This window comes from Streptomyces sp. NPDC093094 (genome assembly GCF_044754345.1).
Lineage (GTDB): Bacteria > Actinomycetota > Actinomycetes > Streptomycetales > Streptomycetaceae > Streptomyces.
The window spans coordinates 54,465-110,132 of record NZ_JBIVOX010000003.1; the positions used below are offsets into that span (position 1 = coordinate 54,465).

The following is a 55,668-nucleotide window of genomic DNA, read 5'->3' on the forward strand; positions in this document are numbered from 1 at the left end:
GCGAGCCCGCGCCGATCACGGCCCCGTTCAGCACGGTCGCGCCCATGCCGATGAGGCAGTCGTCCTCGACGGTCGCCCCGTGCACCACGGCGTTGTGCCCGATCGACACCCGTTCGCCGACAAGGACGGGAAAACCGGGGTCGGCGTGGAGGGTGCAGTTGTCCTGCGCATTGCTGCTCGCCCCCACGGAGATCCGCTCCACGTCACCCCGCAGGACGGCGCCGTACCAGACGCTCGCGCCCGCCTCCAGCGTCACGTCCCCGATCACCGAAGCCGTGGGTGCCACGAACGTGTCCTGGTCGACCTTCGGTTCCCGGCCGCCGATGCCCTTGATCATCTCTGCCTCCTGGTGCTGTGACAGACGGCACGGTACGTCACCCGCTGGGGCGAAGATCACAGCCCCTCGACCTCATGGGGACGCCGCGGGCTCAGTACGGTGAGCCCGTGCCCAAGAGCAAGAACACGTTCTCATCCTGGCGGAGCCGCCTCGCGCAGCGTGCCGTGCACGCCGGCTGGGCGTGGGTCCAGCGCACGGGCTCGGTGAGCGCGGAGCGCCCGGGCCGGCTCCGTTTCGGCTCGATCGGCGAGGCCACGCGCCTCGCCTTCCCCCTCGGCACCGTGTTCGGCGAGCCGTGGATCCACCTCGGCTCGCACTGCATCGTCGCCGAGCAGGTGACCCTGACGGCGGGACTCATGCCCGACCTCGACCTCGGCCCGGACCCGATCCTGTGCATCGGCGACGGTGTGGTCCTCGGCCGTGGCAGCCATGTCATCGCCGACACGACGGTCACGATCGGCAGCGACTGCTACTTCGGCCCGTACGTCTACGTCACGTCCACGAACCACTCCTACGACGACCCGCACGAGCCCATCGGCAGGCAGTGGCCGCGGATGGAGCCGGTCGAGATCGGCCCGGGCTGCTGGATCGGCACCGGCGCGGTGATCCTGCCGGGCGCGCGGATCGGCCGCAACGTGGTGGTGGCCGCGGGCGCGGTGGTCCGCGGCGTCGTGCCCGACCACGCCGTGGTGGCCGGGGCGCCCGCCAAGGTCGTACGCCGCTGGACCCCGGACGACGGCTGGCAGCCGCCGCTGCGGACCCCGGCCCCGGTTCCGATACCCGACGACGTCACCCCGGACCAGCTGCGCGCCCTGTCGGACCTGGACGAGGAGACCGTGGCCCGTCTGGCCGAGCTCGACCAGGAGGCGACCGCGAGGCTCGCGGAACTGGAGCCGGAGGGCTGACCCTCCCCGGAGGCCCGCCCGGACGTCTCAGCCCGCCGCCAGCAGCAGCGTCCCCACCAGGGCCAGCCCCGCCCCCGCCGCCTGGATGCCGCGCAGGCGTTCGGCGAGGAAGCCGCGGGCGGCTAGTGCGGTGACGACCGGGTAGAGGGACGCCAGCACGGCGGCCACCATGACCGGGCCGGTCTGCGCGGCGACGGAGTACGTGCCGTTCGCGGCCACGTCGGCGAGGCCGACGAAGGCGAGCATCGGCAGGGTCCGCCGGGGGAGGCCGCCCTCGGGGAGGGCGGGGGAGCCGCGCCGCACGGAGACCAGGAGCGCGGCGCCGCCCACGGCCACATTGGTCACGCGCTGCACGAACAGGGCCAGGAACAGGCCGGTCACCGTGGTGGACGCCTCGGCGATCAGCGCGAACACCGCGCCGAAGCCGAGCGCCGAGATCAGCGTGAGCACGATCGTCCGCCGCTCCACCGACGCCCCTCCGAGCTGCGGCCCGCCCGCGAGGACCACACCCGCCACCGCGACCGCGATGCCCGCGATCCGGGCCGGTCCGGGCCGCTCGCCCAGGACGAGGCCCACCGAGACGGGAACGGCCACGCTCAGCGTGGCGAGCGGAGAGACCACGCCCATCGGGCCGCGGGCGAGCGCCTCGTAGAAGCAGAGCATCGCGACCGGGCCGACGAGGCCCGCGCCGACGGCGAACCACAGGCGCGGCCCGGCCTCGCTCCAGGCCCCCGTGGCCAGCACGACCGCGCCGAGGACACCTGCCGCGATCGTCTGGGAGACCACGACGACCGTCAGTGCCGGGGTGCGCCGGGTCAGCAGTCCGCCGCCGAAGTCGGCCAGGCCCCAGAGCAGGCTCGTGGCCAGGGCGAAGAGTGCTGTCACGGGTGCCCTCGCAGTACAGTTCGGTGGACGATCGGGTGCATCACATCGTAGTCCAACGTGTTGAACCTCGTCATCCAGAATATTGCACCAGGTATCAGGCTCCGGGTCCACCGGCCCGAGCCCTGCCGGACGGATCCTTGGACGGAATGTGGCGGACCTCGACCTGCTGACCCAGTCGCTGGCGCGCAACGTCAAGCGCTGGCGCACCGAACGCGGCTTCACCCTCGACGCCCTCGCCGGCCGTGCCGGAGTCAGCCGCGGCATGCTCATCCAGATCGAACAGGCCCGCACCAACCCGAGCCTGGGCACCGTCGTCAAGATCGGCGACGCGCTCGGCGTCAGCATCACCACGCTGCTCGACTACGAGCAGGGACCCAGGGTCCGGATCGTCCCCGCCGAGCAGGCCGTACGGCTGTGGCACACCGACGCCGGCAGCTACAGCAGACTGCTCGCCGGGACCGAGTCGCCCGGACCGCTGGAGCTGTGGGAGTGGCGTCTGATGCCCGGTGAGTCCAGCTCCTCCGACCCGCACCCGGCCGGCACGGTGGAGCTCCTCCATGTCACCGCGGGCGAGCTGACCCTCACCGTGGACGGCACCGAGTACCGGGTGCCGGCCGGGTCCAGCGCCTCCTTCGAGGCCGGGGCGCCGCACACGTACGGCAACACGGGCGCCGAACCGGCGGAACTCGTGCTCGCCGTCTCCGTGCCGCCCGTGCACTGAGACGGCCGGGCGGGGCGCGGAAGGCGGCTGTTAGCGTGCGCGTATGCGCGCACCCATCGGACACTTCGACACGGCCGTGGCCGCCCCCGACTGCCTCGACGAACTGATCCGCCCGGTGGCCGACGCCGTACGCCACTGGCGCGGCAGCGTCCCAGCCGAGCAGATCGTCCACGTCGACACCGACCCCGAGTGGGCCGACACCGCGGTCTTCGTGGAGCACTACGGCCGCGAGCTGCTGGAGCAGTCCGCGAACTGCGTGGTGGTGGCCGGCAAGCGCGCCGGGGAGACGACGCTCGCCGCGTGCGTCGTGCTGTCCACCACGCGCGCCGACGTCAACGGTGTCGTGCGCCGCCATCTCGGCGCCCGCAAGGTCTCCTTCGCGCCGATGGACGTCGCGACCGGCGAGACCGGCATGGAGTACGGCGGCATCACCCCCGTCGGGCTGCCCGAGGCATGGCCGGTGCTGGTGGACGCCGCCGTCGTCGATCTGCCGTACGTCCTGGTCGGCAGCGGCCGCCGCCGCGGCAAGCTCCTGGTGCCGGGCAAGGCGTTCGCCGAGCTGCCGGGCGCGGTGGTTCTGGAGGGCCTGGGAGTCGCCTGACACCTGGCACCGCCGCCTCACCCGGCCGCGCGGCGCCGTGCGCCGTGACCGTCCGGTGCGCCGTGAGTGTCCTGTACGCCGTGAGCCGTGAGCCGTGAGCCGTGAGCCGTGAGCCGTGAGCCGTGAGCCGTCCGCCGTCCGCCGTCTACGCCGTGAGCGTGCGCGGAGCCGTCGGTGCCGGGGCGTGGTGCTCCAGCGCCTGATGCGGGTCCGCCTCGCCCGGCGCCGGAGCCGGGTCGGCGTGCACCAGGGCCGCGGTCAGCCGGGGCACGGCGTGCAGCAGGGCGTGCTCGGCCTCCACGGCGACGGCGTGCGCCTCCCGCACGGTCGCCTCGCCGTCCACCACCACCGCCACCTCCGCGCGCAGCCGGTGACCGATCCAGCGCAGCCGCAGCTCACCGACGCCCCGCACCCCGGGCACCCCGGCCAGCGCCTGCTCGGCCCGGTCCACCAGTGCGGGGTCGACCGCGTCCAGCACGCGCCGGAACACCTCACGGGCGGCGTCCTTGAGCACCAGCGCGATGGCGGCGGTGATCGCCAGGCCGACGACCGGGTCGGCCGCCCGCCACCCGAGCGCCGCGCCGCCCGCGCCCAGCAGCACGGCCAGGGAGGTGAAGCCGTCGGCCCGGGCGTGCAGCCCGTCGGCGACCAGTGCCGCCGAGCCGATCTCACGGCCCACGCGGATCCGGTAGCGGGCCACCCACTCGTTGCCCGCGAAACCTGCCAGGGCCGCGGCCGCCACCGCCGGGATGTGCGTCACGGGCCGCGGATCCAGCAGCCGCTCGATCGCCGTCCATCCCGCGAGGACGGCCGACGCGGCGATGGTCAGCACGACCGCGATGCCCGCGAGATCCTCGGCCCGTCCGTAGCCGTAGGTGAAGCGGCGGGTGGCGGCACGTCCGCCCAGCACGAACGCGATGCCGAGCGGCACGGCCGTCAGCGCGTCGGCCGCGTTGTGCACGGTGTCGCCGAGCAGCGCGACGGACCCCGAGACGGCGACCACGGCCGCCTGGGCCAGCGCGGTCACGCCGAGGACCGTCAGTGACACCCACAGGGCACGCATCCCGCGGGCCGAGGACTCCAGCGCGGGGTCGAGCTTGTCGGCGCTCTCGTGGGAGTGGGGGGTGAGGAGATGGGCCAGGCGGTGGCGCAGGCCGGGGCGGCCCTGGTGGTGCGGCCGGCCGTGGCCCTCGTGGTGGTGCCTGTGCGCCTGTCCGTGCCCATGTCCGTGATCGTGATCGTGCCTGCGCGGGTGCTCGTGCCCGTGGTCGTGTCCGTGCTCGTGCTCGTGCCGCTCGCTCACGTCGTTCCCCTTCCGGTGCGCCGCGATGGACGTACGCGATCCCTCGGCGCCATTATGTGCGTATGAACGCACGCATGCACCTGTCATCTGCGCATGATGCGCACCCGCGTACCCCGGGCGACGAGCAGTTCGCGCTCGCGGCCGAACTCCTGGCACTGCTGGGCGACCGGACGCGCCTCGCGCTGCTGCATGCGCTGACCGGCGGGGAGGCGGACGTCACCACGCTCACGGAGGTCTGCGGTGCCGCGCGGCCTGCGGTCAGCCAGCATCTGGCACGGCTGCGGCTCGCCGGGCTGGTGAGCACGCGCAAGGAGGGCCGCCGGGTCGTCTACGCCCTGCGCGACGGCCATCTGCGGCGGCTGGTCGCCGAGGCGCTCAGCGTCGCCGACCACCGCATCGCGGACCGGCCCGCGCACGAGGACTGAGCCCGGACGGCGCCCGCGGGCGCGGGCGAGGACCGGGGCGGCCGTGGCGGTGACCGAAAGTCTTTGCAGAAAGGGGGAGTCGGGGGCCGGGCGAGCATGATGTCCGGGCCACGGCGGAGCGCGGGGACGGGTACGGTGGAGAACCTGCACGGATGCGTCACGCGGCCGGACGGGGGTGAACGGTGGCCGGCACGGACAGCGGCACCCGGCTCCCGGCGGACTTCCGCGGGCCCGGTCCGCGACGGCGTGTCCCCGCCCCGCCGGGCCGTTCCTTCCGTTGTTCCTTCCGCTGCGACTGCCACGTCGACCTCCGTCTTCTCCGGGACCGCCCCAAAGGCGCGGCCGGGCCCGGGTACGTGTGCGTCGCACGCGCCCCCGGTACCGAGGGCCGCGTCCCCCGCCGCGGCGCCGAGGCCGTCGCCCGCGCGCTGTGGGAGCGGGTCCACGGCAGGCTGCGTGACGGGGCCCGCCCCCCGTGCGGGGAGCGGCCGGCCGGGGTGCGGCAGTGACGGAACCCCACTCACCGAAGGGAAACCCGACCATGAACGCCGAACACCGCTTCGTACCGGACCTGCCCGACCTCATCGGCACCTGCGAGTACGGCGAACACCTGGGCGGTCATCTCGGCCGGGCCCGCATCGCCTGGGACGAGCAGGGCGTCGAAGTGCCCGGCGACGTCTTCCGGCCGGACACGCTGGAGGACCTGCTGGACCGCATGGCCCCCGACGTGGTGGAGCAGCGGCTCTGCGGCTGACCCCGGCCCTTGCGGCCTCGTCAGGACCCGGCACGCCGCCGCGGTGCATCCCGCCGCGGTGCGAGCCGGCATCGGCGCCTCCTCCCCGTCGCGGGCCGCCGGCTCCGGCTCCGGCGGGGCCCCGTGAGCCCCGAACCGCCTGTGCGCAACAGGAGTCGACCGGGCGTCGGACATCGCGCACGGCCGGGTCGCACGAATCGGCCCGCTGCCCCGACAAGCCGTCACGCGGCCCCGGTTCTGTGATAGTTGGTGTGCGGACGGTGCCCGCCGGACGGCGCACGGTCCCGACGGGGAGGTGACACGGGGGTGGCTGCCACGGGGGCGGAGGAGTTCCGGGGGAGGCGGCCGGGCGCCGGCGGCACGCAGCCGGTGTCCTTCGGGCCGACGGAGGAGACGGGGGAGCGCGCCGCATGATCCGGTCCGCGCGCGCCGACATGACCGTCTACCGCTGGTCCGAGCGCTCCCTCATCGGCCGCGGCGACGTCGGTCCCGTCACCACCTCCCTCGAACGGGAGGCGCTGCTGCGCTGGAACAGCCGTATCGAGCACCTGGTGTGGGCCGCCCAGGACGACCCCGCGGACACCGAACCGGGTTTCGTCTACCTGCGCTACGGCCATGAGGCCGCCCTGCTGCGCAAGGTCCCCGCCCGCGACGCGCACGGCCGTTCCGGTTCCACCCTCACCCATGTGCTGACCGGCCCCGCCGACAGCATCGACCTGCACCTCGCGCTCGCCGCCTGCCGCAGCGACTGGGACGACTGGCTCCCGTCCCAGGCCCGCCGGCACGCCCTCCTCGACGGCCGCGGCCCCGAGTCGGAGCTGCTGTCCAGGGTCCCCCTGGAACGGGTGCGCGCCCTTCTGCTGCACCGCGAACACCTCCTCGACGAGCTCGACAGCGCCGTCCTCGACCTGCCCGAGGACCTGCTGACCCGGCTCGCCGAGGCGCTCATGGAACAACCCGGCATCCCGCTCACCGTCGTCGGCTCACCGGTACCGGGCGAGGTCGTGGTGCACGCCCTGGCCGAGGTGCTCGGCCATGTCGTCACGGGCGACTGGACGTTCGCCACCCGCGAGGAGACCGACGCCGCCCGCGACCTCCCCCAGTTCGTCTTCGTACGGCCCGACGCCCCGGCCGGCCCGCAGGGCACCCGGCGCCGCATCGACGCCGCCGCACCGGACGGCCCCGGCGGCCCCCTGCGCGGACACGCCGCCCTGCTCGTCAGGCTCCACCGCAGACGCGGCCGGGACGCCCTCGCCCGGCTGCGTCCCCCGCAGCCGCTGGTCTCCGCCGAACAGGTCGGGCAGTGGGCCGAGCAGCACAGCGTCGCCCCCGGCCTGCTCAGCGACCTGGTCAGCCTGCTGGAGGCCGCACCGCGCGGCGACCTCTCCCCGGCCGAGGCCGCCTATCTGCGCAGCGGCGCCGCCCTGCCCCGCGTACGGTCCGAGCTGTCCCGGCTGGACGACGGCCACCTGGCCGGCCTGCTGCACTCCTGGGCCGTGCCCGCCCCCCGGCAGACGCCGTACCACGAGGTGCGCGAGGAACTGCGGCTGGCGGCCGTGCAGCGGTGCTTCGACGCCGCAGCGCACGGGGACGGGTCCGTACTGGAGGACGTCCTGCGCACCGCGCCGCCCGAGGCGGACCTGGTGCGCGGCGTGCTCGACGAACGCATGGAACGCGCCGCCCGCCGCGCCGAGGTCTTCGACGTGGTGCCGCTGCTGGCCTGCGCCGCCCGGATCGGCCTGGCGCGCACGGGCCTGGACGACCTCACGGAGGTACTCGTGGACCGGTTCACCACCGCCGACCTGATCCGTGAGATCGACCGCATCAGCCGCCACGAACCCGACCAGGCCCGCGCCCTGCTGGAGCGCTGCGCCGGACGCGGTTCCACCCGCGGCCGCCGCGACGCCCACGACGCCCTGCGCCGCACCGGGTTCCTGGCCGACGCCATGGACCGCATGGCACCCCGGAACCCCGCACGGGCCACCCATCTGTACCGGCTGCTGCTGCGCTGGACCACCGGCTCCCGGCTCGGGCCGCGTGCGGTGACGACGGTGCTGGACGCGGCGGGGCCCCACCCGTCGCCCGCCCTGCTGCAGGCCCTGATGGACACCGGCCGACGCGGCCGGGCCCGCAGGGCCGTCGTCGCCGCCGTCGTCGAGCAGTACTTCAGCACGCGGCTGCCGGACCCCTCCGGCCGACGCGGTCACCGCCCCCACGCCTGGGACTGAGGGAGAAGCCGGTGGCCGTCCGCACCCACGCCCGGTGCTCGTCCTTGCCGGGGCCGGTCGCCCGCGGGCCCTCCGCGGAGGACCTGCGGGCGACCGGGCTGTACTGCATCGACTCCTGTGACAGCGAAGGAGGAGCGGGATGACCAGGTCCGGCGGTGAGGGCCCCGGCGAGCCCGATTTCGGAGAGGTGCGCTGGAACGGCAACGGCGAGGTGGAGTTCTACGACGGGACGGCGTGGAGGGCGTACGCCGACGACGCCGTCGACGACGACTGGGAGGAGCCCGCGCTGTACCGCTTGACCCCCGAGACGCGCGGGACGGCTCCGCAGGACCCGTCGTCCGGTGAGGACGACCCCGACGGCCCGGACCCCGCATGAGTACGCCGCCGGACCCACAGCCGCCGCTCCAGGCCCAGGCCGAGGAGTCCCCGCTGGTCTCCGCCGCGCAGACGGCGGTCACCGACATGCGCACGACGGCCCGCTGGACCATCGCGGCCTTCGCCGCCGTGGGCGGGGTGATGCTGGGCGGCCTGCCCCTGGCGGGCATCGGGGAGGTGCACGACGGCGGCGACCTCGCGCTGGCCACGGCCGGGCTGGCCCTCGCCGTGCTGGGCGTGGCCTGGGCGATCTGGCACACGGGCGAGGCCCTCACCCCGCGCCTGACCACCCTGCGGGTCCTCACCGACCCGACGCCGCGCGAGCGCCGGGCGCTGAGCGACCTGCACACGGAACTCGCCGCGTCCCCCAGGGCGTTCTACGGCTCCTTCGGCAGCACACCGGCCGAGCTGGACAGGGCCTGCCGGCTGCACGGCAGGGTCGCCGCCAATCTGGAGGCGCTCCTCGTCCACGAGAGCGACCCGCGTCGCCGCGCCGAGGGGAGCCACCGGCTGGCGCTGGCCCGCGCCAACGCGGACCAGGCCCTGCGCCGCCGCCGCGACCTTCTCGAACTGGCCCACGCCTGGCAGGTCCGCGGGGCGCTGCGGCGCGCCCGGCTGCACACCGTGGCGGGGGCGTTCGCGGTCGTGGCGGGAGCGGTGGTGTTCCTGCTGGCGACGACGGGCTGAGCGCCGACGGCCCGTGGGGCGACCGGGCCCGTGGCCGTGACCGGGCCCGTGGCCGTCGCCGTGCGGTGACAGGCCGTGCGGTGACGGGCCAGGCGGTGACGGGCCGGGCGGTGACGGGCCGGGCGGTGACGGGCCGGGCGCGGGGTGTCAGCGCAGCCGGGGGATCTCGATCGCCGGGCAGCGGTCCATCACCATGTCCAGACCGGCGGCGCGGGCACGGCCGTAGGCGGCCTCGTCGACCACGCCGAGCTGGAACCAGAGGGCCTTCGCGCCCTTGGCGACGGCCTCGTCGGCGATGCCCCCGGCGAGGCCGCTGTTGACGAAGACGTCGACGACGTCCACCTCGAAGGGGATGTCCGCGAGCGAGGCGTAGCCCTTCTCGCCGTGCACGGTCTCCGCCTTGGGATGGACGGGCACGATCCGCTTGCCGAAGCGCTGGAGCACCTCGGCGACGCCGTACGCGGCGCGGCTGCGGTGGGAGGACAGGCCGACCACTGCCCAGGTGTCACCGAGTTCGGTGAGGATCTTGCGGACCGTCGCTGCGTCGCCGTACACCATGGCCTCCTCCGGCCTGGACGTTTCCGGGGGCGGGTGCCGCCCCCGGTGGCGCCAACAGTGCCGGGCGCGCGGGGATTCCCCGACGGGGCCGGAGCACGCCGCACGTCGTCCCGCGGGCCGGGACCCCGCGGGAGGGGCCGGAGGGCCGCCCGGGAGCGTCGCGCCGTGACCGGATCGCGTCCCGCGGGCCTGCGCACACGCGCGGGCCCGCCTACGCTCACCTCGTGCTGCGCATCATCGACGCCCGTACCGGCGAGCCCGTCGAGGCCGCCCCCGTCCGCCGGGGTCTCACCCGGGTCGAGGCCCGTGCGACCGGCCCCGACCTCACGTCGCTGCGCGTGCTGCTCGTCGCCGACCTGCTGGTCCGCGCCCTGGAACTGGGCGGCACCCCGGTGTGGGCCGTCCTGGCCGGACCCTCGGAGGAGACACGCCTCCGCTCGGCCGCCGCGGCTCTGGGCGTACGTCCGTTCGAGGACGGCCGGGATGTGGGAGCCGGGCTGGGCGAGGCGCAGATCCTCCATGTGGCGGCCGACGGCACGGACATCCGCGAGAGCGGCATCCCGGCCGGGACCGCCTCCGGCGGCGTCCGCGTCGCCGTCGCCCCGGTCCGCGAGGACTCCCCGGGCACCGGAGCGCTCCTGGGTCCGGGGCCCGCCCCCGGTTCCGGCGACGACCCCGCGGTCCTGCGGCTCGCGCTCCTCGCCGGGCCCCGCGGCGTCCCCCTACGGCTGGACCGCGCAGGACTGGCCGAGGCACGGGAGACCCTGGCGCGCTGGCGCGGGGCCGTCGCCGGCTGGGCACGCCGGCCCTCGCGGCCGGTTCCCGCGGAGGTGCGCCGGAGTCTGCGTGACGCGTGGGAGGACGACCTGGACGTCCCGGCCGTGCTGGAGGTGCTGCGCCAGGTGGAGCGGGCGGGCCCGGAGGTGGCGGACGGCGCCCGCTTCGAGACGTACGCCTACGCGGACCGGCTGCTCGGCCTGGAGCTCACCCGCGACCTGGGGGCCCCGGCATGAGCCCCGGAGCGGGAACGGGCCCGCTGCGCCGGCTCGTCGTCCTGCGGCACGCGAAGTCGGCCTGGCCCGAGGGCGTGCCCGACCACGAGCGCCCGCTCGCGTCCCGGGGCCGCCGGGACGCGCCCGCGGTGGGCCGGGCGCTCGTCGAGGCCGACTGCCTGCCGGACCTCGCCGTGTGCTCCAGCGCCGTACGCGCACGCCAGACCTGGGAGCTGGCCTCCGCCGAGTGGGGCACGCCGCCGCCGCTGCGGGTCGACCGGCGGCTGTACGCGGCCGGCGTGGAGGAACTGCTGGCCGTGGTCCGCGAGACCCCGTCCCAGGTGCGGACGCTGCTGCTGGTCGGCCACAACCCCGGCCTGGAGGACCTGATCCTCACCCTGGCCGCGGGCGACCTGGACGGCGCCCTGGGCACGATCCGCGAGAAGTACCCGACCTCGGCCGTCGCCGTCCTCGCCTGGCGCGGCCCCGCCTGGGACACCCTCGCCCCGGGCCGCGCCCTGCTGATGTCGGCGTTCGTCCCCAGGGGGAAGAAGCCCTAGAACCTGCCGGTGCCTGGTGCCTGGTGCCCGGTGCCCGGTGCCCGGTGCCCGGTGCCCGGTGCCGGATGCACGGCATAGGCTGGCCGGATGCAGGACGAGTACCGCACAGTCGCCCGCGCGGGCGTGCACGAGACCGAGATCAACCGCTCCCGCTTCCTGTGCGCGCTCGCCCCCGCGGCCACCGAGCGGGAGGCCCAGGACTTCGTCGCCGCCGTCCGCAAGGAGCACGCGGACGCCACCCACAACTGCTGGGCGTACGTCATCGGCGCCGACGCGGCCGTCCAGAAGGCCAGCGACGACGGCGAACCCGGCGGCACCGCGGGCGTACCCATGCTCCAGATGCTGCTGCGCCGCGACATGCGGTACGTCGTCGCCGTCGTCACCCGCTACTACGGCGGCGTCAAACTGGGCGCGGGCGGCCTCATCCGCGCGTACGGCGGCTCGGTCGGCGAGGCCATCGACACCCTGGGCACGCTCACCCGCAGGCGATTCCGCCTCGCCACGGTGACCGTCGACCACCAGCGTGCGGGCAAGGTGCAGAACGATCTGCGCGCCACGGGCCGCGAGGTCCGCGACGTGCGCTACGCCGAGCGGGTCACCCTCGAGATCGGCCTCCCCGACGCCGACGTCGACGTCTTCCGCGCCTGGCTCGCCGACGCGACCGCGGGGACGGCGCTGTTCGAGCTGGGCGGGGAGGCGTACGGGGACGCGTAGGCGCCGGGAGGACAGGAAAACGGTGGATATCAGGACATGACTTCCGCTCACGGGGCCGGTCATGACGGGTGATGCGGGAGTAACCGCCCGTGATGTCGGGCCCGGCCGTTAGTCTCGGGGATCATGCGTCTTCTGCACACTTCCGACTGGCACCTCGGCCGGGCGTTCCACCGGGTGAACATGCTCGGCGCCCAGACCGAGTTCATCGGCCACCTCGTCACCACCGCGCGCGAGCGCGAGGTCGACGCGGTGGTCGTGGCGGGAGACGTGTACGACCGCGCGGTCCCGCCGCTGGCCGCGGTGGAGCTCTTCGACGACGCCCTGCACCGGCTGGCCGCACTCGGCGTGCCCACGGTGATGATCTCCGGGAACCACGACTCCGCCCGGCGCCTCGGCGTGGGCGCCGGACTGATCGGACGGGCCGGGATCCATCTGCGCACCGACCCCTCGGCGTGCGGGACCCCCGTGATGCTGCGGGACACCTTCGGGGACGTCGCCTTCTACGGTCTGCCCTATCTCGAACCGGCCCTGGTCAAGGACGAGTTCGGAGTGGAGCGGGCGGGCCACGAGGCGGTGCTCGCCGCAGCCGTGGACCGGGTCCGCGCCGACCTCGCCACCCGCGCGCCCGGCACCCGCTCCGTGGTCCTCGCACACGCCTTCGTCACCGGCGGAGAGGCCAGCGACAGCGAGCGCGACATCGCGGTGGGCGGCGTCGCCGCGGTCCCCGCCGGAGTCTTCGACGGCGTCGACTACGTGGCCCTGGGGCATCTGCACGGCTGTCAGACCATCACCGACCGGGTGCGCTACTCCGGCTCCCCGCTGCCGTACTCCTTCTCCGAGGCCGGTCACCGCAAGAGCATGTGGCTCGTCGACCTCGACGCCGGGGGCGGTGTCACCGCCGAACGCGTCGACTGCCCGGTGCCGCGCCCCCTCGCACGCCTGCGCGGCACCCTGGAGGAACTGCTCGCCGACCCCGCCCTGGACGTCCACCGGGAGTCCTGGGTCGAGGCCACCCTCACCGACGCCGCCCGCCCCGCCGACCCCATGGCCCGGCTCGCCGAGCGGTTCCCGCACGCCCTGAGCCTGGCCTTCGAGCCCGAGCGCGCCCCCGACGACCCCGACGTGTCCTACGCCGGACGGCTCGCCGGACGCGACGACGAGCAGATCGCCGAGGACTTCGTGGCCCATGTGCGCGGCACCGTGCCCGACGAGCGGGAGCGGGCCGTCCTGCGGGACGCCTTCGACGCCGTGCGCGTGGACACGGCCGCACGGGAGACGGCCCGATGAGACTGCACCGCCTCGACCTCACCGCCTTCGGCCCCTTCGGCGCCTCCCACACCGTCGACTTCGACGAACTGTCCGCCGCCGGCCTGTTCCTGCTGCACGGACCGACCGGCGCCGGAAAGACCTCCGTCCTCGACGCCGTCTGCTACGCCCTGTACGGCTCGGTGCCCGGTGTCCGCCCCGGCACGACCCTGCGCAGCGACCACGCCGCCCCCGCCACGCGTACGTCGGTGACGCTCGAACTGACCGTCGCCGGGCGCCGTCTGGAGATCACCCGGCAGCCCGCGTGGGAGCGCCCGAAGAAGCGCGGCACCGGCACCACGCTGGACAAGGCCCAGACCTGGCTGCGCGAGTACGGCACCGGCTCCTGGAAGGACCTCAGCCGCTCCCACCAGGAGATCGGCGAGGAGATCACCCAGCTGCTCGGCATGAGCCGGGAGCAGTTCTGCCAGGTCGTGCTGCTGCCCCAGGGCGACTTCGCGCGCTTCCTGCGCGCCGACGCCGAGGCCCGCGGCAGGCTGCTCGGCCGGCTCTTCGACACCCAGCGTTTCGCCGACGTGGAGAAGCGTCTCGCCGAGCGCCGCCGCGCCACCCAGGCCGGTGTCCACGAGGGCGACGCCGCCCTGCTCGCGGACGCCCACCGCATGCAGCAGGCCGCCGGCGGCGCCATGGAGCTGCCGGAGCTGTCGCCGGGGGAACCCGGCCTCGCAGACGCCGTGCTCGGCGCGGCCGCCGTCGCCCGCAGCACCGCGCGCGAGCGGCTCACCGTCGCGCGACTCGGCCTGACCGCCGCCGAGTCCGCCCAGGCCGCCGCCGAGCGCGCCCTGGCCGACGTACGCGAGACGGCCCGGCTCCAGCGGCGGTTCGCCGAGGCGCGCGAGCGGGCACGGCTGCTCCAGGAACGGTCCGCCGCCCACCGGGCCGCACAGGAACGCATGGAACGGGCCCGCAAGGCGGAGGCCGTGGCTCCCGCCCTCGACCTGCGCGACGCCGCCGGGACCGAGCACCGGCAGGCGTGCGCCGCCGAGACGCACGCGCGTGCCCTGCTGCCGGGCACCTACGCCGACGCAGGCGCCGCCGGGCTCGCGGCCGCCGCGCGCCGGGCCGCCGGGGAACTGGGCGGCCTGGAGTCCGCCCGGCGAGCCGAGCAGCGCCTCTCCGGCCTCCTCGCCGAACGCGCGGGACTCGACCGGCAGGAGCGCGCCGACGAGGACGCCCTCGCCGAGGCGGACAGCTGGCTCGCCGCATGGGACACCACCCGCGCCGCCCTCCGGTCCCGTGTCGACGCCGCGCAGGACGCCGCCGCCCGCGCCGAACAGCTCGCCGTCCAGCGGGAACCCGCCCGGCTGCGGCTGGACGCCGCCGTGCGGCGCGACCGGCTCGGCGAGGAGACGGAGACCGCCCGCCGGCAGGCCCTCGCCTCCGGGGAACGCGCGGTCGAGGCCCGTGCCCACTGGCTCGACCTCAAGGAACAGCGGCTCACCGGCATCGCGGCCGAACTCGCCGCGCACCTCGGTGACGGCGAGCCCTGCGCCGTCTGCGGCGCCACCGAGCACCCCGCCCCCGCCCGCAAGGTCGCCGGACACGTGGACCGCGAGGCGGAGGAGCGCGCGCAGGCCGCCCACCAGCGCGCCGAGGAGACCCGGGCCCAGGACGAGCGCCGGCTCGGCGGCCTCAGGGAGGCACTGGCCGCCGCCACCGCCGAGGCGGGCGACAGTCCCACCGCCCGGCTCGCCGAGGAGAGCGAGGAACTGGAGCGGCGCCACACCCGGGCACGCAGCGAGGCATCCGCCCTGCACCCGGCGCAGGAGGACCTGCGCCATGCCGAGGAGGAGCATCTGCGGCGCACCGAGGCCCGCCAGCAGGCCGCGCTCGGCACGGCCTCCCGCGCGGCCCGCCGCGACGCGCTGGACCGCGAGCGGGCCGCGCTGGAGGAGGAACTGGCCGACGCACGGGGCACCCTGGACAGCGTGGCCGCGCGGGCCGTCCAGCTGGAACGGCAGGCCGCGCTGCTCGATGCCGCCGCCGACGCCGCCCGTGCCGCCGAGGAAGCCGCCCAGCGGCTCAAGGAAGCCGACGCCCGGCTCGCCGACGCCGCCTTCCGGGCCGGCTTCGACACCCCGCGCGCCGCCGCGGACGCCCTCCTCGACGACGCCGCCCAGCGCGAACTGCAACGCCGCCTGGAGACATGGCGGCACGAGGAGGCCGCCGTGCGGGCTGTCCTCGAGGAGGACGACACCGCGGCCGCCGCCCAGCAGCCGCCCGCCGACCTCACGCGTGCCGAGCAGGCCGCGGCCGACACCGTCCGGCTGCTGCGCGAGTCCGCGTCCGGTCGCGACGCCGCCGCGCGGACCTGCGCCGAACTGGACCGGCTGTCCGCGCGCGCGGCCGCCGGGGTGCGCCGGCTGGCCCCGCTGCGCGAGGAACACGACCGCGTCGCCCGCCTCGCCGCCCTCACCGCGGGCACCTCGGCGGACAACGAGCGCAGGATGCGCCTGGAGTCGTACGTGCTGGCCGCCCGTCTGGAGCAGGTGGCCGCCGCGGCGACCGTCCGGCTGCGGCGGATGTCCGCGGGCCGCTACACCCTCGTGCACTCCGACGACCGCTCCGGACGCGGCCGCAGCGGCCTCGGCCTCCATGTCGTCGACGCCTGGACCGGGCGCGAGCGGGACACCGCGACCCTGTCGGGCGGCGAGACCTTCTTCGCCTCGCTCGCCCTCGCCCTCGGCCTCGCGGACGTCGTCACCGACGAGGCGGGCGGTGTGCGCCTGGACACCCTCTTCATCGACGAGGGCTTCGGCAGCCTCGACGACCAGACGCTCGACGAGGTCCTGGACGTCCTGGACTCACTGCGCGAACGCGACCGCAGCGTGGGCATCGTCAGCCATGTCGCCGACCTGCGGCGCCGGGTCCACGCCCAGCTGGAGGTCGTCAAGGGCAGATCGGGCTCCACGCTGCGCCGGCACGGTCACTGACCGAGCGGACGCCGGGGCAGCGGTGAGGAGTAGACGACGCTGGTCGTGACCGACCCCAGGGCGCCGATCCTGCCGGACACCTCCTCCAGGTGCCGCATGGAGCGGGCGGTGACCTTGATGACGAAGCAGTCGTCGCCCGTCACATGGTGCGCCTCCAGGATCTCCGGCGTCACGGCGACCAGGTCGTGGAAGGGCTTGTAGTTGCCGTTGGGGTAGCGCAGCCGGACGAACGCCAGGATCGGCATGCCCAGCCGGTCCGGGTCCACCACGGCCGCGTAGCCCTGGATCACGCCCGCCTCCTCCAGCCGGCGCACCCGCTCGGTGACCGCGCTCGCCGACATCGACACCGCCCGGGCCAGCTCGGCGAAGCTGGCCCGGCCGTCACGCTGGAGGACATCGAGGATGCGCCAGTCGGTGGCGTCCGGGGAAAACGCGGTCATGGCTGATGGATACCAGGGGAATCCCCGGGCCTTCAAGGTCCGGACCGTGGAACGCCCCTTCAGGAAGATGATCTACGACCGTAGATTTCTGGTCATCGGAAAGCCGCTGTCCCCGACACAGCACTGCAGAAAGGCCCGCGATGACCACCGCTGCCGCCGTGAACCCCGTCCTGCGTGTCGCCCCCGCCGCCCCGGCCGAGGCCGCCGCGTACTTCCGCGCGAGCCTCGTCTTCCACGCCGACGTCTCCGACGTGGCCGCGGTGCTCTCCGCCGGCGGCGACCCCGGCTTCGTCGTGCTGGACTCCCGTTCCACCGAGAGCTGGGAGCAGGGCCACGTCCCCGGCGCCGTCCATCTGCCGACCGCGCAGATCGCCGAGCAGGCCGAGCGGCTCCTGGACCGGTCCGTGCCCGTCGTCACGTACTGCTGGGGTCCCGGCTGCAACGGCGCCACCCGCGCCGCCCTCGCTCTCGCCGAACTCGGCTACCAGGTCAAGGAGATGCTCGGCGGCTTCGAGTACTGGGTCCGTGAGGGCTTCGAGTACGAGACCTGGGAGGGCCGCGACCGCCGTGACGCCGACCCGCTGACGGCTCCGGTCGACGCGGAGGACTGCGGCTGCTGACCCGCTGCCGCCGGGCGGTGAGGTGCCTGAGGGGGTGAGGCGGCGGCGTGCCGGGGCGCGGGGCGGCAGCGGTCTCGGAGGTGCGGGGCGGCGGGCCGGGCGGCCCGCCGCCCCGCGGGTCCGTCAGAGGGCGGAGAGCTCGTCCACCAGGTCGTCCAGGCCCAGGGAACCCTGCGAGAGGGCGGCCATGTGCCATGCCTTGAGGTCGAAGGCGTCACCGTGGCGGGCGCGGGCGTTCTCGCGGCCCAGCAGCCAGGCCCGCTCGCCCAGCTTGTAGCCGATCGCCTGCCCGGGGATCGTCAGATAGCGGGTCAGCTCGCTCTCGACGAAGTCCGCCGGACGGCTGCTGTGCGCGCCGAAGAACTCCTGCGCCAGCTCCGGTGTCCAGCGCTCACCCGGACGGAACGGGGAGTCCGCCGGGATCTCCAGCTCCAGATGCATGCCGATGTCGACGATGACCCGGGCCGCGCGCATCATCTGCGCGTCCAGATAGCCGAGCCGCTCCTCCGGGTCGGTGAGGAAGCCCAGCTCGTCCATCAGCCGTTCCGCGTACAGAGCCCAGCCCTCGGCGTTGGCACTGACCCCGCCGACGGTGGCCTGGTAACGGGAGAGGTTCCCGGCGACGTACGTCCACTGCGCGAGCTGGAGATGGTGGCCCGGCACCCCCTCGTGGTACCAGGTCGAGACCAGGTCGTAGACCGGGAACCGGGTCAGCCCCATCGTCGGCAGCCAGGTGCGGCCCGGCCGCGAGAAGTCCTCCGACGGCTGTGTGTAGTACGGCGCGGCCGCGCTGCCGGGCGGCGCGATGCACGACTCCACCTTCCGCACCGGCTCCGCCAGTTCGAAGTGCGTGCCGTCGAGCGCCTCGATCGCCCGGTCCATCACGCCCTGCAGCCACTCACGGACCTCGTCGACACCCTCGATGTGCCGCCCGTGCTCGTCGAGATGCGCGAGCGTCACCCACGGCGTCGCGGCGCCCGGCAGGATCCTCTCGGCCTCCTTCTTCATCTCGCCCAGCAGCCGGTGGTACTCGGCCCAGCCGTACGCGTACGCCTCGTCCAGATCGAGGTCCGTGCCGTTGAAGTAGCGGGACCAACGCGCGTAGCGCTCGCGGCCCACCGTGTTCGGGGCGCCCTCGATCGCCGGGACGTACACCTCCCGCATCCACTCCCGCAGCTCCACCACGGCGGCCGTCGCCCCGCGGGCGGCCTCGTCCAGCTCGCCGCGCAGCGCCTCGGGACCCGCCGACGCGAAGTCCTCGAACCAGCCCCGGCCGCTGCCGTCGGTGTCCGCCCACTCGCCGAGCTGCTCCACGAACGTGGCCGTCGGCCGCGGCGCCGCGTACAGCTTGCGCTCCAGGCCGAGGGCCAGCGACTCCCGGTAGCCCGCCAGCGAGGCCGGCACCGCGCGCAGCCGCTCGGCGATCGCCGCCCAGTCCTCCTCGGTCTCGGTGGGCGTGACGGTGAAGACCTCACGCACGTTGTGGGCGGGCGTGGCCATGTTGCCGACCGCCCGCAGTCCCTCGTCGGCGTCGTGCACGGCGAGCTCGGCGGTCAGCCGCTCCCGCAGCAGCCGCGCGCACCGGCGCTCGATGTCGCTGTCCGCGCCGGGCTGCCGCTCGGCTTCGTCGAGCCGCGCGAGCGTCGTCCGCTGCAGAGCGGCGAGCGCTTCCTGGCCTGCCGGCGAGAGGTCGGGCAGACGGCTCGAACTCTCCTGCACTCCGAGGTAGGTACCGGTGACCGGATCGAGGGCGACGAGGTCGTCGACATAGGCGTCGGCGACCTCACGGGGCAGCGGGCTCTTGGTCTCTGACATGCACACATCCTCGTACGGGGGCCCGCTCCACGTCACCCCGTTTGCGCCGAGGGCGAAGGCGGCAGCAGCGGCCCGCAGTCCCACTTCTGGAATATCAACCGGGTCTCCACCCGGGCCACCTCGCGCTGGGACGTGAACTCGTCCAGCACGAGCCGCTGCAGATCCGCCATGTCCGCCACGGCCACATGGACGAGGTAGTCGTCCGGTCCGGTCAGGTGGAAGACGGTCAGCGACTCCGGCAGCGCCCGGATCCGCTCCACGAACGGCCCCACCAGTTCCCGCCGGTGCGGTCTGACCTGCACCGACAGCAGTGCCTGAAGACCACGGCCCAGTTTGGCCGGATCCAGCCGCAGCTGATGGCCGAGGATCACTCCGGCCCGCCGGAGCCGGGTCACCCGGTCCAGGCATGTCGAAGGGGCGACCCCCACCTGGGCGGCAAGGTCGCGGTAGGTCGTCCGTGCGTCGTTCTGCAGCAAGGTCAGCAGCTGAAGATCGACCGGATCCAGTACGACAGATTCGGCCACTTGCCGAACGTAGCACGGTGTTCGAATGATGTGCCTCGGCCGGTGTTCACCCTGTCCGTCCATGGACACCGACATGGACACCGCCACGGCCACGCCCCAGGGTCTGGCCGGCCACCGCCCCGCCACCCGGGCCCTGGCCACCGAGGCCGTGCATGCCGGCCGCGACGACCTCGCGCGCCAGGGACTGCACGCCCCGCCGATCGACCTGTCCACCACCTACCCCTCCTACGACAGCCGCGGTGAGGCCGCCCGTATCGACGCCTTCGCCGAGACGGGCGCCGAACTCGACGGGCCGCCCGTCTACGCCCGCCTGGGCAACCCGACCGTCGCCCGGTTCGAGACGGCGCTCGCCCGTCTGGAGGGCACCGAGTCCGCCGTCGCCTTCGCCAGCGGCATGGCCGCCCTCAGCGCGGTCCTGCTGGTCCGGGCGTCCATGGGACTGCGCCACGTCGTCGCCGTACGTCCCCTGTACGGCTGCAGCGACCATCTCCTGACCGCCGGGCTCCTCGGCTCCGAGGTGACCTGGACCGACCCCGCCGGGATCGCGGACGCGCTGCGGCCCGACACCGGCCTGGTCATGGTCGAGACGCCCGCCAACCCGACCCTCGCCGAGGTCGACCTGCGGGCCGTGGCCCACGCCTGCGGCTCGGTGCCGCTGCTCGCCGACAACACCTTCGCCACGCCGGTGCTCCAGCGGCCCACGGAACAGGGCGCCCGTCTGGTCCTGCACAGCGCGACCAAGTACCTCGGCGGTCACGGCGACGTCATGGCCGGTGTCGTGGCCTGCGACGAGGAGTTCGCCGGGCGGCTGCGGCAGGTGCGGTTCGCCACCGGCGGGGTCCTGCACCCGCTGGCCGGCTATCTGCTGCTGCGCGGTCTGTCGACCCTGCCGGTGCGGGTGCGTGCCGCCTCCGAGAACGCCGCCGAACTGGTGCGCCGGCTCGCCGCCGACCCGCGCGTGGCCCGTGTGCACTACCCGCGCATCGGCGGCGCGATGGTCGCCTTCGAGGTGCACGGCGATCCGCACGAGGTGATCGCCGGTGTCCGTCTGGTCACCCCCGCGGTGAGCCTCGGCAGCGTCGACACCCTCATCCAGCACCCCGCCTCCATCAGCCACCGCATCGTCGACGCCGACGACCGCCGCGGCGCCGGTGTCTCCGACCGGCTGCTGCGGATGTCGGTGGGCCTGGAGGACATCGAGGACCTCTGGTCCGACCTGGACCGGGCGCTGGGTACGGGGGTACCGGCGGCCGCGACGGCCACCGCCCGCGACGGGGCGGTGGCCGGGGTCTGACGGGGGAGTGCGGGCGGCCCGGCCCTGACGGAACGGGCCGCCCGCACGGGGCGCGCGTGCCGGACCCCCGCATGGGTCCGGCACCGGGCTGTCCGCATCCGGGTCAGGCGCCCGGCTGCCCACGGGGTGGCGCCGGGCCGTGCGTACGGTCGTGCCTGCCGGGCCGCCCGCACGAGTCATGCGCAGGCCGCCCTCGACGTCGTACGCCGGCTGTCAGCTCTGTCAGCTCTGTCAGCTGTCGGCGCGGGTCACGCGGGGGGCGTGACCCACTCGGTCCGGCTCAGTCCCGCATGCTCCGCTCCTGCGGCGGGCCGGGCAGCCGCGACGCGGCCGGCCTGGCCTCCAGCCGGGCCGTGATCACCAGGGTGCCCTCCTCGATCTGGTAGTCCAGCGGGAGCCCGAGGCCCCGCATCGCGGCGACCATCGCGGTGTTCGCCGCCCGCGTCACCGCGTACACGCTGTCGCAGCCCGCCTCCTCCGCCATCGCCACCAGCCGGCCGAGCAGTTCACCGCCGACACCCCGGCCCTGCCACTCGTCCTCGACGAGCAGCGCGACCTCCGTCTCGTCCCCGTCCCACAGCAGATGCCCGAGACCGACCATCCGCCCCGACGGCGTGTACGCCGCCAGCGTCCGGCCGAAGCGTGGGCTGAGCAGGTGGTTCAGATAGCGGTCGGCGTCCTTGACCGGCCCGTGGTAGCGCATGCCCAGGGTCCGCGACGAGCACCGCTCGTGCATCGCCTTCGCGGAGGCGACGTCCCCCGTGTCCGCCCGCCGCACCGTGATGGGGTTGCCCTCCGGCAGCGTCAGCACGTCCTGGCCGCGCGGCACCCGCGGGCCGAGCCGGGCGTCCAGCTCCACCAGCGCCCGGGCCCGGGCGAACTCGGTGGGGGTGAACGGCAGATACGGCCGCTCCACCGTGACCACTCCGCCCTCCGGCACCCGCAGCCGCATCACCGTGTCCTCCAGCGAGCCCTCCACCGGACCGCCGTCCGTCCGGTCGCCGGCCGCGCTCCCGGAGCCCGGCGACACGGCGGGCAGCGACCGGATGGTGCAGCGGCCCAGCAACTGCCTCAGCGCCAGCGGAAGTTCGGCCGCGTCCAGTGCGGTGCGGGTCGCCAGGCCGAGCACCCGGGTCGGCGCGTCGACCAGATCGTGGGTGTCGGCCCGCTCGATCCAGGTCTGCGCACCGCCCGCCTCGGACACCGCGCGGGTGATCTCCGCCGCGGTGATCCCGCCCGGCGACCGCAGCAGGAACTCGTCCACCGTGTCCTCGCCCAGCGGATGCGTCTGCAGGGTGAGGATGTCGACCCGGTACCCGGCCAGCGCCGTGCACAGCGCGGCCAGCGAACCGGGTTCGTCCCGCACCGTCGTCCGCATCCGCCACAGAGTGCTCTCCTCGGCGTCGCCGGCGGACGGTCCCGACGGCCCGGCCTGCCGCTCCGTGGAGCGCGGCCGGGCACCGGTATCACTCGTCGGCGGCGCATGACCGTGGCGTCGTGCCCACCAGATGTGGAACGCCGCCGTGGCCAGCAGCACCAGCGCCGAGATCACCAGCAGCTGGGGCCCGTCGGGGCCGTGTCCGATGAGGTTGGCCACCGCGTCGGCGACCGCGACGGCCGTGAACAGGGCGGCGAGCTCCACCACGTCCCGCCGCCAGTGGTGGACGGGGCGGCCGTGCCGCGCGCGCGTCACATCAGTCAGGTTTCGCTTCATGCAGCCACTGTGGACGAACGGTGTTGCGTGATCACGAACGCTTTGTGACCGATGGGTAAAGCATGCTTCTGCACCTTTTATTGCTCTTTTGACTGTTGCGTCTTCCACCTCATGCCGCAGCCTCCTCCGCCAGGGCCCGGTGGAGCCGACGGGCCTCCGTGACCAGGCGTGACGATCCCCGGCGTGCGGCCGCCTCCGCCAGATGCGGGACCTCTTCGCGCGCGCCGTTCCGCTCGGCGCACTCGGCGGCGACCGCGAGCAGCTCCGCCAGCCCGCGCACCGGTCTGGCCGAGCTGTCGGCGGCCGGGCCGGCGAGGAGCGGGGGCAGGACATGGCGCAGTACGCCCCACAGGGTGGTGTGCGCCCCGGTGGCCGCCGCCGTCCGCGCGGACTCGGCGAGCCGCAGCGGCTTCACGGCCCCGCTGCGCGCCAGTTCACCGAGGCCGGTGCCCAGTCGCTCCGTCACCAGCTGCCCGCGCGCGGCCAGCGTCAGCAGCGCGTCCACCGCGGCGAGCCGGTCCTCCGCGTGCCGGGCGCCGAGCCCGTAGGCCACCGCCAGATGCATCGCGGCACCCGCCTCGCCGCCGGACTCGGCCAGCAGCGGCAGCACCGTGCCGAGTCCGCGGCTGTCCTCGACGGCGAGGGCGGCGATGTCCCACAGGAGGCGTGCCGCCACGATCTCGCGCTGCTCGGGCAGCACGGCCGGCCAGTGCGGGCGTATGCCGTCGCTCCAGTGATGGCAGTAGGTGTGCCGGGCGGAGCCGTCGAACGGAACTCCGAGCCCCTGATAGGCCGACGGGAACCCGTCCAGCAGGCCCGGGAGCCCGTCGAGTCCGACCAGGAGGAGGTCTCCTTCGCCGCCGCGCCGGTGCGTGGGTGACTCCGCGGGCCCTGCGGAGAGCCACTCCGCGAGACGCAGCCCCGCCGCCGTGCCGAGGGCCGTCGCCCGCTCGGCGGCCCGCGCGGCCGCCTGCCTGTCCGCGCGCCGCACCCGAAGCAGCGCCTGCGCGAAGTCGGACTCGGAGATCCGGGCACCCAGACGGTGGTAGGCGCCGAGGCGGTCCACCAGCACATCCGGCTCCAGCAGGCCCGTGCTCCATGTCGGCGTGGACAGCAGGAACGGCAGCGGATCGGTGCGCAGCCGGTGTGCCACCTCCCACAGACGGGCGTCGAACGCCTGGCAGAGCGGGCCGTGCGCACAGGCCGCCGCCCCGGCGCCCCTGGTCACGGCCGTGTGCAGGGCCGCCGTGTCCGGCACCCCGTGCAGCGTCGCGAGCAGCAGGTCGAACACGTCCGTGGCGTTGAACAGGCCGCGCCGGGACGGGGTGAAGTGGTCGGCGGCCCGATGGCCGTACGCGGGGTCGACATGGGACCACCAGCGGCGGTCGGTCACCGGCGCCAGCGCCTCCAGCACCCCCTCCCGGTCCTGATGGGCATGGCGCACCAGGCCGTCCAGTGCCCGCTCGAACGCCGTCACATCGGCTTCCGACGCCATGACCGCGCCGATCTCCTCGGCGAGCTCGGCGGCGGACTCCGGAGGCGGCGCCAGACGCACCGGCTCCGGCGCGGGCGGGAGCACCTCCTCCTGCACCACCGGCACGTCGGAGGAGAGGGCGAGGCCCAGCGCGCGGGACGCCCGCTCGCGCAATGCCGGAGCCAGCTCCTGCGCGGCGAGAGCCAGTTCGCCTCGCAGCGCGGGGGAGTCCGCCTTCTTCAGATGGCGCTCCACCAGCTTGAGCGCACGCTCCTGCACCTCGGAGTCCTGGTGCCCGAACGCCTGTGCCGCGGCCGGGAGAAGCTCCGGCACGGAGGCCGGACACCGCAGCAGCACCTTGCCCAGCAGCACCAGCTGCGCGCGCACCAGCTTCTTCTCCGGCCGGAACAGCACCGCCGCCGACATCTCCGCCAGCCGACGCGCCGTCAGCTCCCCGTCCAGGGCGAGCGACGCCAGAACACCCTGCGCGTGCGAGGCGACCGGCGGCACCGCGTCCGAGGCCAGCGCCAGCCAGTCGGCGACCCGGGCCAGCTCCTCGGCGCGGGCCAGGACCAGCGCGTCGAGCAGGCGCAGGAACACCCGCTGATCGCCGGTGGAGCCGCCCCGCAGCAGCCGGGCCACACAGGCGTCGACCATCGTCGTGCGGTCCAGCACCCCCTCGTCGGCGAGCCGGGCCAGGGCACCGGTCCAGCTGTCCGGTCCGTCGTCGTCGGGCCACTCCAGACGGCTGCCGAGATCGTCCGTCTCGAACAGCGCGGCCACGAGCGGCACCAGGTGCGGATCGCGGCGCAACCGGTCGAGCTTGGTGCCGCCACGACGCCACCCGCCGTCGACATGGCCGACCCAGCCGCGCACATAGGCATCCGTCACCGGCACCGTGCAGCCGGCCAGCCGGACCAGCCCCGCCATCAGCTCGTAGGGCACCTGCGCCGAGGCCGGACGCCGGGCCAGCCGGTGCACCACGTCCGCGAGCCACTGCGGGTCACGGTCGCCGAGAAGATGCAGCAGCACCCCCGGCGACACCCGCGACCAGCGCAGATCGGCGGCCGCCAGCCAGCTCGCCACGCCCGCGGCGCCCGTCTGGCACGCCGCCCCCGCCGCGTGCAGCGCGGGCAGGGCACGGCGGCTCTCGTCGGTCCACCGCGCTCCCCGCAGTTCCCTGCGCAGAGCCTTCAGCTCCGGGAAGCACACCCGCCGCTCGGCGTCCGTCATCCCGTCGAGCAGGCTCACGACCTCCGCCGTACGCCCCGCCCGGACGGCCTCCGGCAGACCCGTCGGCCGGTCCGTCCCTCCGGCCCGCGCCGTCTTCACCCGCGTCACGGCATCCATCAGCGAACTCATCGCACACCCCCGTCGAATCCGGTCCCCGCCGTCCGCGGCGCTCCACCGCGCCGCGCCATCCGTACCGCCAGCGCGTGCTTGCACGGCCCGCGCCCGCCCCTGTACCTCGCCCACCACACACAGCTGCAGCTGAGCACGCCCGCGGTGTCCCGCACCCGGTGCACATGGCCGTCCTCGGCCGTGACCGTCGCCAGCGTGCCGTCGAGGGTCACCGCGTCGGCCGCCAGCAAGGAGTGCGCCGAACGCAGCCGAGGGTTGTGGCGCTCCACCCGCTCGGCGTCGTACGGCAGTTCCCGGTGGAAATAGGCCGCCTCCGCCGCGTCGTACCCCACGCGCCCCGATGTGCCGAGCCGGACGAGGGCCGCCCGCACCCGCTCCGCGGTGAGCCCCGAGGCGGCGGCCAGGTCGGCGACGTCCACGCGCGGCTCCCAGGCCAGCAGGACGGAGATCAGCTCCGCGTCGCCCGCGGCCTCGTCGGTGGCGAGGGCCTCCAGGACACCGCCCTCGCCGGAGAATCCGCGTGAGGCGTCGGGCGACAGCGTCAGCGTCAGTCTCATGCCGGGCAGCACCATCTCCCAGGCGCCGGCCGTGGCACCGCCCACCGGGCCCCCCACCGGGCCGTACACCCGCAGCGCCGTGGCGTACCGCAGGACGCGCTGCAGCGCCGCCAGCCGCTCCGGGCCCGGCAGGCACACCGCACCCGGCACCGGCCGGGTCGTCGGCCGCAGCGACCTGCCCGTCGGCACCACCCAGCGGGTTCCGGACGAACCGCCGCGCCCGGCCGCCCGCGGCAGCGACCGCAGGAACCGCACCGCCTCGGCGGCCGGCAGCTCGGCGCGCTGCTCGAATTCCGCCGCTGCCACCTGGGCCTCGGCGAAGCCGCGCAGCCAGCGGTCGGGGAGCGGCACCTTCTTCTCCACGACCGGGCCGTCCAGCGTGGTCACGGCCAGTTCCTCGGGGCCCACGCGCAGATGCAGCGGGTCGTCGGTCCCCAGCCGGGACAGCGCCTCGCGCAGGGGGTTGTTGACGTCCACGTTCGTCGTGCCGTGTCCCACCTCGCCGCCGTCCAGGCCCGGGGACAGCACGTCGAGGCGTGCGTAGACCCCGCCGCAGCCGGAGAAGGACTCGAAGCGCAGCCGGTCGCCGTTGCCCGTGACGACCGGGTCGAGCGACGCGGGGCGCTGCGGCTGGTAGTAGCGCGCGGCCGCGACGTCGGCCACCGCGAGCAGCGCGGCGGAGGCCGTCCGAGGGGAGGTCAGGAAGCCGGAGAAGAAACGCGGATGGTCCTCGGCGCCCGCCGGGGTGGCACCCCTGGACGTCTCTAGGCCCAACCGCCGTCCACCCTCCACGGCCTCCAGCACGGAGGGTCGCCGATAAGTCACGGCCTGCAAGGATCGCGTCATGGGAAAACCGTAGACGCGGCCACTGACAATCGTTCTGACCTGCGAAAACGAGGAATCCTCGGGGGAGTTGGCGGCGCTCGTGGAACGGGCCGCCGATCATCGCGCACGTGCCCCGCACCGGGCGCGACGCCGGTGCGGGGCACGTGATCCGGGAACGGGGCGGTCACTGCCCGACGAGGCCGGGCCGGAGCACCTTCGTGAACAGCACGGTGCCGTCCTGTTCCCGCAGCCGGACCGTGAGTTCGGCGCTGTCGGCGTCGATGTCGACCTCGCCGAAGAACTGGTAGCCGCCCGCCGGGGAGACATTGGCGACGGCCGGCGCCTTCACGAACACCCTCTCGGGGCCGAACGTGCCGTCCAGCGCACTGGCGGGGAACGCGCCCGCGTTGAGCGGGCCCGACACGAACTCCCAGAACGGCTCGAAGTCGGTGAACGCCGCCCGCGACGGCTGGTAGTGCTGGGCCGAGGTGTGATGGACGTCGGCCGTCAGCCACACCGTCCCGGTGATGCGCCGGTGCTTGACGAAACGCAGCAGCTCGGCGATCTGCAGCTCCCGCCCGAGCGGTGCGCCGGGGTCGCCCTGCGCGATCGCCTCGAAGTGGGGCCTGCCCTCCTGGCCGTCCGGCACCACGAGGCCGACGGGCATGTCGGCGGCGATCACCTTCCACACCGCACGTGAGCGGGACAGCTCCCGCTTCAGCCACTCCAACTGCTCGCGGCCCAGGATGCCCCGGGGGTCGGCGGTCTGGCCGTCGGGCGAGTTCGCGTTGCGGTAGGTGCGCATGTCCAGCACGAAGACGTCGAGCAGCGGGCCCTGGCGCAGCACCCGGTACACCCGGCCCTCGTGGGCCCCGGGCCGCAGCGTGGACACGGGGAAGTACTCGCCGAACGCCCGGCGGGCCCGCGCCGCCAGCACATCCACGCTCTTCTCCGTGTAACGGGTGTCCGTGTCGGCGATCACCTGCCCCGGATACCAGTTGTTGCGCACCTCGTGGTCGTCCCACTGGGCGATCGTCGGGACCTGCGCGTTGAACCGCCGCAGATTGCCGTCCAGCAGGTTGTAGCGGAAGTTTCCGCGGTACTCGGCCAGCGTCTCGGCGACCTTCGCCTTCTCCTCGGTGGTGACATTGCGCCAGGTGCCGCCGCCGGGCAGCGCCGCCGTCGCGGCGATCGGGCCGTCGGCGTAGACGGTGTCACCGCTGAAGAGGAAGAAGTCGGGGTCGAGCCGGGCCATCGCGTCGTAGACGCGGTAGCCGCCGAGGTCGGGATTGATGCCCCAGCCCTGTCCCGCCAGATCCCCGGACCACAGGAACCGCACACCGCCGCGGCGGTGGACGGGCACGGTGCGGAACGTGCCGGTGACCGGCTCGCCCGTACGGCGCGGGTCGTCCGGGTCGGCCAGCAGCACGCGGTAGTGGACCTGGCGGCCGGACGGCAGCTCGCGCAACCGGGTCGTGCCGGTGAAGTCGGTGTCCGTGCCGAGCAACGGGCCGTGCCATCTGCGCGGGTTGCGGAACGACTCGGTGGCCGACGTCTCGACGATCATCCGGGCCGGACGGTCGGAACGGACCCAGACCAGCGCCGAGCCGCAGGTCACGTCACCGCTCTGCACGCCCCATTCCGCGCGCGGGCGCCCGGACAGGGCGAAGGCCGGTGCCCCGCCGGAGCCGGCCGGCAGGGCCAGGGCCGCCGACGCGGCGAGGGAGCCGCGCAGCACGCTGCGGCGGGCGGGAGACAGGGGACGGTCGGACATGTGGGGCCTCCAGTGCGGGAGCCGGCCGGGATGCCCTGTCACACCTACTGGTGCACCGCAGCGCGCACACGAACCGCAAGTGAACAACTCGCCCGCGGAGCGCGGGTTTTTCCGCCCTGCCCGTCCTCACCCCGCGAAGTCCCGCGCGCGCCACGGGGTCCCCTCGCGGCCGTCGTCACCGGGCGCCGACGGTCGGGACCGGCGCCCATGGCCTCGCCCGGGTCAGCTGCTGCCGTCGAGGATGACGCGCGCGACGAGCGCCGGGTCGTCGTTCATCGGCACATGGCCGCAACCGGGCAGCCGCACCAGCCGGGCCTTGGGGATGACGCCCTTGGCGCGCACACCCTGCCGGCGCAGCAGCAGCCGGTCCTTGGTGCCCCAGGCCACGGTGACCGGCAGACCGGGGACGTCGTCGGTGAACCGCACGTCGGTTCCCGCCCGGAGGGTCTCGGTGAAGCCGGTCGAACGGGCGAGCGCCAGCGTCTCGGCGACCACGGCCTCCGGTGAACGCCGGCCGGGACGGGCGTAGATCGTGCTGGTGAGGACGGTCCGGCCGGCCGCGGTGCGTGACAGCCGCTCGACGAACGGCTCGGGCAGGCCGCGCGCGCTTCCCCGCATCGCCAGCAGAACACCGAACGCGTAGCGCCGCTCGGCCTGGGTCCAGAACCCGGCGGGCGACAGGGCGGTGACGGACCGTACGAGCTTCTCCCGGCCGAGCTCCAGGGCCAGCAGTCCGCCGAGGGAGTTGCCCGCGACGTGCGGCCGGTCCAGTTCCAGCGCCTCGCACAGCGCGCCGAGCGCGACGTTCATGGTGGGGAGGTCGTGGGTGAGGCCGTCCGGCAGGGACGGCGACGCGCCGAACCCGGGCAGGTCCACGGCGATGACGTCGCGTTCGGTGGCCAGGATGTCGATCACCGGGTCCCATGCCTGGCGGTGATGGCCGATGCCGTGCAGCAGGAGCAGGGGTTCGCCGCGGCCCACGCGCGCGTAGGAGACGGTCACGGCCCGTCGGCCTCGGGAGGAGGGGACCTCGAAGGTGACGGTGTCGGACATCGGCGGCTCCTTTGGCTGGGACGCGTCTCTTGATGGACACCCTGTCAGTAATTGCTACCCGTGGGTAGCCCCTCGGGTGCGGAACGCCCGGAGAAGGCTCTTGTCCCCTGCGGGAGGCCCCACGTCCTGAATCCCCCGTCGCACGCGGCCGGGTTTTGCCTTCATTTCATGAATGCGGCCCTGTACGAACGTCCCATGAACGCTTTGCCGCGCACGCCCCGTCCGACGGCGAGGGGAACGAGGATTGGTCTTGACCAAGGGTGGGGGCCGCCCTATGGTCGCAGATAAGTGCAACAACCTTTAATAAACAAGGGCGCTAAAACGCCGCCGGCTCACGGCGATTGCGGAGGACAGGGTGGGGACCACGCAGCTGGAATCGGTGCCGGAACCGAAGTACTGGCACCTCAGGACCGTGCTCAGTGAAGCGCTGGACTCCGAGTTCGCCGTGGGCGAGATCCTGCCCAACGAGCGTGACCTCGCCGCCCGCTTCGGCGTCGCCCGCGCCACGCTCCGCCAAGCTCTGGAGCAGCTCGAACTGGAAGGCCGGCTCCAGCGCCGCCGCGGTGTCGGCACGACCGTGGCCCCGCCGCGCGTCGGCGTGGCCGTCGGCAGCGAGCAGCACGCCTGGCCCGGTGGCCCGGAAGACGCCTGGCAGCCCGTCGACTGCGTGCTCGCCGTGCCGCCCGCCGCCGTCGCCGCCGCGCTGGAGACCGGCGCCGACGAGCCCGTCCACACGGTGCGCCGCACCCGGATGACCCATGGCCAGCCCGTCGCGGCCGAGCTGCTCCACGTCCCGCGGTCCTCGGTCCCGGACCTGTCCGCCATAGACGCGCCGTCGGGCGCCGCGCGCGCGCGTGCGCTGCTGCGCGAACTCCAGCGCCTGGAGCTGGAGGGGCACGACAGCGCGGTGGAACTGGGCTCGGCCCGCGCGGACGACGCCAAGGAGCTCGACCGGCTTCCCGGGGCGCCCGTCCTGATCGTCACCACCCGGTTCCTCGCCCTGGGACGCACGGCCGCCCTGTCCGTCGCCACCTACCGGGCCGACACCTGCCGGCTCACCTTCGGCGACTTCGGCGGTGTGGAGATCCACCAGGACCCGCAGCGGCAGGCATCCTGACGGACGGCCCGCACCGGCGCCCCGCGCAACGGGGCGCCGGAAGCCGCCGGACCGGCCGCACCCGTCCCCACCGCGGCCTTCGGCGGACGGCCGCACCGCTCACCTTCCGGCCGTCCGCCGTTCCTGCACCGCTCGCCGTCCGCCGGCCGCATCGTCCCCGTGCGACCGCGCCCGCGGTCGGCCGTCCCCGTGCCGCTCACCGGAGGGCCCCGGCCGTCGTACCGCTCCACCGGTAGGCCGTGGCCGTTCCCGTGCCGCCCGCCGTCCGGCTGTCGGACGTTCCCGCCTCACCTGTCGTCCGCCGTTCGGCCCCGCCCGTCGTACCGCTCCGGCGGGCCGTGATCGTCCCCGTGCCGCTCGCCGGCGGGCCGTCGGCCGTTCCCGTGCCGCTCACCGGAGGGCCCCGGCCGTCGTACCGCTCCGGCGGTAGGCCGTGGCCGTTCCCGTGCCGTTCACCGGCGGGCCGTGACCGTGCCCTCCACCGCGAAGAGCTGCTCCTCCACGTGGTCCAGGGCGAGCCGCACCGCGCCGGTGGCCACGGCCGCCTCGCCGAGCAGCGACAGCGTCACCCTCGGCGGCCGCAGGCAGTAACGGGCCAGCTGACGCCGCAAAGGCTCCAGCACGTCGTCCAGTCCCGCCGCCCAGCCGCCGATCACGACGAGCTCGGGATCGAGGGCCAGCACCAGTGCCGCCACGTCATGCACCAGCCGCTGGTTGAAGCGTTCGACGGCCGCGCGGGCGCCCTCGTCGCCCCGGCGGGCCCGGGCGAAGACATCGGCGACCGCCTGCTCGTCCAGCGGATGCAGCGGTTCGTCCGTCGTGGACAGCAGTGTCTCCGGGGTCACCTCGCGCCCCAGCAGATGCAGCGCGCCGATCTCCCCGGCCGCCCCGCCGAACCCCCGGTGCAGCCGCCCGCCGATCAGCGAGCCCGCACCGGGGCTCAGCCCGGCCAGCACGAACACCACGTCGTCCGAGTCGGTGGCCGAACCCTTCCAGTGCTCGGCCACGGCCGCCGCGTTCGCGTCGTTCTCCACGAGCACCGGGCACTTGAACGAGCGGCTCAGCCGCTCGCCCAGCCGCAGTCCCGTCCAGCCGGGCAGCGCCGTGCTCAGCCGCACCGTGCCGTCGGCCTCCACGATCCCGGGCGTCCCCACGCCGACCGCACGCAGCGAGCCCCGGGACACCCCGGCCCGGCGCAGCAGTTCGGCCACGGCCCCGCGCAGCCGCTCCAGCCGCTCGTCCGCGTCGGCCGTCTCGTCGACCTCCTTGGCCTGGGCGCCCAGCACCTTGCCGTCCAGGTCGGCGAGGAGCGCGGCGACCCGGTGGGAGCCGATCTCCAGGCCCAGCAGATGACCTGCCTCGGCGCGGAAGCGGAAGCGCCGCGCGGGCCGTCCCTGCCGCCGGGCAGCCCCGTCGTCGGCCGCCTTCTCGACGACCAGACCGGCCTCGATGAGCCCTTCCACGACACCCTCGACGGTCGGCCGGGACAGCCCGGTGACGCGCGTGATCTCCGTGAGCGTCGCGCAGTCCGTGGCACGCAGCGCGTGCAGCACCACCGCGGAATTGATCCTTCGCAGCAGCGAGGGATCCCCGCCGGTCAGCCGCCCCACCGTCCGTCCTCCCAGCTCGAGCGCATGATGGCCGGATCGTACTCGGCGCGGCCGAACCCGGCGAGTGCCGGATTCCCCTGTTCAGCGGCACGCCCCGGGACAAGCCGGAACGATCTGCTCCGTACCGGCCCCGTATCAGCCCGGCGAGACGAACCCGGACTCGTACGCGACGATCACCGCCTGGGTGCGGTCCCGCGCCCCCAGTTTCGCCAGTACGGCGCTGACATGCGACTTCACCGTCTCCGTGCCCACGGTCAGCCGGGCCGCGATCTCCGCGTTGGACAGACCCCGTGTCATCAGCCGCAGCACCTCCGCCTCGCGCTCGGTCAGCCCGGCCCGCTCCAGCGCCGCCCGGGCCGCCGGGTTCCCGCCACCGTCGCCGTACTCGGCGGCCAACTGCCGCACGGACGCCGGGAACAGCAGCGACTCGCCCTCGGCGACCAGCCGTACCGCGTGCACGATCTCCGCCGGCCGGGCCCGCTTGAGCAGGAACCCGTCGGCGCCCGCGCGCAGCGCGTCGTACACGTACTCGTCGTTCTCGAACGTCGTCACCACGAGGATCTTCGGCGGTTCCGGCACCGTGCGCAGCACCGCGCGCGTGGCCTCGATGCCGTCCAGGAGCGGCATCCGTACGTCCATCGCGACCACGTCCGGCCGCAGTTGCCGCACCAGCGGGATCACCGCCGCTCCGTCGGCGGCCTCTCCGACGACCTCGATGTCGGGCTGGGCGTCCAGGACGGCTCGCAGACCGGCACGGACCAGGGGCTCGTCGTCGACGAGGAGTACGGTGACCGGCATCCGGACACCCTAGTCCCCCCTCCGGCGACGGCCGGAGTCAGCCCAGCGGCAGTTCCACCCGCACCCGCCAGTCGCCGTCGTCCGGGCCGGTGTGCGCCCGGCCGCCGAGCAGGGCCGCGCGCTCGCGCATGCCGCGCAGGCCGCTGCCCCGGCCGGGCCCGGCCACCGCGGCGGGCAGCGCGTTGCGCACGTCCAGGCCGAGACTGCCGTCCGCGACCCGCACCCGCACCCGCACGGGGACCGCGCCCGCGTGCCGCAGCACATTGGTCAGCGACTCCTGGAGGATGCGGTAGCCCTCGCGGGACACCGGCCCCGGCACCGCCTCCAGCGGACCGCTCACCTCGGCGTCGACCTTCGCCCCGGAGGCCCGCGCCGACTCCAGCAGCCGGTCGGCGTCGGCCAGCGTCGGTCTGCCGCTCACCGGCCGCCCCGACTCGCGCAGCACTCCGAGCACCCGGTCCAGGTCCTCCAGCGCGGCCCGTCCGGTGTCCTCGATGGCGGCCAGCGCCCGGTCGGTGAACGCGGGGTCCCCGGCGGCCCGCGCCGCGCCCGCCTGCACCACGGCCACCGTCAGCGCGTGCCCGATGGAGTCGTGCAGCTCGCGCGCGATGCGGTTGCGCTCCAGCAGCTGCTCCGTGCGCTCCTCCAGCGCGGCGAGCCGTTCGGCGGGGGAGGGGCCGAGGAGCCGGCCGGCGAGCCGTGTGATCAGCCCGCCCGCCGCCACGACCACGACCGGCAGCACGAGCACCGGCAGCGGAGCCAGCGCCGCGTACCACCAGTGGTGCCCGGAGACCTGGAGCAGCGCCCCGTCGTCCCGGGCTCCGTCGCCCAGCCCGGCCCGCAGCAGCACCTCGGTGGAGACGGGCAGTTGGACCGTCAGCAACGCGACCAGCCCGCCCAGCAGCAGCCGCGTCTCCAGCCAGAGCACCGTCCGCGCGCGGTCGCCCCAGCTCACCGAGGGGGAGACGACGATCTCGGGACCGTCGTCCGCACGTCTTCGGCCCAGCAGCAACAGCCGTGCCTGAAGCCCCTCCACCGTCCGCATGCCCGGCACGAGACCCACGAGGCCCAGCAGGACCGCCGAGAGCCACCACCGCCGGTCGTCCAGGTACATCCACATGGCGGGCCACACGACGGCCATGAACAGATGCAGCCATCGTGTGTAGGTCACGGCCCGGGCGAACGGGCGCAGCAGGCGGAACATCCGCCCATCGTCGCAGCCGCCACCGACAACGGACCTCCCCCGCCCGGGGGAGACGAACTCCACCGGCGGGGGAGGCGCCCGCCCCGCTCCGGGCGCGACGCTGTCGTCATGACCAGCATCGACGTCCGAGACCTCACCAAGGAGTACGGCACCCGGCGGGCCGTGGACGCCCTCACGTTCAGCGTGCGCCCCGGCCGGGTCACCGGCTTCCTCGGCCCCAACGGAGCGGGCAAGTCCACCACCATGCGGCTCGTGCTCGGCCTCGACCGGCCGACCTCCGGCACCGCCACGATCGGCGGCCGCGCCTACGCCTCCTTCGCCGAACCCCTGCGCCAGGTCGGCGCGTTGCTCGACGCCCGGGCCGCGCACGGCTCCCGCACGGCCCGCGACCATCTGCGGATCCTGGCCGCCGCCAACCGCATCCCCGCCCGGCGGGTGGACGAGGCGCTGCGGGAGACGGGCCTGGAGTCCGTCGCGCGGCGCAGGGTGAGGACGTACTCGCTGGGCATGCGCCAGCGTCTGGGCATCGCGGCCGCGCTGCTGGGCGACCCTGCGGTGGTGATGCTCGACGAACCGTCCAACGGCCTGGACCCCGAGGGCATCATCTGGATCCGCGCCCTGGTCCGCCGGCTCGCCGCCGAGGGCCGCACCGTGCTGGTCTCCAGCCATCTGATGAACGAGACGGCCGAGTTCGCCGACCATCTCGTGGTCCTCGGGCGCGGGCGGCTGCTCGCCGATCTGCCCATGCGGGAGTTCATCGACGCGCGCGTGCAGCCCCGGGTCCGGGTGCGCACCACCGACGCCACGGCGCTCAAAGAGGTCCTGGCCCGGCACGGCCACACCGCAGAACCCGGTGAGGACGGCGCCTGGACCGTGCCCCACGCGCGTGTGGCGGACATCGGCAGGCTCGCGTCCGGGGCCGGCGTCCCGATCCTCGAACTCGCCGCCGAGGAAGGCACCCTCGAACAGGCGTACCTCGATCTGACCGCGTCCGAGACCGAGTACACCGCACAGTTCCAGGAGGCATGACCATGCCGTTCGTACCGATCCTGCACGCCGAGCTGCTGAAGATCGGCACCCTGCGGTCCCTGTACGGCGCCCTGGTCGCGCTGCTCGCCGTCTCCACGGCGTTCTCGGCGCTCGCCGGGGCCTCCGACGCCTCCGATCCCGGGTCCGACGCGCTGTTCATGGCGTTCTCGGGTGTCCTGCCGGGCCAGATCGCGGCCATCGCCTTCGGTGCGACGGCCGCGTCGGCCGAGTACCAGGCGGGCGCGCTGCGTCTCTCCCTGGCCGCGGTGCCGCGGCGCGGCAGATGGTTCGCCGCCAAGGCCGTGGCCGTGGGCGCACCGGTGTTCCTGGCGGGCCTGGTGACGGCCGGAGCGTCCCTCGCGGCCGCCCGGGCCGGACTGGGCGCGGCGGCCGAGGGACTGACCGCGGCCCAGCAGACACGCGCGGTCGTCGGCTGCGGGATCTACCTCACGCTGATGGCGCTGCTCGCGACCGGGCTCGCGACGCTGCTGCGCAGCGGTGTCGCCGCGCTGTCGGTCCTGATCCCGTTCGTGCTCGTCGTGTCCTTCGTCGTCGGGGACACGACCGGAGCGGTGACCGACTTCCTGCCCGACAAGGCCGGTCAGGTGGTCCTGCACCAGAGCTGGGACGGACGCCTCGGGCCGTGGACCGGCCTGGCCGTGACCGCCGTGTGGGCGGCCGCCGCGCTGGTCGCCGGGGCGTGGAGCGTGCGGCGCAGGGACGCCTGAGGGGCCGCCGTCCGCCGTCCGCGGCCCGGCCGGTCCCGCGCCGGTGCCGCGGTCAGTCCTGCGCCGCCGCCCGCAGCCGGGCGAACTCCTCCGCCATCGTCGCGGCCGTCCAGTGGGCGTTCAGGCCGCTCGGATTGGGCAGGACCCAGACCCGGGTGTCGCCGAAGGTGCGTTCCTGCGGGCCCACCTGGGCCTTGCGGTCGCCGAACGCCGCGCGGTACGCGGTGACGCCGACCACCGCCAGCCGGCGGGGCCTGAGCCGGGCCACCTTCAGCGCGAGCAGCCGCCCGCCCTCGCGGTACTCCTCCGCACCGAGCTCGTCGGCCCGCGCGGTCGCCCGGGCCACCACGTTGGTGATCCCGAGCCCGTACGACAGCAGCTCCTGCTGCTCGGACGGTTTCAGGAGCCTCGGTGTGAACCCCGACAGATGCAGCACCGGCCAGAAGCGGTTGCCGGGCCGGGCGAAGTGATGGCCGGTGGCGGCGGTCGTCAGCCCGGGGTTGATGCCGCAGAAGAGCACACGGAGGCCGTCCGCGACGACGTCCGGTACGAGACGGTCGCGGGCGGCCTCCAGGTCCTGCCGGGTCGGCCGGGTCAGAGAATCGCTCCGGGGGTGTAGCCGGCGGCCTCGGGGTGCTGCTTGACGATCTCGTCGATCCGGGCGACGACCAGGGCGACCTGGTCGGCGGCGGCGCCGGTGAAGGACAGCTTGTCCGCCATCAGGGCCCCGAGCTGCTCACGGTCGAGCGGCAGCCGGTCGTCGGCGGCGAGCTTGTCGAGCAGGTCGTTGCGCTCGGCGCCCTGCTCGCGCATGGCGAGCGCGGTGGCGACCGCGTTCTCCTTGATGGCCTCGTGGGCGATCTCGCGGCCGACACCGGCGCGCACCGCGCCCATCAGCACCTTGGTGGTGGCGAGGAACGGCAGGTAGCGGTCCAGCTCGCGGGCCACGACGGCCGGGAAGGCGCCGAACTCGTCGAGCACGGTCAGGAACGTCTCCAGCAGGCCGTCCAGCGCGAAGAACGCGTCGGGCAGCGCGACCCGGCGCACCACCGAGCAGGACACGTCGCCCTCGTTCCACTGGTCGCCCGCCAGCTCGCCGGTCATCGAGGCGTAGCCGCGCAGGATGACCATCAGGCCGTTGACGCGCTCGCAGGAGCGGGTGTTCATCTTGTGCGGCATCGCGGAGGAGCCGACCTGGCCCGGCTTGAAGCCCTCGGTCACCAGCTCGTGCCCGGCCATCAGCCGGACCGTCTTGGCCAGCGACGAGGGCGCCGAGGCGAGCTGCACCAGCGCGGTGACGACCTCGTAGTCCAGCGAGCGCGGGTAGACCTGGCCCACCGAGGTGAAAGCCTGCGAGAAGCCCAGGTGACCGGCGATCCGGCCCTCCAGGTCCGCCAGCTTCGAGGCGTCGCCGCCGAGCAGGTCGAGCATGTCCTGCGCGGTGCCGACGGGGCCCTTGATGCCGCGCAGCGGGTAGCGGCCGAGCAGCTCCTCCAGGCGGCCGTGGGCGACGAGCAGTTCGTCGGCGGCGGTCGCGAAACGCTTGCCGAGGGTGGTGGCCTGCGCGGCGACGTTGTGGGAGCGGCCGGCCATGACCAGCTCGCCGTACTCCCCGGCCAGCTTGCCGAGACGGGCCAGGACGGCGACCGTGCGGTCGCGCATCAGCTCCAGGGAGAGGCGGATCTGGAGCTGCTCGACGTTCTCCGTCAGGTCGCGGGACGTCATGCCCTTGTGGACCTGCTCGTGCCCGGCGAGGTCGTTGAACTCCTCGATCCGCGCCTTCACGTCGTGCCGCGTGACCTTCTCGCGCTCGGCGATGGAGGCCAGGTCGACCTGGTCGAGGACGCGCTCGTAGTCGGCGATCGCCGCGTCCGGGACCTCGATGCCGAGGTCCTTCTGGGCCCGCAGCACGGCGAGCCAGAGCTGACGCTCCAGCCTCACCTTCTGCTCGGGGGACCAGAGCGTGGCGAGCTCGGCGGAGGCGTACCGTCCGGCGAGGACGTTCGGGATGCGGGGCTTGGCGGGCGCTGAAGTCACGTGTCCAGAGTCTACTGGCGATTCGTGCAGGCCAGCGCCAGGGCCCGGTTCGGCGGAAGCTACGAGACGGCCGTCACGCGCCGTCGCCGACGGTCGCGTCCCCCGTGGCGGGCATCTCGTACGGCAGCAGCTCGGGCCGCTTCGGCGGGCGTCCGTCGCCGGAGGAACGGCCGGTCAGGCGGCGTCCGATCCAGGGGAGCAGGTACTGACGGGCGAAACGGGCGTCCGCGACCCGGCGGGTGGCCCAGCCCGGCGGCAGCGAGGCCGCGGCCGGCACGCGCCACCCGGTGTCCTCGGGCTCGTGGCCCAGGGACTGCCAGACCGCCTCCGCGACGCGGCGGTGGCCCTCGGGGGTCAGGTGCAGCCGGTCCACGTCCCACATCCGCGGGTCGCTCAGCGAGGGAGCCCCGTACAGGTCGACCACGACCGCGCCGTGCCGGGCGGCGAGCTCGTCGACGCAGGCGAACAGTTCCTCCATGCGCGGCCGGAACCGCTCCAGGACCGGGCCCTGGCGGCCGGGGCTGCGCATCAGCACCAGCTGCCGGCAGGCCGGGGCGAGCCGCTCGACCGCCTCGGTGAGCAGGTCGCGCACCCGGACCATGTCGCACTTGGGGCGCAGGGTGTCGTTCAGGCCGCCGACCAGGGTGATCACGTCGGCGCCCATGGCCGCGGCCACGTCCACCTGCTCGTCGACGATCTGCCCGATGAGCTTGCCGCGGACGGCGAGGTTGGCGTACCGGAACTCGGGCGTCCGGGCGGCCATCCGTGCCGCGAGGAGATCGGCCCAGCCGCGGTAGCTGCCGTCGGGCAGCAGGTCCGACATGCCCTCGGTGAAGGAGTCGCCGACCGCGACCAGGCTGGTGTATGTGGGGTTCGTCTGCATGGCGTAGCCGATGGTAACCCGCCCGACATACCCACCGGTCGGTCACCCCCGCGCACCCCGCGCACCCCGCGCACCCCGCGCACCCCGCGCACCCCGCGCACCCCGCGCACCCCGCGCACCCCGCGCACCCCGGGGCTCCGCGACCCCGGGGCTCCGCGACCCCGGGGCTCCGCGACCCCGGGGCTCCGCGACCCCGGGGCTCCGCGACCCCGGGCCTCTGCGGGCACTCAGCCCTGCGGCACTCCCTCTCCCGGAACCTCTCCCGGAACCCCGCGGGTGCTCACGCCTGCCGGCCGAACAGCTCCCGCAGCACGTCCTCCATGGTCACCAGCCCCGCCAGACGCCCGTCGTCGCCGAGGGCGGCCGCCAGGTGCGTGCGGCTGCCCCGCATCGCCGTGAGCACGTCGTCCAGCGGTGTCGTCTCCCGTACGCGCGCGATGGGCCGCATGTCGCGCAGCCGGAAGGCCACGTCCTGGGGCGAGGCGTCCAGGGCGTCCTTCACATGGAGGTAGCCCACGATGCGCCGGCCCTCGTCCACCACGGGGAAGCGGGAGAACCCGGACTCGGCCGACAGCCGCTCCAGCTCCTCCGGCGTGACGCCCACGCGCGCGTAGACGACCTGCTCCAGCGGGAGCACCACGTCCCGCACCGGCCTGCGCCCCAGTTCGAGCGCGTCGCTCAGCCGCTCGCGGGCCCGGGCGTCGATCAGCCCGGCCTCGCCGGAGTCGCGCACCAGCCGGGCCAGCTCGGCGTCCGAGAACGTCGCCGTGACCTCGTCCTTGGTCTCGATCCGCATCAGCTTGAGCAGCGCGTTGGCGAACGCGTTGATCGCGAAGATGACGGGCCGCAGCGCCCGCGCCAGCGTCACCAGCGGCGGGCCGAGCAGCAGCGCGCTGCGCACGGGCTCGGCGAGGGCGATGTTCTTCGGCACCATCTCGCCGAGCAGCATGTGCAGATAGGTCGCGAGGCTCAGCGCGATGACGAACGACACGGCGTGTCCCGCGCCGCTCGGCACGCCCAGGGCGTGGAACACCGGCTCCAGCAGATGCGCGATCGCCGGTTCGGCCACCACACCCAGCACCAGGGTGCACAGGGTGATGCCGAGCTGCGCGGCCGCCATCAGCGCGGACACGTGCTGAAGCCCCCACAGCACGCTGCGGGCACGCCGGTCGCCCTCCTCGGCGTACGGTTCGATCTGCGAGCGGCGCACGGAGATCAGGGCGAACTCGGCGCCGACGAAGAAGGCGTTGACGACCAGGGTCGCCAGACCGATCAGCAGCTGTACGGCGACCATCACCGGGTCCCTTCCTCGTCCTCGGCGGCGTCGTCGAGCGGTGCGTGCAGCAGCACGCGGGCGGCGCGGCGTCCGGACGCGTCGACCACGTCCAGCCGCCAGCGGCCGACCTCCAGGCTGTCGCCCTCGGCCGGGATGCGGCCGAGCTCCGAGGCGACGAGGCCGGCGAGCGTCTCGTACGGCCCGTCGGGCGGCCGCAGGCCGACACGCGCGAGCTGGTCCATGCGGGCGGCGCCGTCCGCGGAGTACAGCGCGTGGCCGTCCGTGTCGGTGCCGGCCGGAGCGAGGTCGGGCGTCTCGTGCGGGTCGTGCTCGTCACGGACCTCGCCGACGACCTCCTCGACGATGTCCTCCAGCGTGGCGACGCCCGCGGTGCCGCCGTACTCGTCGATGACGACGGCCATGGTCCGCTTGCCGGACAGCCGGTCCAGCAGCCGGTCCACGGTGAGCGACTCCGGGACCAGCAGCGGCTCGCGCATCAGCTCGGCCACCCGGACCCGGGCACGCCGCTCGGCGGGCACGGCCAGGACGTCCTTGATGTGCGCGATGCCCACGACCGAGTCGAGGTTGCCGCGGTAGACCGGGAACCGGGACAGGCCCGTCGCCCGGGTGGCGTTCGCGACGTCCTCGCAGGTCGCCTGGACGTCGAGGGCCATGACCTGGACGCGCGGCGTCATCACGTTCTCGGCGGTCAGGTCGGCGAGGTTGAGGGTCCGTACGAACAGTTCGGCGGTGTCCGCCTCCAGGGCACCCTCCCTGGCCGAGTGACGGGCGAGGGCGGCCAGCTCCTGCGGCCCGCGCGCGGAGGCCAGTTCCTCGGCGGGCTCGATGCCGAACCGGCGCACCACCCGGTTGGCCGTGTTGTTCAGATGCGTGATGAAGGGCCGGAACGCGGAGCTGAACCAGCGCTGGGCGTTGCCCACGGTCTTGGCGACGGTGAGCGGCGAGGAGATCGCCCAGTTCTTGGGGACCAGTTCGCCGACGACCATCAGGAACACCGTCGACAGCGCGGTGCCCAGCACCAGCGCGAGCGAGGAAGCGGTCGACTCGGAGATGCCGAGCGACTCCAGCGGGCCCGCGATGAGACGGGAGATGGACGGTTCGGCGAGCATGCCGACGACCAGGTTGGTGACGGTGATGCCGAGCTGGGCGCCGGAGAGCTGGAACGTGAGGTTGCGTACTGCCTTCAGGGCGCCGGACGCCCCTCTCTCCCCGCGCTCGGCCGCCTGCTCCAGGTCGCCGCGTTCGACCGTGGTCAGCGAGAACTCGGCCGCGACGAAGGCGCCACAGGCGAGCGAGAGCAGGATCGCCACCAGCAGGAGGAGCACTTCGGTCATCGGGTCACCTCCGTCCCATGATCGGACAGGGTGGCGGACAGTGCGCGGTGTCGGCTACTGGGAGGCTCGCCCATGGGCGGACGCTCACACCTTTCGTGGGAGAACCGGACGGTCCCCGTACCAGGGGACCGGAGTGATCCCCCAATGGTAAAGGGTCGGCAAAGCGGCTCAGCCGGTGAGGGGCTTCACCCAGCGCAGCCACTGTTCCTGGGGCGTGTACCCGGCCGCGCGCCAGGCATGGTGCGCCTGTTCGTTGCGGGTCAGCACCATTGCGTCCGCGCGCCGCCCGCCGAGCCCTGCGAAGCGCTCCTCGGCCGCCGCGAGCAGGGCCGAGCCGATGCCGCGGCGGCGCCGCCGCGGGTGCACCGCCAGCCGGTACAGATGGCAGCGCCAGCCGTCGAAGCCGGCGATCACCGTGCCCGCCAGCTCGCCGCCCTCCTCAGCCAGCAGCAGCGCACCGGGATCCCGTTCCACGAGCCGCTCCACCCCGGCGCGGTCGTCACTGATGCTGGTCCCCTCGGCCGCCGTCTTCCAGAAGGCGAGCACGGCGTCGAGATCGTCGGGCGTCGCGGCCCGTATCCGCAGGTCGGTCATGAGGTGATCACATCACGCGGGTCCGCGGCCGACGGTGCATTCCAGCATGCGGACGCCGGCCGGGACCGGCCGGCCTCGGCGGACCTCAGTCGTGGGCGATCGCCGCCAGCACGTTCATCCGCGAGGCGCGCAGCGCCGGCAGCAGGGCCGCCACCACGCCGACGACCGCGGAGCCGATCATCACCGCCAGGATCGTGCCCCACGGGATCGCCAGCGCCGTCATCCCCTGCAACGCCAGGACCTGCTGTATGCACACCCCCCACACCAGACCGAGCGCGATCCCCAGCAGGGCGCCGAACACGGCGATGACCACCGACTCCAGCCGGATCATCCGCCGCAGCTGACGCCGCCCCAGCCCGATCGCCCGCAGCAGGCCGATCTCCCGGGTGCGCTCCACGACCGACAGGGCCAGCGTGTTGACCACGCCGAGCACCGCGATCACGATCGCCAGTCCCAGCAGGGCGTAGACGAGATACAGCAGCACCGCGATCTGGTCGTGGACGAGCTGCTTGTAGTCGGCCAGGTCACGCACCTGGACCTGGGGGTACGGGTCCAGCGTCCGCTCCAGCGCCGCGCGCAGGGCGTCGTCGTCCGTGCCCGTGCCGCCGTTGACGTAGAGCACCGAGTCCTGGCCGCCCGGCGCGTACCGCTCCAGGGTGGCCAGGCCGAAGTAGATCCCGCCCTGGGTGCCGAAGCCCTCGGCGGACTCCTGGTCGGTCAGCGCGCCCACGGTCAGCTCGGCGGTGCGTCCGCCGCGGAACTCCACGGGCAGCACGGTGCCGAGGCGTACGCCGTGGTCGCGCGCGAAGCCGAGGTCCATCGCGAGGTGCCCGTCCGCGAGGGCGGCCGCGGTGTCGCCCTGCGCGTAGGTGAGGTGGGCGACCTCGTCCAGCCGCGGGTCGTAGCCGACCGCCGTCGTCTCGACGCGGTCGCCGTCGGGCAGGCGCACGGCGACCGGGGTGAACCGCGCGCGCACCACCGCGCCGACACCCTCGGTGGCGCGCACCTTGTCGGTGACCTCCGCCGGGAAGGGCACGAAGTTGCTGTTCTGCACCACGTAGTCGGCGCCGAGCGTCCTGTCGATCTGCTGGTCGAAGGACTTCGTCATCGACGCGCTCGCCACGGACATCCCGCCCACCAGCGCGAGCCCCACCATCAGCGCGGCCGCCGTGGCGCCCGTACGGCGGGGATTGCGCAGGGCGTTGCGCTGGCTCATCCGCCCGACCGGTCCGAACAGCGCGGGGAAACCCGCCCCGAGGACGCGGATCACCGGGCGCACCAGCAGCGGGCCGGCGATCACCATGGCCACCAGGGTCAGGACCACACCGAGGCCCAGCAGGGACGCCGCCGACGCCGTGCGCGAGGACAGCGCACAGCCCGTCAGGGCCGCCGCACCGGCCGCCCCGACGACCGCACCGGCCACCGCGCGCACCTTCAGAGGCCGCCCCACCCCGGCGATCTCGGCGTCCGCGAGCGCCGCCATCGGGGAGACCGTGGCCGCACGGCGGGCCGGGAGGTAGGCGGCGACGAAGGTGACGCCCACGCCGACGACGTACGCCGCGACGGGCGTGCCCCAGCCGACCACCATCTCGGCGGCCCTGATGTTCATCCCGAGCAGGCCCATCAGCTCGATCAGCCCCGCCGCGAGGCCGATGCCGGCGGCCAGGCCCAGCGTGGAGCCGATCAGGCCGAGCAGCAGCGCCTCCGCCAGCACCGAGCGCCGCACCTGACGCCGGTCGGCGCCGAGCGCCCGCAGCAGCCCCAGCTCACGCGTGCGCTGGGCGATCAGCATCGAGAAGGTGTTGACGATCAGGAACACACCCACCAGGACGGCGATCCCCGCGAACCCGAGCATCACGTACTTGATGACGTCGAGGAACCCGCCGAGCGCGTCGACGTCCGACTTCGCCTGCTCCTCGGCCGTGCGCAGCTCGTAGGCGGTGCCGCTGTCGCCGAGCGCGGCGGCGACCCGGCGCTTGAGCTCGGTGTCGCTCACCCCGTCGGCCGCGTCGACGTCGATGCCGGTGGCGGCCTCGGCGTCGCCCAGCAGCCGGGTCTGCGCGGCCGGCGGATCCAGGAACAGCAGGGTGGCGCCGGGGTTGGTGGTGGTGAAGGTGACGATGCCGACGACCTTCACGTCGAAGGAGCCCGGCGCGGCGATCACGGTGAGCGTGTCGCTGATCGCGACGTCCTTGCGGTCGGCCGACTCCGAGTCCAGCAGCGCCTCGGACGGGCCGCGCGGGGCACGGCCCGAGGTGAGCTCCACGGGGCTGCGCGCGGTGGGGTTCCAGTCGGTGCCGACCGTCGGGGCACCGGTCGTCGGCCCCACCGACTCGTGGTCGGCGTCGACGACCGTGATGCCGTTGACGTTCACGTCCACCCGGGCGTCGGCGACGCCGTCGACCCGTCTCACCCGCTGTGCGAGCGCGGCCGGCAGCGTCGGGGTGAACCCGGAGGGCACGGCCTCGTCCAGCGTCTCGCCCGGGCTGATCGTCACATCGGAGGCCGTGGACGCGAAGAGCCGGTCGAACGTACGGCTGACGGTGTCGGAGAAGATCAGACTGCCCGCGACGAACGCCACGGACAGGACGACGGCCAGAGCGGACAGCAGCAGCCGCCCCTTGTGGGCGAGGAAGCTGCGCAGCGTCGCCTTGAGCACGGATTCATGCCTCCTCGGCGGCCGTGGCGGCGTCGCCCGGAGCGTCCTCCGCCGTCCTGCGGGTCACGTCGAAGCGTTTCATCCGCTCCAGCACCGCGTCCGCCGTCGGCTGCCGCATCTCGTCGACGATCCGCCCGTCCGCCAGGAACAGCACCAGGTCGGAGTGGGCGGCGGCGCCCGGGTCGTGGGTCACCATGACGACGGTCTGCCCGAGGGTGTCCACCGCCTCGCGCAGAAAGCCCAGCACCTCCAGACCCGCCCGCGAGTCCAGATTGCCGGTCGGCTCGTCCGCGAAGATCAGCTCGGGCCGGGACGCCAGCGCCCGGGCGCACGCGACGCGCTGCTGCTGGCCGCCCGACAACTGCGCCGGCCGGTGCTTCAGCCGGGCGCGCAGGCCGAGCGTGTCGATGACCCGGTCGAGCCACGCGGGGTCCGGCTTCTGGCCGGCGATGTCCATCGGAAGGGTGATGTTCTCCAGCGCGTTCAGCGTCGGGATGAGGTTGAACGACTGGAACATGAAGCCGATCCGGTCCCGGCGCAGCCGGGTCAGCTCCCGCTCGCGCAGCCCGGTGATCTCGGTGTCGCCGAGCCACACCTGGCCCGCCGAGACGTTGTCGAGCCCGGCCAGGCAGTGCATCAGCGTGGACTTCCCCGAGCCCGACGGGCCCATCACGGCGGTGAACCGGCCGCGCGCGATGTCCGCGTCCACCGAGTCGAGGGCGAGCACGGCCGTCTCGCCCGAGCCGTACGCCTTGGTCAGACTCCGGGCGCGCGCGGCGATCCCGTCGGCCGACGCCAGGCCGGGAGCGTGCTCCGCAGCAGGTGTGGACAAGGCCGCCTCCTCGGTCGGGGACATCGGGCACTTCCTTGCCGCGGCCGAGCCTAGTGTGATCCGGCGCACGCCCGGTATCCCTTTCCCCCTGGGCGTGCCCCTTGCGGGTGCTAGCGGACCGGCGCTAGCTTCGGAGTATGGCGAAGACCCAGCTGAACGTCCGCGTGGACGAGGGCACGGCCCGCGCGGCGCGCGAGCGCGCCCTGGCCCGCGGGATGAGCGTCAACCGCTACATCGAGGAGCTGGTCCGGCAGGACACCGGCGAGGTGGGCCACACCTTCGTGGAGGCCGCCGCCGACTTCATGAAGAGCTACGAGTCCGTCTTCGCCGAGGAGTTCGGCGAACAGAAGCGCGAAGGCCGTCACTGAGCCGTTGAGCCACCTCAGGATCGACCTCGCGTGGCTGCTGATGCTCGCCGAGCAGTACACCCCGGGCGACCCCCAGGTCACCGACTGGGGCGCGCTCGTCGCCGCCGTCGCACGCCATGAGGCCGAGATATTCGACGTGCCCGTGTACGACTCCCCGCAGGCCCGGGCCGCGGCGCTGCTCCAGCTCCTCATCCACTGCCCGGCGCTGGAACGCTCCAACGCCCTGTTCGCCTGCGCCGTCGCCTACGCGTATCTCGTCGCCAGCGGCATGAAGGTGGTCACCTCGCCCGAACAGGTCCGCGACCTCGCCCGCCTGGTCAAGGACGGCGAGGCGTCCGTCCACGACATCGCCGACGAACTGCGCCAGTGGAGCCTTGAAGCCTGAGGACCTGAGGACCTGAGGACCTGAGGAGCTGGGCTTGAGGCCCTGAGTCTGGGGCGGGGGAGCCGGGGCGCACCGGACCGAGGGGCCTACGCGGGCCGCCAGGCCGTGCCGAGCACGCAGTACGACGCCGGCAGCACCGGGCCTTTCTCCGGTATCAGCAGCCTGCGGTACGGACCCAGTTCGAACCCGGCGTCCCGCAGCGCGGCCACCGGGTCCCGGGCCAGATGACAGCCGCCGCTCAGACGCGGCCACACGGTGCGGTCCAGGACGCGCTGGGTGGCCGTCATGGCCCGGCCGCCGCCTCGCCCGTGCTCGAAGAACCGTACCTGGCCGCCCGGCCTCAGCACCCGCCGCACCTCGCCCAGAGCCCGTGGCACGTCCCGGACGCTGCACAGCACCAGCGACAGCACGACCGCGTCGAACGCCTCGCTCTTGACCGGCAGCGCCTCCGCGGTTCCCGGCACCACGTCGACCGGCACACCGGCGCGGACCGCCGACTCCACGGCCAACCGCCGCAGCAGCCGCTCCGGTTCGATGCCGACCACCTCCGCGACGGTGCCCGGATAGTGCGCGAAGTTCAGGCCGTTGCCCGCGCCCACCTCCAGCACCCGCCCGGACAGTCCGGACAGCAGCCGGGCGCGTACGCCGGCCATGCCCATCCGGGTCTCGGCGGCCACACTGGCCCGCGCGTAGTAGCGGGCGAACAGCGGGTGGTGCACGGGATCCCGCGCCGGTCCGGCGGCGGTTGCGGGCCACAGCGGCATGAGGACCTCCCTCGCAGGACGCTCCTTACCGCGATTGTGCCCCGCCGCGGGCCCGTGCACCCACACCGGTGACAGCATCCGGGCCGGGCTCCCGCACCGGCGGGCGGCCCCGGGCGGTTCTCAGAGCGGGGGCGCCGCCCAGCGTGCCGCGAAGGCGTCCGCGTCCCAGGTCCCGTCCAGCTCCCGCACCAGCCAGCCCGGAGCCGACGCGCGGAAGGCGTCCGGCGCAAGGGCACCCGCGCCCGCGGGCAGCGCGCCGAGCAGGGGAGCGCCGGCCACCTCCGGCAGGTCGGCCAGGTTGCAGCGGGAGGCCAGGTCGGCCTCGGCGGGCCAGCTGCCGACGACCAGACCGGCCAGGTCCAGACCGCGGCGCCGCAGTTCACGCGCCGTCAGCTCGGTGGTGTTCAGCGTGCCCAGGCCCGCCGTGACGACCACCAGCACCGGCGCGTCCAGCAGCGCGGCCGCGTCCGCCAGCGTGCCGCCCTCGTCGTCGAACCGCACCAGCAGCCCGCCCGCGCCCTCGACCAGCACCAGGTCGTGCTCGGCGGCCAGCTTCGCGGCGGCCTCGGCGATCTCGCCCGGCCGCACCGGAGCACGTCCGGCCCGCCGCGCGGCCGTCGCCGGGGCCAGCGGCTCCGGGTAACGGGCCAGTTCGGCCGTCGTCAGCTCGCCCGCGAGCCGCACCACCTCGGCGGCGTCCCCGCGCTCGTCCGGCCGTACGCCCGTCTGCGCCGCCTTCAGCACGGCGACCGAGCGGCCGGCCGCGGCCGCCGCGGCGGCCACCGCCGCGGTCGTGACCGTCTTGCCGACCTCGGTGCCCGTGCCTGTGATCATCAGGACCGGCATGTCGTCCTTCCCGTCCCTTCCGTTCGTCCTTCGCGTCATCCCTCGCGCGCGGCGGCGCACACCGCCCGCGCGATCCGCGCCACGTCCTCGTCCCCGGTGACGTAGGGCGGCATCGTGTAGATCAGGTCGCGGAACGGCCGCAGCCACACGCCCTCGCGCACCGCGGCCCGGGTGGCCGCCGCCATGTCGACCGGGTGGTCGAGCTGGACGACGCCGATCGCGCCGAGCACGCGCACCTCACGCACCCCCGGCAGCTCCGCCGCGGGGGCGAGACCGTCGCGCAGGCCCGTCTCGACCCGCTTGACCTCCAGGGCCCAGTCCTGCCCGAGCAGCAGGTCCAGCGAGGCGCAGGCCACTGCGGACGCCAGCGGGTTGCCCATGAAGGTCGGTCCGTGCGCCAGCACCGGCACCTCGCCCCGGGAGATCCCGTCGGCCACGCGCGGGGTGCACAGGGTCGCCGCCATGCTGAGGTAGCCGCCGGTCAGCGCCTTGCCCAGGCACATCACGTCCGGCGTCACCCCCGCGTGGTCCGCGGCGAACAGCGCGCCCGTACGGCCGAAGCCGGTCGCGATCTCGTCGAAGACCAGCAGCACGTCGTGCGCGTCGCACGCCTCGCGCAGCACCCGCAGATAGGCGGGGGAGTGGAAGCGCATCCCACCCGCGCCCTGCACCACCGGCTCGACGATCACCGCGGCGAGCTCGTCGGCGTGCTCCGCGATCGCCGAGCGCAGCAGATCGGCGTACGCCTCCTCGTACCCGGCGGGCGGGGCGTCGACGAACACCTGGCGGGGCAGGACGCCCGACCACAGCGTGTGCATCCCGCCATCGGGGTCGCACACCGCCATCGGCTGCCAGGTGTCCCCGTGGTAGCCGCCCCGCCAGGTGAGCAGCCGCTGCTTCCCGGGGCGGCCCAGCGAGCGCCAGTACTGCAGGCACATCTTCACCGCGACCTCGACCGCCACCGAGCCGGAGTCGGAGAGGAACACATGCTCCAGACCGTCGGGTGACATGTCGACAAGGCGCTTCGCCAGTCGTACGGCGGGCTCGTGCGTGAGCCCGCCGAACATCACATGGCTCATCCGCCCGAGCTGCTCCTGCACGGCCTCGTCGAGTGCCGGGTGACGGTAGCCGTGGATGGCCGCCCACCAGGACGACATGCCGTCGACCAGTTCGCCCGAACCGTCGGCGAGCCGCAGCCGGACCCCGCTCGCCGACTCCACGACCAGGGGCTCCGCCGTGCCGGGCATCGGTCCGTACGGGTGCCAGACGTGCCGCCGGTCCAGTTCCAGCAGTTCGGGCACGCTGAACTCAGGCATTGGGCGCGAGGTCCGTCCCGGCGCCGCGCCGGCGGACGGCGACGAGGTCCGGGCGCGGTTCGTTGCCCGGGGGAACGGCGGCAGGCGCGGACCCGGCGGCGGCGCCCGGCACGGAGGCGGAGCCGCAGATCCCGCCGCCCTCGTGCGAACCGCAGCCGGCGCCGCCCTCGTGGGAGCCGCAGCCCGCCGGCGCCCCGTGGGAGCCGCAGCCGCCGCCCTCGGAGACGCGGTGCTCAGGCAGCGTCACCTCTCCGGCACCCTCCACCTCGAAGCCGGCGTCGGCGATCATCTCCAGGTCGGCCCTGCCCGCCTGGCCCTCGCTGGTGAGGTAGTCGCCCAGGAAGATCGAGTTGGCCAGGTTCAGCGCGAGCGGCTGCATCGTGCGCAGATGGACCTCGCGGCCGCCCGCGATACGGACCTCCACGTCCGGGCAGACGAACCGGACCATCGCCAGGATGCGCAGGCAGCGCTGCGGGGTGAGGTTCCACTCCTTGGCCAGCGGCGTGCCCTCGAACGGGATCAGGAAGTTGACCGGCACCGAGTCCGGGTCCAGCTCACGCAGCGAGTACACGACGTCGACCAGGTCCTCGTCGCTCTCGCCCATGCCCGCGATCAGGCCCGAGCAGGCCGACAGGCCCGCCGCGTGCGCCTTCTGCACGGTGTCCACGCGGTCGGCGTAGGTGTGCGTGGTCGTGATGTCCCCGTACGTCCCCTCGGACGTGTTGAGGTTGTGGTTGTAGGCGTCGGCGCCCGCGTCGCGCAGCCGCTCGGCCTGGCCGTCGGAGAGCAGACCGAGGCACGCGCACACCTCGACGTCCTCGCTCCGGTCCTTGATCGCCTTGATCGTCTCCGACACCCGGTCCACGTCACGGTCGGTCGGACCGCGGCCGCTGGCCACCAGGCAGACCCGCTTGGCGCCGCCGGCCAGACCCGCGGCGGCCGCCTGGGACGCCTCGTCGGGCTTGAGCCAGGTGTACTTGAGGATCTCGGCCTTGGAGCCGAGCCGCTGGGAGCAGTAGGAGCAGTCCTCGGGACACAGACCGGACTTCAGGTTGACCAGGTAGTTGAGTTTCACGCGCCGCCCGAACCAGTGACGGCGCACCTTGCCGGCCGCGGCCACCACGTCGAGCAGTTCGTCGTCGGACGTGGCCAGTACGGCGAGCGCTTCCTCGCGGGTCGGCAGCTCGCGCCGAAGCCCCTTGTCCACCAGCGTGTTCAGCAGATCCATGAGAGCCGATCCTGTCCTAAGGGAGCGCCCCGGGCCAAGGAGGCTTCGCACAACGAAGGCTCTTCGGCGTGTGGGTATTGCCACACCGTGGGTGGACGTTCGTGCAGCTAGTGTCTGTCCACTGCCTACAAAACACCGGAGGGCCCATGGCGTTCGGCTGGATCGACGAGTCGGCTCGGGCGCGCCGCCGCGCCGGACTCGTCCGGACCCTTCGCCCCCGCCCCGCCGAGTCGCCGCTGCTGGACCTCGCGAGCAACGACTACCTGGGCCTGGCCCGGCATCCGGAGGTCACCGACGGCGCGGCCCGGGCCGCGGCCCGGTGGGGAGGCGGCGCGACGGGCTCCCGGCTGGTGACCGGTACGACCGAGCTGCACACCGAGCTGGAGCGCGAGCTGGCGGACTTCTGCGGCTTCGAGGCGGCGCTGGTGTTCTCCTCCGGCTACGCCGCCAACCTGGCCGCGGTCACGGCCCTGGCCCCGCACGGCTCGCTGATCGTGTCCGACGCGGGCAACCACGCCTCCCTCATCGACGGCTGCCGGCTGGCCCGGGGCGTCACCCAGGTCGTCGGGCACGCCGACCCGGACGCCGTCCGCAAGGCCCTGGGCACGCACGACGGCCCCGCCGTCACGGTGTCCGACACGGTCTTCTCGGTCGACGGTGACGCGGCCCCGCTCGCCGCCTACGCCGAGGCGTGCCGGGAGCACGGCGCCGGCCTGGTGGTGGACGACGCGCACGGCTTCGGCGTGCTCGGCGACGGGGGGCGCGGCGCGGCACACGCGGCCGGTCTGGCGGGCGCCGAGGACGTCGTGGTGACGCTCACCCTGTCGAAGTCCCTGGGCAGCCAGGGCGGCGCGGTGCTCGGACCCGCACGGGTGATCGACCACCTGGTCAACGCGGCCCGGACCTTCATCTTCGACACCGGGCTCGCCCCCGCGGCGGCCGGGGCGGCGCTGGCCGCGCTGCGGCTGCTGCGCCGCGAGCCCGAGCGGGCGGCGCGGGCGCGCGAGGTCGCGGCCGAACTGCACGCCCGGCTGACGGCCGAGGGCCATCAGGCGGTACGGCCGGACGCGGCGGTGGTCTCGGTGCGGGCTCCGTCCCCGGAGCAGGCCGTGCAATGGGCGGCGGACTGCCGCTCGGCGGGTCTGGCGGTGGGCTGCTTCCGCCCGCCCTCCGTGCCGGACGGCATCTCCCGGCTGCGGCTGACCGCCCGTGCGGACCTCTCCGGGGAACAGATCGAACGCGCTGTACGGGTGATCGGCGAGACGCGACCGTGAGTCGGCGTTCCACGGCCGTGTTCCTGAAATGATCCGTTTTCAGAATTGATCGGTATTCAGAATCGCCCCGTTTCCAGAACGATCGGTTTCAGAACGACCGGTCTAATGGCCGGTCTCGGGGCGATCCGTTTCGGAACCGTCGGCCCGTTTCGGAACCATCGGTTTCCGGACGGCCGGGAACGGCCGTCAGTGGAATGCGGCCGTGAAACCCGCCCAGCTCTCGGGGGAGAAGAGCAGCGCGGGTCCTTCCGGCCTCTTCGAGTCGCGCACGGCGAGACGGCCCGCCCAGCGGGCCGTCTCGACGCAGTTGTTCGCTCCCGTGCTGTAGCTGCTGCGCAGCCATCGCGCGCCGTGCAGCCGATTACTGGAGGGTACGTTCCGAGGCAGTGCAGTCATGGTGCCTCCCTATGCGCCGTCAACTGTCCCGGCGATGTAATCCAACGAGTCCTCGGGTGAAAGGGCGTGTTCCTGAAGGGTGCTGAAGGCATGGCTGTATGCCTCCAGGTCTTCTTTCCGTTCGAGATAGAGGCTACTCGTCATGTGGTCGAGAACAACCACATCCAGATCGGAGGTGCGCGGAAATGAGAAGATAACGAAAGGCCCGGTGATGCCGACATGCGCCCCCGCGGAGAAGGGCAGCACCTGGATCCGCACCTGCGGCAGCCGCGCCGCCTCCAGCAGCCGTACCACCTGGCGTTCCATCACCTCGGGACCGCCCACCTCCCGGTGCAGCACGGCCTCGTCCAGCACCGCGCTCAGCTCCAGCGGCGGCAGCGCCCGCAGCACCTCCTGCCGGGCCAGCCGCACCTGCACCAGGGCCTCCAGCCGCTCCTCCGGCTCACCGTCGAGGCCGCCCACCGTGGACCGGGTCACCGCGCGGGCGTACTCGGGGGTCTGGAGCAGCCCGGGCACGACCGACGTCTCCAGGGTGCGCATCGCGCTGGCCTGCGACTCCAGGCTGATGAAGTCCCGGTAGGCGGGCGGCAGCACCCCGCGGTAGGCGTGCCACCAGTGGTGCCGGCCGCTTCCCTCGTCGGAGCCCGCCAGCATCAGCAGCAGTTCGCGCAGCTCGGGGTCCCTGACGCCGTAGGCGTCCAGGAGTAACCGCACGTCGGACGGTTTCACGCCACTCGCGCCCGTCTCGATCCGGCTCACTTTCGACTGATGCCAGCCCACCAGAAGGGCCGCCTCGCCGCTGGTGAGCCCCGTGCGGGCGCGCAGAGCGCGCAGCTCCGCGCCGAGCTTTCGGCGACGTACCGCGGGACCGTGCTGCATGGGCTACTCCCTACTCCTTCCGGGCCACCCAAATACGGTCTGCCGTCGCAGAGTTCACCGCTTCGAGCGACAGATATATGCATATCTTGGTGGATCGGCACCGGGACCGGCCCGCTGGTGGCAGTCTGGCGGACGAAGCACCAGTCCGGGACCGTACTCGAACCAGCCGATCCTTGTCGGACCTCGGTCCCGTGGGAAAGGGACGACGTCGTCATGGCAGACCACCTGGAAGCATCCGTCACTCTGCCGAGCGATCCCGCCTCGGTCTCCGCGGCCCGTGGGTATGTCATCGGGACTCTGGCGGAGTGGGGCCTGCCGTCGGACACGGACGTGGCCGACACCATCCGGCTGATCGTCTCCGAGCTGGCCACCAACGCCGTGCAGCACACCTTCGGGCAGTCGCCCACCTTCACGGTGGACATGCTGCTGGAGCGTGACGAGCATCTGCGCATCGGGGTCACCGACAGCCATCCCAGGTTTCCCAAGCGGCTGCCGGCCGCGGTGCAGCAGGACAACGGCCGCGGCATGGTGATCATCCGCTGGCTGGCGGCGGAGTGCGGCGGCAGGCTGCGGGTGCGCCCCACGCGCGAGGGCGGGAAGACGGTCTCCATCGAGCTGCCGTGGACCGTCCCGGCCCGGCCGGTGACCACGGCGGGCCAGCAGGAGCCGTGAGCCCCCGGGAGGCACTGCGGGTGCCTCCCGGGGGCGCAGGCGGCCGGACCCGGGCGGTGACGGCCTGTCAGGGGGCCGTACCGCCCGGGAACGGGTCAGCTGACGCGGCCGTACCAGACGCTGCTCGTCCAGATCTTCTGCAGCCTCACCACGTCACCGGTCTTCGGGGCATGCCAGAGCTTGTTCTTCCCGGCGTAGATGCCCACGTGGTAGACGTTCGAACCCGAGTGGAAGAACACCAGGTCGCCCGCCCTGCGGTTCTTCGCGGAGATGTGGCGGGTCTTGTTGTACTGCTGGGCGGCGGTGCGCGGCAGGGACTTGCCCGCCTTCTTGTACGAGTAGAGCGTGAGCCCGGAGCAGTCGAACCGGTGCGGCCCCGTGGCGCCGTAGCTGTACGGTGAACCCTTTTTGGAGGCGGCGATCTGGAGCGCCTTCGTCGCCGGTGTGGTGGCCTGGGCCTCGGCGGCGACACCGGGGATGACCAGGGAGCCGCCCACGGCGGCGATGGTCAGGGCCGAGGCCGTACCGGCCCGGGCCATGAGCGACGGGACACGATTCTGCGCGGTCATGCGCAACCCTTCGTCAGCCGCCTGTGAAGGATGACCTGTCGGATTCGGGCTGGCGAAGTTGCCCGGCCGCCCGAAGGCGGCTTCACCCCAAGGACCGCTCGGAGCATGCGCTCCGGCGACCCGTCATGCCTGGGTCCTCCACTCCTGCCGATCCACTCCTGTCGACCGGTCATCCGGGCGGCGGCAGGACTCGGCGTCCGCCCGGACCGCCCCGCCGCGGTGGCGGGGGCTTGTCGTCAGACAGGGATCTTCACTCACAAGTGTCCGAAATACCCAACGGAACCGGGGATTTGTGTTGTTACTCACCGTTCACCCGTTCGGGTGGACAGCTTGATCGACGGACGTCTGTCAAGACCGCGAATACCCCTCGGACCAGCGCCGGAGCGCATTCCTCCGCCCCAACGGCGGGCGTGTCGCGCAACTTTGAAGGTCCCGCAGAACGATGAATTCGTAGTCCAGAAGGGGGTACGTCATTCGGTCCGTTTAACGGCTGGTCCGGACGTTCAGTCGTCGGGGCGCGAGGGCAGCACGACACGCGCCGTGCGGCGCTCCCCGTCCAGGACGCGCAGCGCCCGCGCGAGAGTGGGCGCGTGCAGTTCGGTCTCGCCCCGCTGATGCATCAGGGCCAGCGCGTCACGCAGTTCGGCCGCCTTGCGCACCAGTGCCTGGGCGGCCCGCAGCCCGCGGTAGGTGTCCCCGTGGTGTGCGGGGTTGATCCGGCCGAGCAGGTCGACCGTCTCCAGGTAACGGTCGATCAGCTCGCCCTCCGCCCGGGTCAGGGCGGGCAGCGGCGGAAGCTCGGGCGGCAGCACCGGCGCCTCACTCTCCGGCCGGGGGAGCGGGGACGGCCGCACGGCCCGGGGTGATCCGGTCCACCAGTCTGTGCTCCAGGGCCTCCTGGGCGGTGAGGACCCGCTCGTGCCCGATGTCCGCGCTCACCCGCTCCCGGCTCCGCCCGGTGTGCCGCGCGAGCATCTCCTCCGGCCGGGACCGCGCCCTCGGCTGTTCCTCCGCCCGGATGACCGGGTCGCCGGCCCGCCCCTCCGGCGGTTCCGGCAGGGCGGGCTGACGGAGCACCGTGCGGGCGCCCGGG

Annotated in this window: 54 protein-coding genes and 1 riboswitch (2 of these 55 running past the window's edge); of the genes, 22 read left to right on the forward strand and 32 right to left on the reverse strand. The window is 74.0% G+C overall.

Translation table 11 applies throughout. The features are described 5' to 3' along the window. Positions 1-337 carry the 5' portion of a gamma carbonic anhydrase family protein gene (locus ACIQGV_RS06260; RefSeq protein ID WP_402491214.1) on the reverse strand. It extends 179 nt beyond the left edge of the window, so the window shows 337 of its 516 coding nt (coding positions 1-337); its start codon is at positions 335-337; the stop codon falls past the left edge of the window. Positions 338-444: 107 nt separating this feature from the next. Here ACIQGV_RS06260 and ACIQGV_RS06265 point away from each other — a divergent pair, with 107 nt between their 5' ends. After that, entirely contained in the window at positions 445-1,242 is a 798-nt protein-coding gene (locus tag ACIQGV_RS06265) for an acyltransferase (protein WP_402491217.1), read from the forward strand. 27 nt (positions 1,243-1,269) lie between these two features. On the opposite strand, the gene ACIQGV_RS06270 is transcribed toward ACIQGV_RS06265, so the two are convergent. Then, on the reverse strand, positions 1,270-2,127 hold the full coding sequence (locus ACIQGV_RS06270; protein ID WP_402491220.1) for an EamA family transporter: 858 nt from the start codon (positions 2,125-2,127) through the stop codon (positions 1,270-1,272). Between the two features lie 148 nt (positions 2,128-2,275). On the opposite strand from ACIQGV_RS06270, the gene ACIQGV_RS06275 reads away from it, so the two are divergent. Both ACIQGV_RS06275 and ACIQGV_RS06280 read left to right on the forward strand, forming a co-directional pair. After that, complete coding sequence (locus ACIQGV_RS06275; protein WP_402491223.1) at positions 2,276-2,848, forward strand: helix-turn-helix domain-containing protein; 573 nt, start codon at positions 2,276-2,278, stop codon at positions 2,846-2,848. A gap of 43 nt (positions 2,849-2,891) precedes the next feature. Next, complete coding sequence (locus ACIQGV_RS06280) at positions 2,892-3,449, forward strand: YbaK/EbsC family protein (RefSeq protein ID WP_402491226.1); 558 nt, start codon at positions 2,892-2,894, stop codon at positions 3,447-3,449. Positions 3,450-3,594: 145 nt separating this feature from the next. On the opposite strand, the gene ACIQGV_RS06285 is transcribed toward ACIQGV_RS06280, so the two are convergent. Next, positions 3,595-4,752: a cation diffusion facilitator family transporter gene (locus tag ACIQGV_RS06285; RefSeq protein WP_402491229.1), complete on the reverse strand. Its 1,158-nt coding sequence runs from the start codon at positions 4,750-4,752 to the stop codon at positions 3,595-3,597. A 62-nt stretch (positions 4,753-4,814) separates the two neighbouring features. On the opposite strand from ACIQGV_RS06285, the gene ACIQGV_RS06290 reads away from it, so the two are divergent. From ACIQGV_RS06290 to ACIQGV_RS06310, 5 genes are all read left to right on the forward strand, one after another. Then, positions 4,815-5,177, forward strand: coding sequence for an ArsR/SmtB family transcription factor (locus tag ACIQGV_RS06290; RefSeq protein ID WP_402491233.1), 363 nt, complete (start codon positions 4,815-4,817; stop codon positions 5,175-5,177). A 541-nt stretch (positions 5,178-5,718) separates the two neighbouring features. Next, entirely contained in the window at positions 5,719-5,931 is a 213-nt protein-coding gene (locus ACIQGV_RS06295) for a radical SAM-modified peptide, FtsH ternary system-associated (protein ID WP_402491236.1), read from the forward strand. A 410-nt stretch (positions 5,932-6,341) separates the two neighbouring features. After that, positions 6,342-8,159 (forward strand): hypothetical protein, encoded by a 1,818-nt coding sequence (locus ACIQGV_RS06300; RefSeq protein ID WP_402491239.1) that lies wholly within the window; start codon positions 6,342-6,344, stop codon positions 8,157-8,159. A gap of 139 nt (positions 8,160-8,298) precedes the next feature. Beyond that, a complete protein-coding gene (locus ACIQGV_RS06305) occupies positions 8,299-8,535 on the forward strand; it encodes a hypothetical protein (RefSeq protein ID WP_402491242.1) in 237 nt (78 codons plus the stop codon). Next, positions 8,532-9,221: a hypothetical protein gene (locus ACIQGV_RS06310; protein WP_402491244.1), complete on the forward strand. Its 690-nt coding sequence runs from the start codon at positions 8,532-8,534 to the stop codon at positions 9,219-9,221. Before ACIQGV_RS06305 ends, ACIQGV_RS06310 begins: the two co-directional genes overlap by 4 nt. Before the next feature lie 147 nt (positions 9,222-9,368). Here ACIQGV_RS06310 and ACIQGV_RS06315 read toward each other — a convergent pair whose 3' ends face one another. Continuing rightward, positions 9,369-9,776, reverse strand: coding sequence for a CoA-binding protein (locus ACIQGV_RS06315; RefSeq protein ID WP_402492391.1), 408 nt, complete (start codon positions 9,774-9,776; stop codon positions 9,369-9,371). Positions 9,777-10,003: 227 nt separating this feature from the next. Between ACIQGV_RS06315 and ACIQGV_RS06320 the strand changes: the two genes are divergently transcribed. The 5 genes from ACIQGV_RS06320 to ACIQGV_RS06340 all read left to right on the forward strand — a co-directional run bounded on the left by ACIQGV_RS06320 (position 10,004) and on the right by ACIQGV_RS06340 (position 16,304). After that, positions 10,004-10,792 carry a hypothetical protein gene (locus tag ACIQGV_RS06320; protein ID WP_402491247.1) on the forward strand — a complete coding sequence of 263 codons (789 nt, stop codon included), beginning with the start codon at positions 10,004-10,006 and terminating at the stop codon, positions 10,790-10,792. Further along, complete coding sequence (locus ACIQGV_RS06325; RefSeq protein WP_402491249.1) at positions 10,789-11,331, forward strand: SixA phosphatase family protein; 543 nt, start codon at positions 10,789-10,791, stop codon at positions 11,329-11,331. The genes ACIQGV_RS06320 and ACIQGV_RS06325 overlap by 4 nt, the downstream gene beginning before the upstream one ends. An 87-nt stretch (positions 11,332-11,418) precedes the next feature. Next, the gene (locus ACIQGV_RS06330; RefSeq protein WP_402491252.1) at positions 11,419-12,045 is read left to right on the forward strand and encodes a YigZ family protein; all 627 of its coding nucleotides are present in this window, start codon (positions 11,419-11,421) and stop codon (positions 12,043-12,045) included. Between the two features lie 123 nt (positions 12,046-12,168). Continuing rightward, entirely contained in the window at positions 12,169-13,332 is a 1,164-nt protein-coding gene (locus ACIQGV_RS06335) for an exonuclease SbcCD subunit D (protein ID WP_402491255.1), read from the forward strand. Further along, entirely contained in the window at positions 13,329-16,304 is a 2,976-nt protein-coding gene (locus tag ACIQGV_RS06340) for an AAA family ATPase (protein WP_402491258.1), read from the forward strand. Before ACIQGV_RS06335 ends, ACIQGV_RS06340 begins: the two co-directional genes overlap by 4 nt. On the opposite strand, the gene ACIQGV_RS06345 is transcribed toward ACIQGV_RS06340, so the two are convergent. Next, entirely contained in the window at positions 16,298-16,744 is a 447-nt protein-coding gene (locus tag ACIQGV_RS06345) for an Lrp/AsnC family transcriptional regulator (RefSeq protein ID WP_402491261.1), read from the reverse strand. The two genes, ACIQGV_RS06340 and ACIQGV_RS06345, sit on opposite strands and share 7 nt — an antisense overlap. Positions 16,745-16,884: 140 nt before the next feature. Here ACIQGV_RS06345 and ACIQGV_RS06350 point away from each other — a divergent pair, with 140 nt between their 5' ends. Beyond that, the gene (locus ACIQGV_RS06350) at positions 16,885-17,364 is read left to right on the forward strand and encodes a rhodanese-like domain-containing protein (protein ID WP_402491264.1); all 480 of its coding nucleotides are present in this window, start codon (positions 16,885-16,887) and stop codon (positions 17,362-17,364) included. A gap of 123 nt (positions 17,365-17,487) precedes the next feature. Here the strand turns inward: ACIQGV_RS06350 and ACIQGV_RS06355 are convergent, their stop codons facing one another. Then, a complete protein-coding gene (locus ACIQGV_RS06355; protein ID WP_402491266.1) occupies positions 17,488-19,179 on the reverse strand; it encodes a DUF885 domain-containing protein in 1,692 nt (563 codons plus the stop codon). A 32-nt stretch (positions 19,180-19,211) separates the two neighbouring features. Continuing rightward, a complete protein-coding gene (locus tag ACIQGV_RS06360) occupies positions 19,212-19,703 on the reverse strand; it encodes an Lrp/AsnC family transcriptional regulator (protein WP_402491269.1) in 492 nt (163 codons plus the stop codon). Between the two features lie 73 nt (positions 19,704-19,776). Between ACIQGV_RS06360 and ACIQGV_RS06365 the strand changes: the two genes are divergently transcribed. Next, positions 19,777-20,997, forward strand: a complete 1,221-nt coding sequence (locus ACIQGV_RS06365) for a trans-sulfuration enzyme family protein (protein WP_402492393.1) — start codon at positions 19,777-19,779, stop codon at positions 20,995-20,997. Between the two features lie 280 nt (positions 20,998-21,277). On the opposite strand, the gene ACIQGV_RS06370 is transcribed toward ACIQGV_RS06365, so the two are convergent. The 5 genes from ACIQGV_RS06370 to ACIQGV_RS06390 all read right to left on the reverse strand — a co-directional run bounded on the left by ACIQGV_RS06370 (position 21,278) and on the right by ACIQGV_RS06390 (position 29,756). Beyond that, a complete protein-coding gene (locus ACIQGV_RS06370; RefSeq protein ID WP_402491272.1) occupies positions 21,278-22,711 on the reverse strand; it encodes a GNAT family N-acetyltransferase in 1,434 nt (477 codons plus the stop codon). A gap of 109 nt (positions 22,712-22,820) precedes the next feature. After that, positions 22,821-25,535 carry a DUF6493 family protein gene (locus ACIQGV_RS06375; protein ID WP_402491274.1) on the reverse strand — a complete coding sequence of 905 codons (2,715 nt, stop codon included), beginning with the start codon at positions 25,533-25,535 and terminating at the stop codon, positions 22,821-22,823. An 8-nt stretch (positions 25,536-25,543) separates the two neighbouring features. Continuing rightward, positions 25,544-26,950 (reverse strand): SWIM zinc finger family protein, encoded by a 1,407-nt coding sequence (locus tag ACIQGV_RS06380; protein WP_402491277.1) that lies wholly within the window; start codon positions 26,948-26,950, stop codon positions 25,544-25,546. 163 nt (positions 26,951-27,113) lie between these two features. Next, positions 27,114-28,703 (reverse strand): alkaline phosphatase D family protein, encoded by a 1,590-nt coding sequence (locus ACIQGV_RS06385; protein WP_402491280.1) that lies wholly within the window; start codon positions 28,701-28,703, stop codon positions 27,114-27,116. 222 nt (positions 28,704-28,925) lie between these two features. Beyond that, a complete protein-coding gene (locus ACIQGV_RS06390; protein ID WP_402491283.1) occupies positions 28,926-29,756 on the reverse strand; it encodes an alpha/beta fold hydrolase in 831 nt (276 codons plus the stop codon). Positions 29,757-30,111: 355 nt separating this feature from the next. Here ACIQGV_RS06390 and ACIQGV_RS06395 point away from each other — a divergent pair, with 355 nt between their 5' ends. Beyond that, positions 30,112-30,873, forward strand: a complete 762-nt coding sequence (locus tag ACIQGV_RS06395; protein WP_402491285.1) for a GntR family transcriptional regulator — start codon at positions 30,112-30,114, stop codon at positions 30,871-30,873. 452 nt (positions 30,874-31,325) lie between these two features. On the opposite strand, the gene ACIQGV_RS06400 is transcribed toward ACIQGV_RS06395, so the two are convergent. The 3 genes from ACIQGV_RS06400 to ACIQGV_RS06410 form a co-directional block, all read right to left on the reverse strand. Further along, positions 31,326-32,483: an ROK family transcriptional regulator gene (locus ACIQGV_RS06400; RefSeq protein ID WP_402491288.1), complete on the reverse strand. Its 1,158-nt coding sequence runs from the start codon at positions 32,481-32,483 to the stop codon at positions 31,326-31,328. 135 nt (positions 32,484-32,618) lie between these two features. Continuing rightward, entirely contained in the window at positions 32,619-33,281 is a 663-nt protein-coding gene (locus tag ACIQGV_RS06405) for a response regulator (RefSeq protein ID WP_402491291.1), read from the reverse strand. A gap of 37 nt (positions 33,282-33,318) precedes the next feature. Further along, positions 33,319-34,485 carry a sensor histidine kinase gene (locus ACIQGV_RS06410; protein ID WP_402491293.1) on the reverse strand — a complete coding sequence of 389 codons (1,167 nt, stop codon included), beginning with the start codon at positions 34,483-34,485 and terminating at the stop codon, positions 33,319-33,321. A 108-nt stretch (positions 34,486-34,593) separates the two neighbouring features. Between ACIQGV_RS06410 and ACIQGV_RS06415 the strand changes: the two genes are divergently transcribed. Together ACIQGV_RS06415 and ACIQGV_RS06420 are read left to right on the forward strand one after the other, a co-directional pair. After that, a complete protein-coding gene (locus ACIQGV_RS06415; protein ID WP_402491296.1) occupies positions 34,594-35,514 on the forward strand; it encodes an ATP-binding cassette domain-containing protein in 921 nt (306 codons plus the stop codon). A 2-nt stretch (positions 35,515-35,516) separates the two neighbouring features. Then, positions 35,517-36,242 (forward strand): ABC transporter permease, encoded by a 726-nt coding sequence (locus tag ACIQGV_RS06420; protein ID WP_402491298.1) that lies wholly within the window; start codon positions 35,517-35,519, stop codon positions 36,240-36,242. A gap of 52 nt (positions 36,243-36,294) precedes the next feature. Here ACIQGV_RS06420 and mug read toward each other — a convergent pair whose 3' ends face one another. From mug to ACIQGV_RS06460, 8 genes are all read right to left on the reverse strand, one after another. Beyond that, positions 36,295-36,840: a G/U mismatch-specific DNA glycosylase gene (gene mug / locus ACIQGV_RS06425; protein WP_402492395.1), complete on the reverse strand. Its 546-nt coding sequence runs from the start codon at positions 36,838-36,840 to the stop codon at positions 36,295-36,297. Then, positions 36,837-38,279, reverse strand: a complete 1,443-nt coding sequence (gene purB, locus ACIQGV_RS06430) for an adenylosuccinate lyase (protein ID WP_402491301.1) — start codon at positions 38,277-38,279, stop codon at positions 36,837-36,839. Before purB ends, mug begins: the two co-directional genes overlap by 4 nt. A gap of 73 nt (positions 38,280-38,352) precedes the next feature. Next, the gene (locus ACIQGV_RS06435; RefSeq protein WP_402491304.1) at positions 38,353-39,162 is read right to left on the reverse strand and encodes an SGNH/GDSL hydrolase family protein; all 810 of its coding nucleotides are present in this window, start codon (positions 39,160-39,162) and stop codon (positions 38,353-38,355) included. 280 nt (positions 39,163-39,442) lie between these two features. Then, positions 39,443-40,456, reverse strand: coding sequence for a hemolysin family protein (locus ACIQGV_RS06440; protein ID WP_402491307.1), 1,014 nt, complete (start codon positions 40,454-40,456; stop codon positions 39,443-39,445). Beyond that, on the reverse strand, positions 40,456-41,793 hold the full coding sequence (locus ACIQGV_RS06445; RefSeq protein ID WP_402491310.1) for a hemolysin family protein: 1,338 nt from the start codon (positions 41,791-41,793) through the stop codon (positions 40,456-40,458). The genes ACIQGV_RS06440 and ACIQGV_RS06445 overlap by 1 nt, the downstream gene beginning before the upstream one ends. 168 nt (positions 41,794-41,961) lie before the next feature. Then, the gene (locus tag ACIQGV_RS06450) at positions 41,962-42,387 is read right to left on the reverse strand and encodes a GNAT family N-acetyltransferase (protein WP_402491313.1); all 426 of its coding nucleotides are present in this window, start codon (positions 42,385-42,387) and stop codon (positions 41,962-41,964) included. Positions 42,388-42,472: 85 nt separating this feature from the next. After that, positions 42,473-45,046: an FtsX-like permease family protein gene (locus ACIQGV_RS06455; protein ID WP_402491316.1), complete on the reverse strand. Its 2,574-nt coding sequence runs from the start codon at positions 45,044-45,046 to the stop codon at positions 42,473-42,475. A gap of 4 nt (positions 45,047-45,050) precedes the next feature. Next, the gene (locus tag ACIQGV_RS06460) at positions 45,051-45,878 is read right to left on the reverse strand and encodes an ABC transporter ATP-binding protein (RefSeq protein WP_402491317.1); all 828 of its coding nucleotides are present in this window, start codon (positions 45,876-45,878) and stop codon (positions 45,051-45,053) included. Positions 45,879-46,015: 137 nt separating this feature from the next. Here ACIQGV_RS06460 and ACIQGV_RS06465 point away from each other — a divergent pair, with 137 nt between their 5' ends. Both ACIQGV_RS06465 and ACIQGV_RS06470 read left to right on the forward strand, forming a co-directional pair. Then, complete coding sequence (locus ACIQGV_RS06465; RefSeq protein ID WP_402491320.1) at positions 46,016-46,246, forward strand: toxin-antitoxin system HicB family antitoxin; 231 nt, start codon at positions 46,016-46,018, stop codon at positions 46,244-46,246. A 4-nt stretch (positions 46,247-46,250) separates the two neighbouring features. Then, complete coding sequence (locus tag ACIQGV_RS06470; RefSeq protein ID WP_402491323.1) at positions 46,251-46,631, forward strand: fic family toxin-antitoxin system, toxin component; 381 nt, start codon at positions 46,251-46,253, stop codon at positions 46,629-46,631. Between the two features lie 86 nt (positions 46,632-46,717). Here the strand turns inward: ACIQGV_RS06470 and ACIQGV_RS06475 are convergent, their stop codons facing one another. The 4 genes from ACIQGV_RS06475 to bioB all read right to left on the reverse strand — a co-directional run bounded on the left by ACIQGV_RS06475 (position 46,718) and on the right by bioB (position 50,785). Next, the gene (locus ACIQGV_RS06475) at positions 46,718-47,395 is read right to left on the reverse strand and encodes a class I SAM-dependent methyltransferase (RefSeq protein WP_402491325.1); all 678 of its coding nucleotides are present in this window, start codon (positions 47,393-47,395) and stop codon (positions 46,718-46,720) included. A 120-nt stretch (positions 47,396-47,515) separates the two neighbouring features. Beyond that, positions 47,516-48,241 (reverse strand): dethiobiotin synthase, encoded by a 726-nt coding sequence (bioD, locus tag ACIQGV_RS06480; protein ID WP_402491328.1) that lies wholly within the window; start codon positions 48,239-48,241, stop codon positions 47,516-47,518. Between the two features lie 35 nt (positions 48,242-48,276). Next, positions 48,277-49,557: an adenosylmethionine--8-amino-7-oxononanoate transaminase gene (locus ACIQGV_RS06485; protein ID WP_402491331.1), complete on the reverse strand. Its 1,281-nt coding sequence runs from the start codon at positions 49,555-49,557 to the stop codon at positions 48,277-48,279. Next, positions 49,550-50,785: a biotin synthase BioB gene (gene bioB, locus ACIQGV_RS06490; protein WP_402491334.1), complete on the reverse strand. Its 1,236-nt coding sequence runs from the start codon at positions 50,783-50,785 to the stop codon at positions 49,550-49,552. Before bioB ends, ACIQGV_RS06485 begins: the two co-directional genes overlap by 8 nt. A 146-nt stretch (positions 50,786-50,931) precedes the next feature. On the opposite strand from bioB, the gene ACIQGV_RS06495 reads away from it, so the two are divergent. Beyond that, a complete protein-coding gene (locus ACIQGV_RS06495; protein WP_402491336.1) occupies positions 50,932-52,059 on the forward strand; it encodes an 8-amino-7-oxononanoate synthase in 1,128 nt (375 codons plus the stop codon). Positions 52,060-52,245: 186 nt separating this feature from the next. Here ACIQGV_RS06495 and ACIQGV_RS06500 read toward each other — a convergent pair whose 3' ends face one another. Continuing rightward, complete coding sequence (locus tag ACIQGV_RS06500) at positions 52,246-52,455, reverse strand: DUF397 domain-containing protein (RefSeq protein ID WP_402491339.1); 210 nt, start codon at positions 52,453-52,455, stop codon at positions 52,246-52,248. Positions 52,456-52,464: 9 nt separating this feature from the next. Then, positions 52,465-53,334 (reverse strand): helix-turn-helix domain-containing protein, encoded by an 870-nt coding sequence (locus tag ACIQGV_RS06505; protein WP_402491342.1) that lies wholly within the window; start codon positions 53,332-53,334, stop codon positions 52,465-52,467. 213 nt (positions 53,335-53,547) lie between these two features. Between ACIQGV_RS06505 and ACIQGV_RS06510 the strand changes: the two genes are divergently transcribed. Next, positions 53,548-54,006 (forward strand): ATP-binding protein, encoded by a 459-nt coding sequence (locus ACIQGV_RS06510; protein ID WP_402491344.1) that lies wholly within the window; start codon positions 53,548-53,550, stop codon positions 54,004-54,006. A 95-nt stretch (positions 54,007-54,101) separates the two neighbouring features. Here the strand turns inward: ACIQGV_RS06510 and ACIQGV_RS06515 are convergent, their stop codons facing one another. The 3 genes from ACIQGV_RS06515 to ACIQGV_RS06525 all read right to left on the reverse strand — a co-directional run. After that, a complete protein-coding gene (locus ACIQGV_RS06515; protein ID WP_402491347.1) occupies positions 54,102-54,575 on the reverse strand; it encodes a C40 family peptidase in 474 nt (157 codons plus the stop codon). A gap of 3 nt (positions 54,576-54,578) precedes the next feature. Continuing rightward, positions 54,579-54,781, reverse strand: a riboswitch (cyclic di-AMP (ydaO/yuaA leader). Positions 54,782-55,078: 297 nt separating this feature from the next. Beyond that, a complete protein-coding gene (locus tag ACIQGV_RS06520; protein WP_402491350.1) occupies positions 55,079-55,387 on the reverse strand; it encodes a hypothetical protein in 309 nt (102 codons plus the stop codon). A 7-nt stretch (positions 55,388-55,394) separates the two neighbouring features. Continuing rightward, on the reverse strand, positions 55,395-55,668 hold the end of the coding sequence (locus ACIQGV_RS06525) for an ATP-dependent Clp protease proteolytic subunit (RefSeq protein WP_402491353.1). It continues 359 nt past the right edge of the window; only the last 274 of its 633 coding nucleotides appear in the window; its start codon lies off the right edge, out of view; the stop codon is at positions 55,395-55,397.

Coding starts and splice junctions, on each gene's coding strand:
- ACIQGV_RS06500 (WP_402491339.1), bottom strand. CDS start 52,455: ATGACTGCACTGCCTCGGAACGTACCCTCCAGTAATCGGCTGCACGGC.
- ACIQGV_RS06290 (WP_402491233.1), top strand. CDS start 4,815: ATGAACGCACGCATGCACCTGTCATCTGCGCATGATGCGCACCCGCGT.
- ACIQGV_RS06325 (WP_402491249.1), top strand. CDS start 10,789: ATGAGCCCCGGAGCGGGAACGGGCCCGCTGCGCCGGCTCGTCGTCCTG.
- bioB (WP_402491334.1), bottom strand. CDS start 50,785: ATGGATCTGCTGAACACGCTGGTGGACAAGGGGCTTCGGCGCGAGCTG.
- ACIQGV_RS06475 (WP_402491325.1), bottom strand. CDS start 47,395: ATGCCGCTGTGGCCCGCAACCGCCGCCGGACCGGCGCGGGATCCCGTG.
- ACIQGV_RS06415 (WP_402491296.1), top strand. CDS start 34,594: ATGACCAGCATCGACGTCCGAGACCTCACCAAGGAGTACGGCACCCGG.
- ACIQGV_RS06280 (WP_402491226.1), top strand. CDS start 2,892: ATGCGCGCACCCATCGGACACTTCGACACGGCCGTGGCCGCCCCCGAC.
- ACIQGV_RS06335 (WP_402491255.1), top strand. CDS start 12,169: ATGCGTCTTCTGCACACTTCCGACTGGCACCTCGGCCGGGCGTTCCAC.
- ACIQGV_RS06465 (WP_402491320.1), top strand. CDS start 46,016: ATGGCGAAGACCCAGCTGAACGTCCGCGTGGACGAGGGCACGGCCCGC.
- ACIQGV_RS06515 (WP_402491347.1), bottom strand. CDS start 54,575: ATGACCGCGCAGAATCGTGTCCCGTCGCTCATGGCCCGGGCCGGTACG.
- ACIQGV_RS06380 (WP_402491277.1), bottom strand. CDS start 26,950: ATGACGCGATCCTTGCAGGCCGTGACTTATCGGCGACCCTCCGTGCTG.
- ACIQGV_RS06295 (WP_402491236.1), top strand. CDS start 5,719: ATGAACGCCGAACACCGCTTCGTACCGGACCTGCCCGACCTCATCGGC.
- ACIQGV_RS06300 (WP_402491239.1), top strand. CDS start 6,342: ATGATCCGGTCCGCGCGCGCCGACATGACCGTCTACCGCTGGTCCGAG.
- ACIQGV_RS06390 (WP_402491283.1), bottom strand. CDS start 29,756: ATGTCCGACACCGTCACCTTCGAGGTCCCCTCCTCCCGAGGCCGACGG.
- ACIQGV_RS06505 (WP_402491342.1), bottom strand. CDS start 53,334: ATGCAGCACGGTCCCGCGGTACGTCGCCGAAAGCTCGGCGCGGAGCTG.
- ACIQGV_RS06375 (WP_402491274.1), bottom strand. CDS start 25,535: ATGGATGCCGTGACGCGGGTGAAGACGGCGCGGGCCGGAGGGACGGAC.
- bioD (WP_402491328.1), bottom strand. CDS start 48,241: ATGCCGGTCCTGATGATCACAGGCACGGGCACCGAGGTCGGCAAGACG.
- ACIQGV_RS06510 (WP_402491344.1), top strand. CDS start 53,548: ATGGCAGACCACCTGGAAGCATCCGTCACTCTGCCGAGCGATCCCGCC.
- ACIQGV_RS06310 (WP_402491244.1), top strand. CDS start 8,532: ATGAGTACGCCGCCGGACCCACAGCCGCCGCTCCAGGCCCAGGCCGAG.
- ACIQGV_RS06420 (WP_402491298.1), top strand. CDS start 35,517: ATGCCGTTCGTACCGATCCTGCACGCCGAGCTGCTGAAGATCGGCACC.
- ACIQGV_RS06305 (WP_402491242.1), top strand. CDS start 8,299: ATGACCAGGTCCGGCGGTGAGGGCCCCGGCGAGCCCGATTTCGGAGAG.
- ACIQGV_RS06440 (WP_402491307.1), bottom strand. CDS start 40,456: ATGGTCGCCGTACAGCTGCTGATCGGTCTGGCGACCCTGGTCGTCAAC.
- ACIQGV_RS06365 (WP_402492393.1), top strand. CDS start 19,777: ATGGACACCGCCACGGCCACGCCCCAGGGTCTGGCCGGCCACCGCCCC.
- ACIQGV_RS06450 (WP_402491313.1), bottom strand. CDS start 42,387: ATGACCGACCTGCGGATACGGGCCGCGACGCCCGACGATCTCGACGCC.
- ACIQGV_RS06340 (WP_402491258.1), top strand. CDS start 13,329: ATGAGACTGCACCGCCTCGACCTCACCGCCTTCGGCCCCTTCGGCGCC.
- ACIQGV_RS06495 (WP_402491336.1), top strand. CDS start 50,932: ATGGCGTTCGGCTGGATCGACGAGTCGGCTCGGGCGCGCCGCCGCGCC.
- ACIQGV_RS06385 (WP_402491280.1), bottom strand. CDS start 28,703: ATGTCCGACCGTCCCCTGTCTCCCGCCCGCCGCAGCGTGCTGCGCGGC.
- ACIQGV_RS06410 (WP_402491293.1), bottom strand. CDS start 34,485: ATGTTCCGCCTGCTGCGCCCGTTCGCCCGGGCCGTGACCTACACACGA.
- ACIQGV_RS06445 (WP_402491310.1), bottom strand. CDS start 41,793: ATGACCGAAGTGCTCCTCCTGCTGGTGGCGATCCTGCTCTCGCTCGCC.
- ACIQGV_RS06345 (WP_402491261.1), bottom strand. CDS start 16,744: ATGACCGCGTTTTCCCCGGACGCCACCGACTGGCGCATCCTCGATGTC.
- ACIQGV_RS06355 (WP_402491266.1), bottom strand. CDS start 19,179: ATGTCAGAGACCAAGAGCCCGCTGCCCCGTGAGGTCGCCGACGCCTAT.
- ACIQGV_RS06330 (WP_402491252.1), top strand. CDS start 11,419: ATGCAGGACGAGTACCGCACAGTCGCCCGCGCGGGCGTGCACGAGACC.
- ACIQGV_RS06485 (WP_402491331.1), bottom strand. CDS start 49,557: ATGCCTGAGTTCAGCGTGCCCGAACTGCTGGAACTGGACCGGCGGCAC.
- ACIQGV_RS06435 (WP_402491304.1), bottom strand. CDS start 39,162: ATGCAGACGAACCCCACATACACCAGCCTGGTCGCGGTCGGCGACTCC.
- ACIQGV_RS06370 (WP_402491272.1), bottom strand. CDS start 22,711: ATGAAGCGAAACCTGACTGATGTGACGCGCGCGCGGCACGGCCGCCCC.
- ACIQGV_RS06405 (WP_402491291.1), bottom strand. CDS start 33,281: ATGCCGGTCACCGTACTCCTCGTCGACGACGAGCCCCTGGTCCGTGCC.
- ACIQGV_RS06350 (WP_402491264.1), top strand. CDS start 16,885: ATGACCACCGCTGCCGCCGTGAACCCCGTCCTGCGTGTCGCCCCCGCC.